The following is a 57,671-nucleotide window of genomic DNA, read 5'->3' as shown; positions in this document are numbered from 1 at the left end:
GGGGCTGCCGATCGAGCGCCTGATGATCGGCACCAACGCCAACGACATCCTGGCCCGCACTCTGGAGCACGGGGCCTACGAGGTGCGCGGCGTGCAGCCCACCACCTCGCCCTCCATGGACATCCAGATCTCCTCGAATTTCGAGCGCCTGCTGTTCGAGGCTCTCGGCCGCGACGCCACCAGCCTCGGCCGCCTCATGGCGGGCCTGAAGCAGTCGGGGGGCTTCCACCTCGACGCCGCCGTGCTCGACACCGTGCGCTCCGAGTTCGACGCCACCGCCGTCTCCGAGCCCGAGGTCGTCGCGGAAATCGCCCGCACGCACGCCGAGACCGGGCACGTCATCGATCCCCACAGCGCCATCGGCGTGCATACGGCCCGCAAGCTGCTCGCCAAGGATCCGCGCACGCCCGTGGTGGCGCTCGCCACCGCCCACGCGGCCAAGTTCCCCGACGCGGTGGCGAAGGCGATCGGCGGGCGGCGCCCGGAACTGCCGCCGCACCTCGCCGACCTGATGGACCGGCCCGAGACCTTCTCGCGGGTCGCCAACGACCAGGCGGCGGTCGAGACCTTCATCCGCGAGCGCGCCCGCATCACCAGGGGAGCGTGAGCGCCCATGAACCAGCATTTCGCCACCCACGGCGCCTCCCCCGACCTGAAGATCACCAAGCTCGACAACGGGGTCACCGTGGTCAGCGAGGCCATGCCGGGCGTGGCGACGGCGACCCTCGGAGTCTGGGTCGGGGCGGGCTCGCGCCATGAGCGCGCGGACGAGGGCGGCCTCAGCCACCTCATCGAGCACATGGCCTTCAAGGGTACGAAGACCCGCTCGGCGCGCCGCATCGCGGAGGATATCGAGAATGTCGGTGGCGACATCAACGCCGCCACCAGCGCGGAGGGCACGAGCTACACGGCGCGGGTCCTGGGCGAGGATGCGGGCGTCGCCCTCGACGTGATCGGCGACATCCTCACGGGCTCGGTCTTCGATGCGGGCGAACTCGCCCGCGAGAAGAGCGTGATCCTGCAGGAGCACGCAGCCATCGAGGATACGCCGGACGACGTCGTCTACGAGGCCTTCACCGAGGCGGCGTTTCCGAACCAGCCCATGGGCCGGCCGATCATCGGTACGCCGCAGACCATCAACAGCTTCGACCGCGACGCCATCCAGGCCTATATCGCGCGGGAATACACCCCCGACCGCATCGTCCTGGCCGCCGCCGGCGCCATCGAGCACGAGCGCATCGTCGCCTCCGCGACCCGGCACTTCGGCGGCCTCGCCCCGCGGCAGGCGCCGGAGACGGTCCCGGGCCTCTATGGCGGCGGCGAGAAGCGCCTGCCCCGGAAGCTCGAACAGGCGAACGTCGTGCTCGGCCTGCCGGGCCTCTCGTTCCGCGACGAGAACTACTACGCCCTTCACATCTTCGCGCAGGTGCTCGGGGGCGGTCTGACCTCCCGGCTCTGGCACGAGGTGCGCGAGACCCGCGGCCTCGCATACGAGATCCAGTCCTTCCACTGGTCGTTCTACGATTGCGGCCTGTTCGGCATCGGCGCCGGCACGTCCGGTGGGGATCTCGCCGAACTCATGGACGTGACCCTCGAGGCGACGATCCGGGCGGCGGCGGACGCCGACACTGTGGAGGTCGCCCGCGCCAAGGCGCAGCTGAAGGTGGCGCTACTCTCCGCCCTGGAGACGCCGGGTGGGCGCATTGAGCGCAACGCCCGCCAGATCCTGGCCTGGGGCCGCGTCATTCCGGCGAGCGAAGTCATCGCCAAGGTCGATGCCGTCACGGTGGATCACGTTCGCGCCGCCGGCAAACACCTGCTCTCCGGCGCGCCGACCCTGGCGGCGATCGGGCCGATCAAGAAGCTGCCGGGCCTCGACCGGATCGCGGCGACGCTCCGCACCGCCTGAAGCGATACCGCCCGGCTTGTTTTGGCCGCAAAGGCGGGCGATCGAAGCGGCTCCGCGCCACGGTTAGGAAACGGTGAATGCCCGCCCACGCGGCGCTCGCCCGCCTTGCTCGCGGCGGAACCCGCCGATACGACTGAGCCGCCGGCCCAGACGGATCTTTCCTGCCCTTCTTCCCGACGACGCCCCGCCCGGCCGGAACACTCGCCCGTTGCGCAGAATCGCCCCCGTCATCGCCGTCATCCTGTCGGCCCTCGTCGCGACGCTCCTCGGCCTGCTGGCCGGGATCGTGCCGGCCCGGGCCGTCGAGGCCGTGCGGGTCACCCTCGATGCGCCGGCGATCGACCTCACCCCGATGATCGAGCGCTACCGCTCGGACGGCGATCTCATCCAGATCTCCACCGCCCCGGGCAAGGACGGCATCGTCCGCCGCATCGTGGTCAAGGCCCGCGACGCCGGGGCCCGGCCCGACTGGATGGTCTTCGCGCTGACCAACGACACCGACGAGCAGGTCGACCGGGTCCTCGTCGCCCCGCATTTCCGCCTCGTCGGCTCGGGCGTGATCTGGCCCGACCTCGGCGGCTCGCGCATCGCCGCCATCACGGCGAGCCAGGGCATCCGTCCCGAGCGCGACGAGAACCCGGATTCCGACCAGTTCGTCATCACCCTCGATCCGGGCGCCACCGTCACCTACGTGGCGGAGCTGCGCGGCCCGAACATCCCGCAGGTCTATCTCTGGGACCAGGAAGCCTACCGGAAGAAATCGACCGGGCTGACGCTCTACAAGGGTATCATCATCGGCATCGCGGGCCTCCTGGCCCTGTTCCTGACGATCATCTTCGTGGTCAAGGGCGCGATCATCTTTCCGGCGGCGGCCTCGCTCGCCTGGGCGGTCCTGGCCTATGCGTGCATCGACTTCGGCTTTCTGCAACGCATCTTCCCCATCACCGAAGTAGCCGAGCGGGTCTACCGTGCCTCCACCGAGGCGGTTTTGGGTGCGACGCTCCTCGTCTTCCTGTTCGCCTATCTCAATCTCAGCCGCTGGCACGTCCGCTACAGCCACGTCGCCATCATCTGGCTGCTGTTCCTCGCCTGCCTCGTGGGCCTCGCGGTGTTCGATCCGCCGGTGGCGGCGGGCGTGGCGCGCATCTCCGTGGCGGCGGTGGCGGGGGTTGGCCTCCTGCTGATCGTCTACCTCGCGGCACATAACGGTTACGACCGCGCCATCCTGCTGGTCCCGACCTGGTGCCTGCTCCTGGTCTGGGTGGTGGCGGCGGGCTTCGCCATCACCGGTCAGATCGGCAGCGACCTCGTCCAGCCGGCGCTGATCGGCGGCCTCGTACTCATCGTCATGCTTATCGGCTTCACGGTGATGCAGCATGCCTTCGCGGGCGGCGGCCTCACCCACGCCCTGGTGTCGGACACAGAGCGGCGGGCGCTCGCCCTGACGGGAGCCGGCGACGTGGTGTTCGACTGGGACGTGCCCGGCGACCGGGTCTTCGCGGGCCAGGAGATCGAGGGCCAACTCGGCCTCAAGCGCGGCACCCTCGAAGGGCCCGCGGCGAACTGGCTGAACCTCGTGCATCCCTTCGACGTCGAGCGCTACTCGGCCGCCCTCGATACCGTGATCGAGGAGCGGCGCGGCCGCATCGTCCACGACTTCCGCCTCCGTTCCACGGTGGGACCCTACTTCTGGTATCGCCTGAAGGCGCGCCCGGTCATCGGGTCGGACGGCGAGGTGATCCGCGTCGTCGGCACGATCAGCGACGTCACGGAGGTGAAGACCGCCGAGGAACGCCTGCTGCACGACGCGGTCCACGACAGCCTGACGGGCCTGCCGAACCGCGAGCTCTTCTACGACCGCCTCGATGCCGCCCTGGCCTTCGCCAGCCAGGACCCGCGCCTGAAGCCGACCACGATCGTCCTCGACATCGACCGCTTCAAGGGGATCAACGAGGTCATCGGTCTCTCGGCGGGCGATTCGATCCTGCTGACCCTGTCGCGCCGCCTCGGCCGGCTCCTTCGGCCGCAGGACACCCTGGCCCGGGTCGCGGGCGACGAGTTCGCCTTGATCCTTCTGTCGGAGCGCGAGCCCGACCGGATCCTCGCCTTCGCGGAGATGATCCGCAAGGCGATCGCCACGCCGATCACTTATGCCGACCGCGAGATCTTCCTCACCGTCTCCATCGGCATCACCCTGCACGAGGGCGGCGCGAATCTGAAGCGGGACGAGGTCTTCAAGAACGCCGAGATGGCCATGATCCAGGCCAAGCGCGGCGGCGGCGACCGCATCGAGGTCTTCCGCGCCACCATGCGCAACGAGCGCGGCGACCGGCTGATGCTGGAGGCCGACCTGCGCCGGTCGATCGAGCGCAACGAGATGAAGGTCCTGTTCCAGCCCATCGTCCGGCTGGAGGACCGCACCGTGGCGGGCTTCGAGACGCTGCTGCGCTGGGACCATCCGAAGCTCGGCCGCATCACGCCGGCGACCTTCCTGCCCATCGCGGAGGAGAGCGGCTTCATCGTCAACCTGGGCATCTTCGCCCTGGAGCGGACCGCCCTGGAACTCGCCGCATGGCAGCGCTCCCTCGACGTCGATCCGCCGATCTTCGCCTCCGTCAACGTGTCTTCGCGTCAGCTCCTGCGACACGACCTGCTGCACGACGTGAAGACGATTCTGGCGCGCTCCGGTGTGATTCCAGGGTCCCTCAAGCTCGAAATGAGCGAGAGCCTCGTGATGGAAAACCCGGAATACGCCGCACAGATGCTTCACCGCATCCGCGACCTCGGGGCCGGTCTCTCCCTCGACAATTTCGGCACCGGTTATTCGGCCCTGTCCTACCTGCAGCGCTTCCCCTTCGACGCGATCAAGATCGACCGGTCCTTCGTGCGCCAGATCGCGACGGGCCAGACCGCGATCCTGCGGTCCATCGTGAAGATGGCCCAGGAACTCGGACTGTCGATCATCGCCGAGGGTGCAGAATCCGAGGGTGATACGCAGGCTCTGTTCGAGCTCGGCTGCGAATATGCGCAAGGATTTGCCTTCGGGGAGCCGATGTCGATGCTGCAGGCCCGGCAACTTCTCGGGGCTGCGCCTGAAGCAGCTTGAGGCGAAACGCCGAACCGATCCAACGAAGTCTCGAGGATCGGCTTAAACCTCCCTTAACCATGATCCGGCATCGTTCACCCTTAGAACGGGTGCGAGCGGTGGGCGTCAGCGCCGGCCGCCAGGAGATGGTGTGATGGCGCAGGCCGCGTTGCGGATCGCAGACGACGAGATCGACACCAGTATCGTCCGGCGCCTGATGGCGCGGCCGCTCCACGTCGTTCCCGCCCCGGTTCCGGTGCGTGAGGAACCGGCGCCCGTGCCGGCCCGGCCCGATCAGACGAATGCCGAGGTGTCCCGCCTCCGGGCGGAAATTCAGGTGATGAAGGCGGTCCTCGGCGCCGAGCGCCGCGAGACGGAGCGCCTGCGCGCCTGCCTGACCCGGATGGAGGTCCCCGAGACGCTGACGCCCGAGGCGCGGATCGTTCGCGACCGCTGGGCGGCCCTCGTCGACATGATCCTCGACGGCCCGCGCTGACGCGCCGAGATCGCGTCGCGGCACATTCATCCTTTCCCGCCTCTCCACCATTCGAAGGACGACCATGAGCGCCCGCTGCTCGCTCGTCGTCAACGGCAAGTCCGTGCGCGTTTCCACCGGCGACACACCGCTGGAGGCCGCCCTCGCCGATGGGATGATCGCCCCCACACCCGGATTGAACGGACAGGGGTCGGCGCCGGCTCCGCGCCGCGCCCAGAGCCGTTCGCATCGCAGCGAGTCGGTGAAGCTCGCCCTGCCGCGCCCGGCCAGCATCGAGGCGCCCCGCCCCCATCCCCTGCCGACCCGGAGCGCCGCCGTCCAGAAGCGGACTGGGACCGTGACGGAGATCAGTCCGCTCGGACTGCACACCGTCCAGGTCGTGGTGACGCTCACCCGCCGATTGCCGCTGGAGCCGGGCCATCAGGTCGTGGTGACCTTCGCGGGTTTCGAGCCCGCGACCCTGAGCCCGACCCTGCGGGTCGATGGCTCGGCCGAACTCAACGAACTCGTCTTTCAACTGCGCCTGAATTCCGACGGGAGCGGCCTCGGGCACGCCCTCGGCGAGGGCATCGATCTCGATCACCCCGTCAAGGTGAAGGGCCCGGTCGGGCGCGGCTTCTACCGGCCGGGCAGCGGACGTCTCGTCCTACTCGCGGCCGAGACCGGCTTCGCGCCGATCTGGTCGATCGCCCGGGCCGCCCGCTACATCGATCCGGCCCGCGAAGTCACCCTGATGGTCGGCGCGCGCGATCCCCTCGACCTCTACATGCGCCCCGCCCTCGACTGGCTGCGCGCCACCGGGGTGACGCGCATCGTCATGGTGTCCGACCGGACCCGCCAGCGCCCCCCCGAGGTCCGCCCGGGTCCCCTGACGGCCCATCTGCCCTCGCTGCGCAGCACGGACGTGGTCCACGTGGCGGGCGACGCCTCGACGGTCGGTGCCGTCGAGGTCCTGGCCGCCGCGTCCGGCGCCCGCTGCTATCCGGTGCTGATCGAGCCCGGGATCTGAACGAAGCACGATCCGAACGAAAAGCGGCGCGTCCCCGGCAGGGGCGCGCCGTTTTTCGTTTCCCGTCCCGGTGAGGCCCGGCCCCTCGGGGCCGGGCGCACCTGACATCAGCCGACGCGGACCCGCCAGATCTCCTCGGCGTATTCGCGCATGGACCGGTCCGACGAGAACCACGCCATCCGTGCCGTGTTGAGGATCGCCGCGCGCCACCACGCCTTCGGGTCGTTCCAGGCGGCATCGACCGCGCGCTGGGCCCGCCAGTAATCGTCGAAATCGACGGTGAGCAGGTAGCGGTCGTTGTGGCGCAGGTCGTCGACGATGGGCCGGAAGCGGCCCGGTTCCTCCGGCGAGAACCGGCCGGATTCGATGAGGTCGAGGGCCGCCTTCAGGCGCGGGGAGGCGGCGATGGCGGCCTCGGCGTAGTTCGGCTCGGCCATGCGGGCCTGCACCCCGGCGGCATCCAGACCGAAGATGAAGATGTTCTCCGGGCCGACATGGTCGCGGATCTCGATGTTCGCGCCGTCCAGGGTACCGATGGTCAGCGCACCGTTGAGGGCGAGCTTCATGTTGCCGGTGCCCGAGGCCTCCATGCCGGCCGTGGAGATCTGCTCCGACAGGTCGGCCGCCGGGATGATCGCCTCGGCGAGACTCACCGAATAGTTCGGCAGGAAGGCCACGGTCAGGCGCCCGGCGACGTCCGGATCGGCATTGACCACCTTGGCGACGTCGCAGGCGAGCTTGATGATGAGCTTGGCCTGCACGTAGCTCGGCGCCGCCTTGCCGCCGAAGATCTTGACGCGGGGCGTCCAGTCCCGCTTCGGGTCCGCCTTGATCGCCTGGTAGAGCGCCACCGTCTCGATGACGTTGAGAAGCTGGCGCTTATACTCGTGGATGCGCTTGATCTGCACGTCGAACAGGGCGGAGGGGTCGATCGCGATGCCTGTGCGCTCGGTCACGACATTGGCCAGCGCCGCCTTACGGGCGCGCCGCATGGCGGCGTAGCGCGACTGGAAGTTCGGGTCCGAGGCCACCTCGGCCAGACCGGTGAGCAGCTCCGGCGTATCGAGCACCTCGGGTCCCACCGCCTCGATGGCGAGCGCGGTGAGTTCCGGGTTCGCGTTGTGGAGCCAGCGCCGGAAGGTGATGCCGTTGGTCTTGTTGACGATCTTGTCGGTGTCGAGGGCGTGCAGGTCCTTGAACACCGTCGAGCGCATGAGATCGGTGTGCAGGGCCGAGACGCCGTTGACGCGCCGCGCGCCGAGGAAAGCGAGATGCCCCATGCGCACCCGCTTGCCGTGGCTCTCGTCGATTAGGGAGACGGAGGCGAGCTGGGCGGCATTGCCCCGCCCGTGCTTGCCCTGCTCCTCCAGATGCATCCAGTTGATCAGGTAGATGATCTGCATGTGGCGCGGGAGCACCCGCTCCATCAGCTCCACCGGCCAGGTCTCCAGCGCCTCGGGCAGGAGCGTGTGGTTGGTGTAGCCGAGGGTGTTGGTGGTGATGTGCCAGGCATCCTCCCAGTTCAGGCCGTGATCCTCCAGCAGGAGGCGCATCAGCTCCGGAACCGCGATGGCCGGATGGGTGTCGTTGAGCTGGATCGCGGCGTGATCGGCCAGGGAGCGCAGGTCGCCGCGCTCGGCCATGTGGCGCCGCACGAGGTCCTGCAGGGAGGCGGAGGTGAAGAAGTATTCCTGCCGCAGGCGCAACTCCTGGCCCTCGGCCGACGAATCGCTCGGGTAGAGCACCCGCGAGATCGCCTCGGCCCGGGCCCGGCCCGCGACGGCGCCGACATGGTCGCCGCCGTTGAAGCGCGCCAGATCGACGGGGGCCTCGGCCTCCGCCTTCCACAGCCGCAGGGTGTTCACGTGGCGCCCGCGCCAGCCGACCACCGGCACGTCGTGCGCGACGGCCCGCACCGTCTCGGCCGGGTGCCAGTGACGGCGGATGACGCCCTCGGACACGGAGGACATGGTGACGTGCCCGCCGAAGCCGATGCTGTAGGTTGCCTCGGGCCGGACGAACTCCCAGGGATTGCCCTCGGCGAGCCAGGTCTCCGGCGCTTCCTTCTGCCAGCCGTCCTCCAGCGATTGCCGGAACAGGCCGTGATCGTAGCGGATGCCGTAGCCGATGGCCGGGATCGACAGGCTCGCCATGCTTTCCATGAAGCAGGCGGCGAGGCGGCCGAGGCCGCCGTTCCCGAGGGCGGCGTCCGGCTCGGCAGCCTCCACGTCGCCCAGATCGACGCCGAGTTCGCGCAGGGCCGCGCGCGTGGTCTCGACGAGACCGAGATTGTTCATGGCATCGGACAGGAGCCGGCCGATGAGGAATTCGAGGGAGAGGTAGTAGACCCGCTTGTTCGGTATCGAGCGCTCGCCGTCCACGCAGGCGTCCACGATCCGGTCGCGGAGAGCCAGTGCGGTCGCGGCGAACCAGTCGCGTTCGCGGGCATTGGCGGGGGTTCGTCCGATCGCGTAGGCGAGCTTGGCGAGGATCGCCTCGCGCAGTTCGGCGACGGCATTGCCCGAAATCGCCCGATCCGGGCTCACCCGGCCCTGGCGGACGTGCGCGGGCGCGGCGCTCGCGTCACGCTGCGCCGTCATGTCCGGACCCGTTGCTGCAGAAGCCTCATAGCGTCCATCCCGTCTGATCAGCTTTTCGTTCAACACGTCTCAAGTCCCCCCGTTCTCAACCGCGGAACCTGGATACGCGAACCGGACCATCGACCCGCCGGGTCCGTCCAGTGCAGCGTTCCTGTTCTTCGTTCGGTCCAGCCATCTTGGTCGCGCTATTCAATCACTCTCAGGAGATCGGATCCGTTAAGACTCTCTTCTCGCAATGCATCGTACGGGCCGTTCAGCACACCCGATGCGTCTCCACCGCGAATCGGCCCGCGGGCCAATTCAGGCGACGAAGGCTGCGCGCGGTTGCTTGCCCGAGCATGACCTCCACCGCAACGCTGCGCCGCACAATCCTGCGTGCCACGTGACCATGACGGTCCGTGTGGACCAAAGCGCACGGGAATGAGACCGCATGACGTTGGAATATTGTCTGAACGCTGACGGTCATCGGCGGGTCGCGGAGCGCACGTTCTCCCGCTAGGGTCCGCCCCGGCCAAGCGGAGCGGGCCATGGAGGGCGTTGCATGGCGGATACGGTCTGGTGGAAGCGCGGCACCGTCTATCAGGTCTATCCCCGCTCGTTCCAGGACAGCGACGGCGACGGCATCGGCGACCTGGCGGGGATCACGCGGCGCCTGGACTATCTCGCCTGGCTCGGGGTCGACGCGGTCTGGATCTCACCGTTCTACCCGTCGCCGATGGCGGATTTCGGCTACGACGTCGCCGATTATTGCGGCGTCGACCCGCTCTTCGGGACGCTGGCGGATTTCGACGCCCTCGTAGCGGAAGCCCATTTCCGCCGGCTCAAGGTCATCCTGGACTTCGTCCCGAATCACACCTCGATCGCGCATCCCTGGTTCGCGGAGAGCCGCGCCTCGCGCACCAGCCCGAAGCGGGACTGGTACATCTGGCGCGATCCCGCCCCCGACGGCGGTCCGCCCAACAACTGGATCAGCAATTTCGGCGGCCCGGCCTGGACCCGCGACGCGGAGAGCGGCCAGTACTACTATCACGCCTTCCTGCGGGAGCAGCCGGACCTGAACTGGCGCAACCCCGAGGTCCGCGCGGCGATGCACGACGCCCTTCGCTTCTGGCTCGACCGGGGCGTGGACGGGTTTCGCGTCGACGTGATCTGGCACCTGATCAAGGATGCGGGCTTTCGCGACAACCCGGAAAATCCGGCCTTCGCGGCGGGACAGCCGGAGATCAACCGCTTCGCGCAGGTCTATTCCGCCGACCGTCCCGAGGTTTTCGACATCATCGCCGAGTTGCGGGCCGTGTTGGCGCCCTACCCCGAGCGCGTGCTGATCGGGGAGATCTACCTGCCGGTGGAGCGGCTGGTCGCCTATTACGGTCCCGACCTCAACGGCGTCGACCTGCCCTTCAACTTCCAGCTCATCCAGACCCCGTGGAACGCCCGCTCGGTGGGCGATCTCGTGAGTGCCTACGAGGAGGCCCTGCCCCCCGGGGGCTGGCCGAACTGGGTGCTGGGCAACCATGATCAGCCGCGCATCGCGGCCCGTGTCGGCCCTGAGCAGGCCGCCGTGGCGGCAATCCTGCTGCTGACCCTGCGCGGCACGCCGACCCTCTATTACGGCGACGAGATCGGGCTCGCCCACGTCCCGATCCCGCCCGATCGGGTCCAGGACCCTTGGGAGCGCAACGAGCCGGGCCACGGCCGCGACCCGGAACGGACACCCATGCAGTGGGACGAGACCGTCCATGCGGGCTTCAGCACCGCCGAGCCCTGGCTGCCGATCAGCGTGGACGCGGCGACCCGCAACGTCGAGGGCCTGCGTGACGACGCGACCTCGATCCTCACGCTCTATCGTCGGCTGTTGCGTCTCCGGCGGGACTACCCGGCCCTGTCGGTGGGCGCCTATCGCGCATGGCCCGATTGCCCGGAGACGGTCCTCGCCTACGAGCGGCATGATGGTGACGCGACGCTCCGCGTCGTGCTGAATTTCAGCGCAGCGCAGCAAGATCTGCCGATGGGCGAGGAGTTCGGCGCGAACTGGTCCGTTCTCCTCTCGACCCATCCGGAGCGCCAGGGCACGCGAATCTGCGAAAAACTCACCCTTTTCGCCCATGAGGGCGTCATTCTGCTCCGACTGGCCTCCTGATCCGCCGCGATCGACGCCTCGCGAGAAATCTTCCTGAACGTGGCTTGAATTGTGCGTCGCAATGGAACCGCGAATGATTTAAGGCGTTCACGATGTCGACGTCGATGCTGGGCCAACGTTCCCCGTCCCCGCCCCTCGCGCGACGTGGGGACGATTTCATGAGCCTGACGGATCAGACCGATCACCTCGTAGCGCCGCACACCTTTCGATCCCGTCATACCCTGCAGCCCCGCGTTCTTTTCGCGACCCCCGAGATGGCGGATTTCGTCAAGACCGGCGGTCTCGGCGAAGTGGCAGCCTCCCTCCCCCGGGCCCTGCGCAGGCACTACGACGTCCGCATCCTGATCCCGGGTTACCGGCAGGTGGTCGAGCAGTTCGACCACATCCCGGTCGTCGCGCAGCTCGCCGGCAAGGCCGGCGTACCCCCGTGCGAACTGGGTCTCGTCGAACTCGGCGACGGCCTCCAGGTCTACGTGATCCTGAACGCGGACCTGTATCAGCGCGACGGCACGCCCTACGGAAACGCCCAGGGCGATTTCGGGGACAACGACGTCCGCTTCGCCCGCCTCAGCCTCGCCGCGGCGGAGATCGCCTGCGGCATCGATCCGGCCTGGAGCGCCGATCTGCTGCATCTCAACGACTGGCAGGCGGCCCTGGCGCCGGCCTACCTCGCCTGGAGCGGCCTGCGGGTGCCCAGCATCCTCACGGTTCACAACCTCGCCTATCAGGGGGTGTTTCCACGCGAATCCCTCGGCCATCTCGGCGTGCCGGAGGACGCTTTCCAGATGGACGGCGTCGAGTTCTACGGCCAGATGTCGTTCCTGAAGGCGGGTCTGTACTATGCCTCGCACGTCACGACGGTGAGCGAGACCTACGCGCGCGAGATCACGACGCCGGAGGCCGGCTGCGGCCTCGACGGCTTGCTGCGCACCCGGGCGGCCCAGGGGCGCCTCGCCGGCATCCTCAACGGCATCGACGAAAGCTGGGACCCGAGCACGGACGCGCACCTCGCCGCGCGCTTCGAGATCGACGACTGGAAGGGGAAGCGCGCCAATGCCGAGACGGTGCGGCGCCAGTTCGGTCTCGCGGTCTCGCGCGGTCCGCTCTTCGCCATCGTCTCCCGCCTCGTCCACCAGAAGGGCATCGATCTGAGCATCAGTGCCGCCGAATCGATCGTGGCCGAGGGTGGGCAGCTCGTGGTGATCGGCCAGGGCGAGGGCCGCTTCGAGGGGGCCCTGCGCGACCTCGCCCGGCGCAACCCCGCCTCCATCGGCGTCCATGTGGGCTTCGAGGAGCAGGAAGCCCGGCGGATGTTCGCGGGCAGCGACTTCCTGCTGATGCCATCGCGCTTCGAGCCCTGCGGCCTCGCGCAGATGTATGCCCAGCGCTTCGGCTCCCTGCCGATCGTCCACCGGACCGGCGGCCTCGCCGATACGGTGGAGGACGGCGTCACCGGCTTCACCTTCGGCGAGGCCTCGCCGCGCGGTTTCTCCCTCGCGATCCGCCGGGCCTTCGATACGTTCGGCCAGAAGAAGCGCCTGAACGCCATGCGGCGTCATGCGATGTCGCGCAACTTCGGCTGGAACGAAGCGGCGCTGAACTACTCTGCCCTCTACGCCCGTGCCTTCGGCAACATGTCCGGACTGCGGATGCGCGCCGCCTGAACCCGGGCGACGATACTTGAACGCAAACGAAAGACGCCGGCGCGGGTCACCCGCGCCGGCGTCTTTCGTTCGAGGGGTCGGCTCGCGCGGCGCGGCCGACGCGCGTCGGTCGGCTCGCGGAGGGTCTCTCCGCGAGCGCGGGTCTGTCAGTCCTGGCGCACGAAGATCATCGTGGCCAGCGGTGGGATCGTCAGCGCGACCGAGTAGGGTTGGCCGTGGCTCTCCACGGCTTCTGCCTGGACACCGCCCATGTTGCCGACGTTAGAGCCCCCATAGCTCTCGGCGTCCGAGTTGATCGCCTCGCGGTAGAATCCGGCGGCGGGCACGCCAACCCGGTAACCCGTACGGGGCACAGGCGTGAAGTTCGAGACCACCACGGCGACCTCGCCGGCCTCGCGGCCCTTGCGGGCCCAGGCGATGACGCTGTTGTCCTGGTCGTCCGCCACCAGCCACTGGAAGCCGCCCGCCTCGGTGTCGCGCTCGTGCAGGGCCGGCGTCGCCGCGTAGAGGTGGTTGAGGTCGCGGATCAGTTCCTTGACGCCCCGGTGCATGCCGTCATCGAGGAGGTGCCAGTCCAGGCTCTGATTGTGGTTCCACTCCTTTTCCTGGCCGAACTCGCAGCCCATGAAGAGCAGCTTCTTGCCGGGATGCCCCCACATGAAGCCGTAATAGGCGCGAAGATTCGCGAACTTCTGCCAGCGGTCGCCCGGCATCTTGCCGAGCAGCGAGCCCTTCCCGTGCACGACCTCGTCGTGGGACAGGGGCAGGATGAAGTTCTCGGAGAAGGCGTAGAGCAGACCGAAGGTCAGGTCGTGGTGGTGGTAGCGGCGGTGGATCGTCTCCTTGGACATGAAGTTCAGGGTGTCGTGCATCCACCCCATGTTCCACTTGAAGCCGAAGCCGAGGCCCCCTGTGTAGGTCGGGTGCGAGACGCCCGGCCAGGACGTCGATTCCTCCGCCACCGTGAGGGTGCCCGGCGCGTGCGCGTAGGTGGCCTCGTTGGTCTTGCGGAGGAACTCGATGGCGTCGAGATTCTCGTTGCCGCCGTAGCGGTTCGGGATCCACTCGCCCTGGCGGCGCGAATAGTCGAGGTAGAGCATCGAGGCCACGGCATCCACGCGAAGGCCGTCGAGGTGATAGTGCTCGAGCCAGAAGCGGGCGTTGGCAGCCAGGAAGCTCGACACCTCCGTGCGGCCGAAGTTGTAGATGTAGGTGCCCCAATCCTGGTGGAAGCCCTGGCGCGGGTCGGCATGCTCGTAGAGATGGGTGCCATCGAACTGGCCGAGGCCGTGCGCGTCGAGGGGGAAGTGCCCCGGCACCCAGTCGAGCATCACGCCGATGCCGGCGGCGTGCGCCGCGTCCACGAAGGCCGCGAAGTCGTCCGGCGTGCCGAAGCGGCTCGTCGGCGCGAAGAGCGAGACGGGCTGGTAGCCCCATGAGCCGTCGAACGGAAACTCCGTGATCGGCAGCATCTCGATATGGGTGAAGCCCATCTCCTTGACGTAGGGAATCAGACGCTCGCCGAGCTCCTGGTAGGTCAGGTAGCGATTGCCCTCCTCGGCGACGCGGGCCCAGGAACCGAGATGGACCTCGTAGATCGAGATCGGTACGTGGCGCGGGTCCTTCGCCCCCCGCGTCTCCATCCACTTGTCGTCGTGCCAGGCGGGCGTGTTCGTCCCCTGGAGGACGGAGGCGGTCTCGGGCGGCTTCTGCGCCGCGAAGGCGACGGGATCGGCCTTCAGGGGCAGGAGCGACCCGTCTGCGCCGCGGATCTCGTACTTGTAGTGGGCCCCGGCCTTGAGACCCGGGATGAACAGCTCCCAGACGCCGCCGTTCTGCCAGAGACGCATGGGGTGGCGCCGGCCGTCCCAGGTGTTGAAGTCGCCGACCACGCTGACGCGGCGGGCATTCGGGGCCCAGACGGCGAAGCGGAAGCCCTCGATCCCGTCGACATTGCGGGCCTGCGCGCCGAGGATGCGGTAGGTGACGTTGCTGCCGACCTCACGCAGGTTGTCGATATCCGCCTGGTCCAGGGAGGAGCCGAAGCCGTAGGGGTCGTGGCGCGAGCGCTCGACGCCGTCCCAGGTCTCGACCACGAGTTCGTAGAGCGGACGGCCCTCGCTCGGCAGGCGAGCGACGAAAAAGCCGTCCGGGTGCTTGCGCTCGAACGGGATCCGCTTGCCGCCGACAAGGAGGGTGGCACCCTTCGCCTCGGGGAGCACGGCACGAACCTCCCACTGACCCTTGGCGACCTGATGAGGGCCGAGGACCGAGAAGGGATCGCCGTGGTTCGCCGCCATGATGGCGGCGATCGTGTCGGGGTGAAGGGTGGCCGTCTCGGGCGCCGGAGCCTCCGGCGCCCGCGTGGCAACGGGCGCAACGTCCGCCGATCCAGAGGCGCCCGAGGGGTGCCCGGTCCTTTTCGCGAACGTCTCGTCGATGCCCATCATTCAAACGCCTTTCTTGATCTCGTCCAGAATGTTGAGAACCCCACGTGCGGGGATTTCGATCCAGTCCGGACGATTGTTGGCCTCGTAATCGACTTCGTAGAGCGCCTTCGTCAGGAGCGAGAGCTTGAGGAGGCGGCTCTCGGTGTCTGGATCGGTCACGGCGGCCCGGCTCACCGAGACGGCTTCGCGGTAGCCGTCGAGGAAGGCTGCATCGATCATGCCGCGCCAGGCGATGGAGGCCCGGCGCGCCCGCTCCTCGGAATCCGAGAAGCGGGCCGCGATGCCGCGGGTCACCGTCTCGGCGCCGTAGGCGAAGGAGCGCATCATCCCGGCGACGTCGCGCAGCGGCGTCGACTTGGCGCGGCGCTCGTCGGCCGGACGCGAGGGCTCGCCCTCGAAATCGACGATGATGAGATCGTCCTCGGCCGCCAGCACCTGACCGAGGTGATAGTCGCCGTGGATGCGGGTCTTCATCGCGCCGACCGGCGCCTTGGCGGTGAGCGCCTCGATGGCGCTCTCGACCTCGCGGCGGCGGCCGGCAAGCTCGGTGCTCGCCGCGTTGGAGCCGCGACCCGCCAGCCCGTCGAGACCTCGGAAGGCCCGCTCGGCCTGACGGCGGGTGTCGTCGCCGAGAGCGTGCAGGTCGGCATGGTCGAACGGCTCGGCCGCGAAGGCCGGGTCGTCGGTCTCCACCGCGAAGGCGTTGTGCATCTCGGCGGTGCGTCGGCCGAGCAGGATCGCCCAGCGCAGGTGCGGCTCGAACGCCTCGGACGGGGACGGTGCCTCGCTCTCGGGCGCCAGGACCACCGTGTCGAAGTCGCGGCGCAGTCCCTCGAGCATCAGCGTCCACGCATCGCCCTGGTTGGGCACGAACTTCTGGAGCACGGCGAGCGCCGTGCGGGTGCCCTCCGCATCCACGTGCTCAAGCACGCCAAGGAGCGCCGGGGTGTTGTGGAACTGCGCGGTCTCGGTGAGGAAGCGCCCGACCTCGATCTCGGGATGGACGCCCGTCTGCAAGCGGCGCAGGAGCTTGAGCATCATCTTCGAGCCGATGGCGATCGAGGTGTTGCTCTGCTCGGCATTGAGCGCCCGGATGTCGCCGGCTTCGAAGCTCACCTCGGGATCGAACACCGAGGTGGTCGAGAAGACGAGGCGGCCGGTCTCGGTCGCCATCTCGCGGCCCTCGCGCATGCCCTCGATCACCGAGACGGCGAAGGCGGGGACGACGGAGGCGCCGAGGAGCAGGCCGGTGCGGGGGCCGCGCCGGACGCGGGCGACGGCGTGCTGGAGCATCGCCTCATCCTCACGGCCCTCGTCGACGGCCACCGGCACGAAGTAGTCCTGGCGCTCGCCGGTGGAGAGGTGGACGGCGACGCGGGGCAGCAGGAACTTCGCCTCGCCGGTACCGTCCTTCAGGGCGGCGCTGTCGATCACCTGCACCGACTTGATGCGCGAGCCCTTGGCGGCGAACCAGCGCCGGGTGGCGATGAAGCGCGGCGCCACGGTGCGCTCGAAGGCGGTGCGCTCGCGCCCGGCCATCAGGCTCTCGATGCCACCGGTCAGCACCAGGGTGAACAGTTCGGGCAGTTCCGGCTGCGGGCCGATGCTGCCGGTATTCGCGGCACTCAGGGAGAACCAGTAGAATCCGTAGGACGGGAGCGTCAGCAGGTAGGGCAGTTCGCCGATGGCGGGGAATTCCGAGCCGCCGGTCAGCTCGATCGGCACGGCGTTGCGCAGTTCCGAGAGGTCGAGCTGCACCGCCTGGGGCGCCCGCGAGAGGTTGGCGACGCAGAGCACGCGCTCGCCCTCGAATTCGCGGATCCAGGCCAGGACCTTGCGGTTCGACGGGTAGAGGAACTGCATCCCGCCGCGGCCCAAGGCCACCGAGTTGTTGCGGATCGCGATCATCCGGCGCGTCCAGTTCAGCAGACTGGTCTGCGACTGGGTCTGCGCCTCGACGTTGATCGCGTCGAAGCCGTAGATCGGGTCCTGCACCGAGGGCAGGAACAGCTTCTGCGGATTGGCCCGCGAGAAGCCGCCGTTGCGGTCCGGCGACCATTGCATCGGCGTGCGCACGCCGTCGCGGTCACCGAGATAGATGTTGTCGCCCATGCCGATCTCGTCGCCGTAGTACAGCACCGGCGTGCCGGGCATGGACAGGACGAGGGACTTCATGAGTTCGATTTTGCGCCGGTCGTTCTCCAGCAGGGGCGCCAGGCGGCGCCGGATGCCGAGGTTGATGCGGGCGCGGCGCTCGGCGGCGTAGAACGACCACAGGTAGTCGCGCTCTTCCGCCGTGACCATCTCGAGCGTCAGCTCGTCGTGGTTGCGCAGGAAGATGGCCCATTGGCAGCCCTCGGGAATCTCCGGGGTCTGGCGCATGATGTCGGTGATCGGGTGCCGGTCCTCGCGGGCGATCGCCATGTACATGCGCGGCATCAGCGGGAAGTGGAATGCCATGTGGCACTCGTCCCCGTCGCCGAAATACTGCGCCGTCTCCTCCGGCCACTGGTTGGCCTCGGCCAGCAGCATCCGGTCGGGATAGCTCGCGTCGAGGGCCGCGCGGATCGCCTTGATGACCGTGTGGGTCTCGGGAAGGTTCTCGCAGTTCGTGCCGTCGCGCTCGATCAGGTAGGGGATCGCGTCGAGGCGCAGACCGTCGACACCCATGTCGAGCCAGTAGCGCATGACCTCGATCACGCCCTCCAGCACGGCCGGGTTGTCGAAGTTGAGATCCGGTTGGTGGCTGTAGAAGCGGTGCCAGAAGTACTGCTTGGCGACCGGGTCCCAGGTCCAGTTCGACACTTCCGTGTCGAGGAAGATGATGCGGGTGTCCGAATACGGCGTGTCGGTATCCGACCAGACGTAGAAGTCGCGCTCCGGCGATCCGGCCGGCGCCTCGCGGGCGCGCTGGAACCAGGGGTGCTGGTCCGAGGTGTGGTTGATGACGAGCTCGGTGATGACGCGCAGGCCGCGCTCGTGCGCCGCGTCCACGAATTTCCGGAACTCCTCCATCGTGCCGTAGGAGGGGTTCACGTCGCGGTAGTCGCCGATGTCGTAGCCGTCGTCGCGCAGGGGCGAGGGGTAGAACGGCATCAGCCAGATCGCCGTCACCCCGAGGTCGCGGACATAGTCGAGCTTCTGCGTCAGGCCCTCGAAATCGCCGATCCCGTCGTTGTTCGAGTCGAAGAACGACTTGACGTGGATCTGGTAGATGATGGCGTCACGGTACCATTGCGGATCGCTGCGATCGATCATCGCGTCGTTGCCTCATGCGTCGAGTTCAAGGGCGTTTTCGGCGTTTCCGCAGCGATCCCTCGCGAGAGGTGACCATGCGTGCCGTCCACTGCGTGGGTAGGCGCCGACACTGAGGCGACACCGCGACGATCCTCACGGATCGCCGGGCTTTTTGCTGACACGGGCACGCGCTTCACGCAACCCGGCTCGGGGCGCGAAGGCGCCAGATCACCGCCGAGCGCTCGGCGGGATCGAGGGCGATGCGGTGCGATTTTCCACGCAGCTCGAACTTGTAGCCCAGCAGCAGGTCCTCGACCTCGACCGCGCCGTCGTCGGGCTGCCCCAGCAGCCAGAGCGGCACTTCGTATGTGCATTCCTGCCGGTTGCGTGGGTCGAGGTTGACCAGCACGAAGACGCAATTGTCCCCCTCCGGCGTCACCTTGGCGTAGCCGATGATCTGGTCGTTATAGGCCCCGGTGAAGACGACGTTCCGGAAGTCCCAAAGGGCCGGGTTGTCGCGCCGGATCTGGTTGAGCTTGATGATGTGCTCGCGGATGTTGCCCGGCTTGTGATAATCCCAGGCCTTCAACTCGTACTTCTCCGAGTTGAGGTATTCCTCCTTGCCCGGATAGGGCTCGGCCTCGCACATCTCGAAGCCGTTGTAGATGCCCCAGACGCTCGACAGCGTGGCGGCCAGGGTCGCGCGCACCACGAAGCCCGCCCGGCCACTGGTCTGCAGGTAGATCGGGTTGATGTCCGGCGTGTTGGCAAAGAAGTTCGGGCGGTAATACTCGCCCATCTCGCCCGCCAGTTCGGTGGAATAGGCGATCAGATCCGGCTTGGTGTCGCGCCAGGTGAAGTAGGTGTAGCTCTGCTGGTAGCCGGCCTTAGCGAGCTTCTTCATCATCTTCGGCCGGGTGAAGGCCTCGGCGAGGAAGATCACGTCGGGATAGCGGGCGTTCACCTCGGCGATCATCCATTCCCAGAACGGAATCGGCTTGGTGTGCGGGTTGTCGACTCGGAAGATGCGCGCGCCGAGCTTGGCCCAGCCCAGCACGATGTCGCGCAACTCGATCCAGAGCGAGGGCAGCGCGCCGCCGTAGAAGTGGACGTTCGAGATGTCCTCGTACTTCTTCGGGGGATTCTCTGCGAATTTCAGCGTCCCGTCCGGGCGCCATTCGAACCATTCCGGATGGTTCTTGATCCAGGGATGGTCGGGCGAGCACTGAATCGCGAAATCGAGGGCGATCTCCATGCCGTAGGCGTGGCTCGCCGCCACCAACCGGCGGAAATCGTCGAGGGTGCCGAGGTCCGGGTGCACGGCCTCGTGGCCGCCCTCCTCCGAGCCGACCGCGTAGACCGACCCGACATCGCCTAGCAACGCCTTGAGAGTGTTGTTCTTGCCCTTGCGGTTGGTCTTGCCCACCGGGTGGATCGGCGTGAAGTAGAGCACGTCGAAGCCGAGTTCGCGGATCTCGGGCAGGCGGGCGATCACGTCGTCGAAGGTGCCGTGACGGTTGACGTCCATCGACTGGGAGCGCGGGAAGATCTCGTACCAGGCCGAGAACCGGGCCGCGAGGCGGTCGGCGATCACCGGCACGTTCACAGGGTAGCGCGAGAGGTTGATGCGCGGCGCGTGCCGGCGGATCAGGTGGGCGTTCTCCGGCGCCAGCATCAGGTCGAGCTGCGCGGCCGAGCCGGTCTCTTCCGCTTCGAGGTCGCCGGCGAGGGCCTTCAGGCGGTCGGCGTCCGGGCCGGTCGCGTTCTCGGACGCGCCGATCACGAAGGCCACGCCCTCGATGGTCTCCAGGCGGACATCGACGCCGGCATTGCGCTTCTTCAGGGTGTCGCGCACCCAGGAGGAATAGCCGTCGCGCCAGGCCTGAATGGTGAACTCGTAGCGGGCATTGCGCAGGAGCGGGAAGTGGCCGCCCCAGCGGTCGTTGTCCACGAACACCATGCGGTCGGCCCGCCATTCGGTCTCGCCGACGACCCGCGAGAGGATCTCGGCGTCGATGATCTCGTGGCCGTCGCTGAAGATGTCGGCGGTGACGTGGACGCTCTCGCCGACCACGCGCTTGACCGGAGACCGGCCGCCGTCGATCTCCGGCATCACCGCCTCGATGACCACGCGCCCCTCGCCCGTGGGCGTGCTGAGGTCGGGCACCTTCGCCGCCGCCGCGCGCTCGGCGGCGAGGATGCGAACCTCGCCCGGCGCCAGCGCCAGGGCGATGCCGGGCCGGAATTCGATCGGCGCGGCCTCCGGCGTGCGATCGACGAAGTCGCCGAGCATGCCGCCGGTCCGGGCGAGAAGCGTGCCGGGCTCGACCGGTACGGACACGTCGGTGGGGTTGTAGAGCACCAGGGTGGCGCTGCGCGCTGAGGCCCCGTGGCCGGTGTCGAAGCGCAGGAGCGCCGCATAGGCCGCGTCCGGCGCGGAGATGCGCGCCTGGGCACCCTCGACATTGGCGGCCGATACCTCGGCCCGCAGGGCGTTGATCGCGGCGATGTAGGACGAGATGTCGATGCCGGTGTCGGTTTCGCGAAGCGCGGGCGTCGTCTCGACCACGTGGAGGGCGCGCCGGTAGCCCCACTCGTAGCCGATCGGCATCAGGACGCCGGCCGAGAAGAAGGCCGACAGGGCGTAGCGCGCCTTCAGGTGGCGGGCGATCGCCCCCGCGTCACCGTCGAGATCCGCCGCGAGGCGGGCCATGTCGTGGTTCTCAGGGAACGCGATGGACGGCGCGATGACGCGCAGGCGCTCGTACTGTTCCAGGGCCCAGGACGCCTTGAGGTCCCACCAGGCGAAGCTGTTGAACAGGTAGTCGAAGCCCGCGCCCGCCGTCGACTGCGCCTCCTCGAAGGTGCAGCCCAGGGTCTCGGCGGCGAACAGGCAATCGGGCTCCAGGGCCTTGGCGGACCCGATGAGATCGCGCCAGACCTCGGCCGGGACCTTGTAGGCCGCGTCGCAGCGGAAACCGGCGACGCCGAGATCCTGAAGGCGGTTGATGTAGCCGGACCAGAGGGCGGTCAGTTCCCGGCGCGCGCCCTCCGAATGGTAATCGAGTTCGGCGAGATCGCCCCAGACCGTGCGGATCGACGGATCGTCCGGATCGACGGCGTAGGGGCTCTCGATCCGGCCCTCGGAATCCTTGAGGAACAGGTCCGGGCGCTGCGCGGCCAGGGGGCCGTCCATGGCGGTGTGGTTGATGACGAGGTCCGTCATCACCTGGAGGCCGTGGGCGGCGGCCGCGGCGCAGAAGCGGCGGATCTGCTCGTCGTCCGAGGTGCCGTCCTGGTCGCGGAAGCGCTCGTCCAGGCGGTCGGGATCGGCCACCGCGTAGAGGCTGCGCGAGCCGCCGGTCTGGTGGAAGGGGTTGAGGTAGACCCAGTCGAAGCCGAGCGCCGCGATGCGCGGCAGTTCGGCGGTCCAGGCCGACACGGTGCCGACCAGCAGCGGGAAGAGATTGTAGATGCGCGGCCCCTCGGCCCGGGGCGCGAGGCCGGCCGGAAGCGGCACCTCACCGGCTTCGGTCCGCTGGGCGGCGGTCGTTGCGGGGCTCGGTGCGTTCATGAATGCTCCATTCGTTCAGTCGTGCGCTCGACCCGCCGCGGGGCAGGCCCGGAGCCGGCCGTGGCCGGGAGCGCAGGCGTGGGGGAGGAGGTCGAGCCCTCCCCGCGTCGTCGGTTCTATCGCGCCCGCCTCAGCCGGTCCGCTTGAGGACCGCATAGGGCAGACGCGCGAAGGCCTGTCCGAGTTCGATCCGGCCGTCATCCGAGACGACCGCGTCACCCGTCACGAGATCGGTCCAGGTCGATCCCGGCGTCACGGACAGGTGGGTTCCGGCGAACGCCTCACCGGACCAGACCGCCTCCCCGAGGAAGCCGGAGACCAGCCGCGGCACCGCCACCACGAGGTCGCCCTCCCCGGTCGTCGCATCCGAACGTGTGAATGCGATGACATGCGCCGCCCTTTCGCCCGAAGCGGGCAGCGCCTGGTAATCCGCGTCCGCGTAGAAGCTCGGTCGTGCCTCGCGGTCGGCGAGCAGCCGCGCGAGGGTCGCCTGCTTGACGCGGCCGTCGGTCCAGTGCGCCAGGGCGTCGGCGGCGGCCGCCCCTTCCTCCAGGGCGCGGGTCAGGGCGGGGTAATCCACCGGCCGGCGGTTGTCGGGATCGACGAAGGAGAAGTCCCAGAACTCCGTGCCCTGGTAGGTGTCGGGCAGGCCCGGCAGGGTCGCCTTGAGCACGGTGCGCCCGAGGCCGGCGATCATGCCGAGATGGGCGAGCCGCCGCGCGAAGGGGCGCAGCCGCGCCAGGAAGGCCGAACCGGGGGCGATCAACGCGGCGAAGAGTGCGTGGACCGCGCCCTCGTAGGCCTCGTCGACATTCACCCAGCTGGAGCGCCGCTTGGATTCGCGCAGGGCCTTCTCGGCGTAGGCGTCGAGACGCTTGCGGAAATCATCGATCGCGGCGGGCTCGTCCCGGTCCAGCAGTTCCAGCGGCCAGGCACCGAGGATCGCCTGGAAGAACATCCACTGATCGTTAGCGTCGGGGGCCGGCTCCTTCTCGACGAGGCTGAGATGGGGCCCGGCGAGCGACGTCCAAATCTCCCACGCCTCGGCCCAATCGCCCGGCATCTCGGAGAGCGCGAGCAGGCGGGAGCGCGCATCCTCGCCCCGCTTGGTGTCGTGGGTCGCGGTGGTGATCATCGCATTCGGCCAGTCGCGGGCACGCGCTGCCTGGAGCGCGTGGAAATGCTCCGCATCGATGCCGTACTCGCCCGGGTCGCCGCCGACCTCGTTGAGGGCGAGGAGTTCGGCGAACCGGTAGAACAGCGTGTCCTCCAGGCTCTTGGCCATGACCGGGCCGGTGAGCTGCTGGAAGCGGCGGCGGAAGCGCAGGATCACCTCCGGGTCGGGCCGGCCCGGACCCGTCACGTCGATGCGCCCCAGCATGGCGTCGGCGGCGAAATCGTGCACGGAGCGGTCGGGCAGCGCGCTCCAGCGCTTGGCCTTCTTCACTGCCGTCTCGATGAGGCGGATGTCCTCGTCCTCGACGTCGCTCTCATCGAGGTCGCCGGGCAGGTAGCTGCGATAGGTCGGGAAACGGGCGATGATCTCGATCAGCGCGCGGCGGATGGCGTTCACCGAGAAGTCGCGGGTGCGCCGGTCGGCGTCCGCCACCGCCTTGAGGTCGGAGGTCATCACCTCCAGTTCGGAGGCGAAGCTGATCTCCAGGATCTCCGCCTTGGCGGCGCGGAGCATGAACTTGTAGGGCTCATCAAATTCGGTCCGGCTCTCGTAGAGCCGGGCGATCTCGGTCCGCTTCGTCCGGTCCACCAGGATGCCGTCGAGCTGGTTCAGCACGTCGTAGCCGGTGGTGCCGGCCACCGGCCAGGGGCGCAGGCGCTCGCCGGGTTCGAGGATCTTCTCCACCACCACGTAGAAGCCCGGGCCGATGGCCGCCTGTAGGGCGCGGGCGTAGCCGAGCGGGTCGGCCAGACCGTCGATGTGGTCGATGCGCAGGCCGTCGATCCGGCCCGCCTCGATGTGGCGGAAGATCGTGGCATGCGAGCGCTGGAAGACGTCGGATTGCTCGACGCGAAGACCGGCGAGCCCGTTCACATCGAAGAAGCGGCGATAGTTGATGTCGCTCGCCGCGATCCGCCAATGGGCAAGGCGGTAGGATTGCTGCTCGAGCAGGCGGTGCAGGGGGCCGAAGCTGTCGGGATGACCCTTGGCCCCGTTGAGGAGGCGCAGGGTCCGGTCGATGGCCTCGGCGATGGCGGGCGAGGCCTCCACCGCTTCGACCAGCCGCTCCTTCAGGGTCTCGGCCTCCTCGGGGAAGCCGCGGCGGCGCTCCTCGTTGGTGTCCTCGCCCATCAGGCGCAGGCGTTCGGAGATGCCGAGCACCTCCAGGGCCGCCGCATCCTCGATGTCGCCGAGGGCGGCGAGGGAGCGGTTCAGGATCGTCGGGTATTGCAGCGGGCAGATCGGGAATTCGTGCTCGTAGTGCCAGACGCTGAAAGCGCCCTTGCGCGCGTCGAACTTGAGTTCAAGCGTGCCTTTCTCCAGGGCCTCGCCGTAGCGGTCGCCGAGGAACGGCACCACTAGGTTGTTCTTGGCGCCGAGCCGCGACCAGTCGATGTCGAAGGCGTTGGCGTGGGGCGAGAGGCCGCCCCATTCGAGCACCGACAGCCACCAGGGATTGTCGGCGCCGCCGACGCCCATGTGGTTGGGCACGATGTCGAGGAGGAACTTCAGTCCGGCCCCGTGGAGCGCGTCCGAGAAGCGGATTAAGGCTTCCTCGCCGCCGAGTTCCGGGTTGATCGTCGAGTGGTCGACGATGTCGTAGCCGTGGGTCGAGCCCGGCCGCGCCTTCTGGATCGGGGAGGCGTAGACGTGGCTGATCCCGAGCTTGACGAGGTAAGGGACGATCTTTTCAGCGTCCGCGAAGGTGAAGTCCTTGTGGAACTGCAGGCGGTAGGTGGCGCGCGGCGGGACCGTGGCGAGGCGGGCGGCACCGGAGCGCGGACCGCGATCCTCCGCCGACAGCGAGGCGGCGAGCTTGGCCAAGGGACCGCCGGGCGCCGCGATGCTCTCCAGGGTCCGGTCGAGCTTCCGGCGCCAGTTCGGATAACCTTCGGTCGAGCCCGGCACGTTGGCCTGGGACAGTTCGGAGACCACGTCCTCGTACTGCACGGCCGTCAGCATCGAGGGCGCACGGCCGAGGTAGCGCGCGGCCGCCTCGAAGGGCGCGGCGTCCGGCACGTCGTAGGTCGGCAGCAATTGCTCGCCGGCCAGCGCCTCGGTGAGGCGCGCGCACTCGTCCACGCGCTCGCGGCGCTCGGAATCCGCCCGCTCGGAATCGTAGAGGCCCAGCGCCTGCCGGGTGTCGGTGTCCACGCCGCGCCACCAGCCCACGAAGGTGGGCAGGTCGTGGGTCGTGATGGCGGTGAGGGCATCGCGCGGGTAGGCCGCCGGCGGCTTGAAGCGGGCGCCCTGCTCGCGCTCGAAGGCGAGGATGCGGTAGCTGAGGATGCCGGCCTGCATCAGGGCGTCGGAGAACCCTTCCGGCGCCGTGCCGAGATCCTCGGCGATGACGAGGCACTTGGCCCGGTGGCTCTCCAGGCGCAGGACCGCGAGCATCGGCTCGAACGGCATCGCCACGTAGGCGCCCTCCTTGGCCGAGCGCCCGACAGGTATCAGGAACAGACGGGCGAGCTGGAAAGCGTGGTCGATGCGGATCGCGCCGGCATGGCGCATATTGGCGACCACGAGGGCGCGGAAGGCCGCGAGACCGTCCCGCTCCATCTCGAGGGGGTGGAAGGCCGGCAAGCCCCAATCCTGGCCCTTCGGGGCCAGCAGGTCCGGCGGCGCGCCGATGGAGACGCCGTTGGCGAAGCGCTCGGGATGCGACCAGATTTCGGAGCCGCCGCGATCCGCGCCGACGGCGAGGTCGCGGTAGAGCCCCAGCCGCATGCCGGTGCCGAGCGCGGTGTTCGAAGCCTCCTCAAGCTGCCGGTCGGCGAGGTACTGGAGCCAGACATGGTAGGTGACGGCCTCGGCGTGTTCCTGCGCGAAGGCGCGCACGGCGTCGGTGCCGTTGCGGCGCATGTCCTCCGGCCAGTCGCCGAGCCACTGGGCGCCCTTGGCCTGGAAGTGCTCGGCCAGTGCCTCGAAGGTAGCGTGCGCCTCGAGGTCCTCGCCCCCGGCGGCCCGGAAGCTCGCGAAGCCCGCATCGCTGCCCTGGTGCGCCGCGGATTCCTGCCACAGGGCCCGCAGCACCGGCGAGAGCACGCCCCAGATGCCCGCGTGATCGACCAGCTTGGCCTCGCGAAGCGCCTCGACGCGATCGGACATGGAGGCGAGCAGCGCTTCCGCCTGCGATCCGATGAAGCCCGGCAAAACGCCCGGCTCGATGAACAGCGTTTCCAGGAAGAGGCGCGAGGAGGGCGAGTAGGGCGAGATCTTGGTGCGGTCGGTGGCAAAGAGCGCATGGACCGGGCTCAACCCCAAGAACGACGCGCCGCGCAGGCCGGCGTCGCGGGCCGCCCGGCCGGCATCCGCATAGGAGCCGATGCCGAGATTGTCGGGGGAGCGCAGCCCGTAGAGCTGTGCCGCGAGGCCCCAGTCGCGAGCGCCCTCGTCGGCGTAGGCGCGCGGGCGCCAGCAGCGCTGCGGCGCGGCGATGACCCAGGCCTCCGCGCGGCGCTCGCCCAGGTGCACGCCGAGCCGGTGATAGCCGGGGGTGAGCGGCGGCAGTTCGAAGCTGTCGCCCGAGATTGCCACCCGCCCCTCGCGGTGGTGGCCGCGCTCGTCCGTCAGGCGCCAGGACAGGGTGCCGGTGGCCCCCGCATGCTGGATCGGCACCGTGATGGCGCGCCGAGCCTCGGCCGGCAGGAGCGGCGGGATCAGCCCGCCACGCACCGCCTCCACCTCGGCGAGGCGCGCGGCGATGTCCGCCTCGGATTCGACGGGAAAGCCGAGCGCCGCGATCATGCCCCGCCTGACGTCCAGGGACGTCTCGACGGGCTGCCCGAAGGCGTCGGTGTAGCCGGCGGCGACGCCGAGGAGGTCGGCGAGGCGTTCGAGGTCGCGGCTCATCACTTCACACCCGTCAGGAAGACACCCGTCCAGGACGGGAGTTCGATCGATCCGTTGCCCGAGCCGCTCGACCAGACGATCTGGCCGTCGCCGCGCTCGGCGGTGAAGTCATCCGTGCCGACATTGGCGACGAAGCGCAGCCAGCCGCCCTCGTAGGTCCAGGTGCAATCCACCACGTCGGGACGCGGCAGGGTCGCCTTGGCGCCGAGGTAGCGGGTCCGCGTCAGCGGCACGACCGCCTGATGCCGGATCTGGAGGAGGTTGCGCGTGTCGGCCAGCACGGAGCGATGCGGTGGCTCGGCCCGCTCGGCCCAGTCGATCCGCGAATCCGTGAAGGTCTTCGCCTCGGTGGGATCGGGGATCACGGAAGTGTCGTCCGCGAAGGCCGCGAAGCTCTTGAACTCGCGCCGCCGCCCCTCGCGCACCGCCTTGTTCAGTTCCTCGTCGGGGGCAAAATCCACGAAGAACAGGAACGGCGCTGAAGCCGACCACTCCTCGCCCATCCACAGCATGGGGATCTGCGGGCTGAGGAGCAGGCCCGCCCGCGCGAGGGCGAGCTTGGCGGGGTCGCAGAGCGCGCTTAGGCGTTCGCCCAGGGCCCGGTTGCCGACCTGATCGTGGTTCTGCAGGAAGGTGACGAAGGCCGAGGGCGGCAGGTGGCCGGAGGGCTCGCCGCGCGGGTGATTGTCGAGGGTCGGGAATGGCTCGCCCTGATAGGCGAAGCCCTCCGACAGGCAGCGGGCCAGGTGCTCGACGGGCCGGTCCGCGAAGCTCGCGTAGTAGCCGGCATCCTCACCGGTGAGCAGCACGTGCCAGCAATGGTGGAGATCGTCCGCCCACTGGGCGTTGTGCTGGATCGCCTGTCCCTTCGCGTCGCGCTCCAGCCAACGAGCCTGGTTGGCCTCGTTCTCCAGCACGAGGTGGATGTGGCGCCCCGGCAGACGCGCCCGAATCGTCTCCGCGAGTTCCCCGAGGAAGTGCCGCTCCGAATCGTCCAGGATGGCATGCACCGCGTCGAAGCGGATGCCGTCGAAATGATACTCTTCCAGCCAGTAGAGCGCATTCTCGATGAAGAAGTCGCGCACCACCCGGCCGCTGGTCTCGCCGTCGAAGTTGATGCCGGCGCCCCAGGGGGTCTGGTGTCGTTCGGTGAAGAACGTCTTGGCGTAGGCGTTGAGGTAATTCCCGGCCGGGCCGAAGTGGTTGTAGACGGCGTCGAGGAAGACCATCAGCCCGAGGCCGTGGGCCGTGTCGATGAGGTGCTTGAGGTCCTCCGGTCGTCCGTAGGCGGCGTCCGGCGCGTAGGGCAGCACGCCGTCGTAACCCCAGTTGCGCGTGCCCTTGAAGTCGGCGAGCGGCAGAAGCTCGATGGCGGTGACGCCGAGGTCGCGCAGATCCTCAAGTTTGCCTTCCAGGGCCGCGTAGGTGCCCTCCGGGGTCGCGGTGCCCACGTGGAGTTCGTACAGAACCGTCTCCTCCCAGGGACGACCCGTCCAGGCGGCATCCGCCCAGTCGTAGGCGCGTGGGTCGATGACCTCGCTGAGGCCCGAGACATCGTCCGGCTGGAAGCGGGAGACGGGATCGGGCACCACGAGGTCGCCGTCTATGCGGTAGCCGTAGCGGGCGCCGTCGCGAATCCCCGGCACCGTGACCCGCCGCCAGCCGTCCCCAGCCTCCGGAATCGCGTGATCCGCCCCGTCGACGACCAGGGTGACGTCCTTGGCGGTGGGCGCCCAGAAGGCGAACCGGACCCCGTCCTTCACCACTTCGCTGCCGAAGGCCATGCTGTGGGCGCGCCGCATCAGGCAACCGTCTTTCGTGTCTGGAGTCCACCGGGATAGCGTGAGCTTGCGCCGCACCTTCCAGAAGCCGGCGCGCCGCCCGTTGTTCCCTGGTCCGTCACGGTCGAGGTAAGGCGTGGCGCGGATGCGACAACCGGCGGACGGCAAGGTTTTGTGCGGCGCACCCGGAATTCCACGGTGGTCCGGCGCTTGCGTCGCCGCGCGGACTTTCGCGACGCATCCCGGAGTGATCCGCATGAGCGAGCCGATCGAGTCCCTGGTCCTGGCCCGGGCCAAGCTGAACTTCGCGCGCAAGGGCCACGGAGAGCGCTGCTGGGACGCGGAGTTCACGGATTCCGAAGCCCTGTGCGGCGCAACCTTGCTGCCGCTGAGCGAGGCGGAACGCCAGGAATTCCTCGACCAGGCACGCCACGAACTGCGGCGCGAACCGCAGGTCGAAGGCTGAGGCGCACTCAGCGCGCGTAGGCCGAGGCCGGGCGGGCCCGCAGGACGTAGATGGCCCGCGCGTCGAGACGCACTCCGGCGCCGGGTGGGAACAGCGCCTGGCCCCCCGGCACCGAACCCGTCGGTTTCGTGGTGTCGAAGATCAGCGTCCAGGGGCCGCCGATGACCGGAGCCAGGGTGAAGTCGCACGGGGTCTCCGCCGCGTTCACCAGGATCAGGAGCCGGTCCGCATCCGGCAGGTCGTTGCCGATCTGCATGCCGAAGGCCTGGCGCTCGCCGTCGCCCCAATCCCCGTCGGCCATCTCGCTGCCGCCCGGCGCCAGCCAGTGAACGTCGCGGAACGGCCCCTCCCCCACGAGGGCGCCCGTGAGATAGTCCCGCCGCCGCAGGGCGGGCTGCTCGCGCCGCAGACGCGTCAGGTTGCCGACGAAGGCGGTGAGGCTCGGATCGGGGTCGGTCTCCCAGTCCATCCAGCTCGTGGCGTTGTCCTGGGCATAGGCGTTGTTGTTGCCGCCCTGGCTGCGCGAGCGCTCGTCGCCCATCAGCAGCATGGGCACGCCCTGGGCGAGGAAGACGCTGGCGAGGAGGTTGCGCTTCTGACGCGCGCGCAGGGCCAGGATGCCCGCGTCGTCGGTCTCGCCCTCGACGCCGTAATTGCGGGAGAGGTTGTGGCCGTGCCCGTCGCGATTGTCCTCGCCGTTGGCCAGATTGTGCTTCTCCTCGTAGGCGACCACGTCCGCCAGGGTGAAGCCGTCATGGGAGGCGGCGAAGTTGATGCTGGAGAGCGGCCAGCGCCCTGAGGCGGCGAAGATCTCGCGCGAGCCGGACAAGCCCTGGGTGACCTTGGCGAGGGTGCCGCGATCGCCGCGCCAGAAGCCCCGGATGCTGTCGCGGAACTGGTCGTTCCACTCGCTCCAGCCGCGCGGATAGCCGCCGAGCTGGTAACCGCCCGGGCTGATGTCCCAGGGCTCGGCGATCATCTTCACCCGCGCGAGGACGGGGTCCTGCGCCACCGCCTGGAAGAACGCGGCCTTGGCGCTGAAATCGTGCGGGGCACGGCCGAGGCTGCTCGCGAGATCGAACCGGAAGCCCGCCACCCCGTAGGCGGTCACCCAATGGCGCAGGGAATCGAGCACCATCTGCATCACGCGCGGATGGTCGAGGTTGAGGGTGTTGCCGCAGCCGGTGCAATCGACCTCGTCGCGGGGATTGTCGGGGTTGAGCTTGTAGTAGCTCGCGTTGTCCACGCCCCGGAACGACAGGGTCGGCCCCGAATGGTCGGCCTCCGCCGTGTGGTTGTAGACCACGTCGAGGATGACCTCGATCTCGGCGGCGGCGAGTTCGCGGATCGCGGCGCGCAGTCCGCCGATGCCGGCGGGTCCGCGATAGCGCGGATCGGCCGCGAAGTAGTTCAGGGGCGAGTAGCCCCAGAAGTTCACCAGCCCTTTCTCTACAAGGAAGCGGTCGTCCGCGAAGGACTGGATCGGCAGGAGTTCGATCGCGGTCACCCCGAGCTTGAGCAGATGCTCGATGATGGCCGGATGGGCGAGCGCCGCGTAGGTGCCGCGCGCCGCCTCCGGAACGTCCGGATGGGTCTGGGTCAGCGCCTTGACGTGCGCCTCGTAGATCACAGTCTGCGAGAGCGGGCGGCGCACCGGGCTCACCGCGAGATCCGGCACCTCCGGCGGCGTGACGATGCCGCGCGGCATGAAGGCGGCGCTGTCGCGACGGTCGATCTGGTCGGCGCGCTGGATGCCGCGGCGGTGCCCATAGAGGGAATCATGCCAGCGGATGCGGCCCTGGATGTCGCGGGCATAGGGGTCGAGCAGGAGCTTGGCCGGATTGAAGCGATGGCCGTGCGCCGGGTCCCACGGCCCGTAGACCCGGTAGCCGTAGAGCTGGCCCGGGAACACGCCGCGCAGGTAGCCGTGCCAGACGTCGTCGGTACGGCAGGGCAGGCGGATGCGCCGCGTCTCGTGCCGCTCGCCCGGATCGAAGAGGCAGAGGTCCACCGCGGTGGCATGCTGGGAGAACAGGGCGAAGTTCACGCCCCGCCCGTCGAACTGCGCGCCGAAGGGTGCCGGCACGCCGTCTTCGACGCCGATCATATTGTCCGATGCGATCAAGAGGTGGTGTCGTCCCAGGTTTGGGCGCCGGGGGGCGACGCCGAAGGCTTACTCCGCAGCGGCTGCGGCGCGGGGCGGCTCGCGCTCGATCGTGCGGAAGTTCTCGAGTTCCGACATAAAGTTGCGCGCCCACCAGTCGACATCCTCGCGCGTCATGCGCTCGACCATCGGCTTCCAGCGTTCCAGACGCTCGCCGCGCGGCATGTAGAGCGCCGTGCGGATCGCCTCGGCGACCTCGAAGCGGTCGTAAGGATTGACCAGCAAGGCTTCAGGCAATTGTCGCGCCGCGCCCGCGAACTTGGAGAGCACGAGCACGCCCGGGTCTTCGTCGGACTGCGCGACGACGTATTCCTTGGCGACGAGGTTCATGCCGTCCCGCATCGGCGTGACGAGACCGACGCGGGCCGCTCGGTAGAGACCGGCGAGGACCGGGCGCGGATAGGCCTTGGTGACGTACTGGATCGGGGTCCAGTTCGGTTCGCCAAGGGTCCCGTTGATGTGGCCGACGGTCTCGTTCACCTCACGGCTGAGATCCTCGTATTCGGGAACCTCGGTGCGCGATTTCGGGGTGATCTGAATGTAGACGACGTTGCTGCGCTGGTCGGGGTTCGAGACGAAGAAGCGCTCCACCGCCTCCATGCGTTCGGGAACGCCCTTCGAGTAGTCGAGCCGGTCGACACCGATGAGCAGCTTGCGCGTGCGCAGGCCCGCCATCGTCTCGCGCACGGTCCGGTTGGAGCCGGCATTCTCCGCCGCCTCCTTGAAGCCCGCCACATCGATGCCGATGGGGAAGCTGCGGATGCGGGTGCGGCGCCCGTCCACCATCAGGGAGCCGCCGCCGAGGGGAATGGCGCGCAGTTCGTCGATGAGGTTGCGGGTGAGGTTGTGCACGTCCGGATCGGTCTGGAGACCGATGAGGTCGTAATCGGCGATGCCGCGCAGGAGGTCGCCGCTGGCGGGAAGCGTGTTGAACACGTCGGCGGCCGGCCACGGAATATGGTGGAAGTAGCCGATCGGGTTTGCGATGCCGAGGCCGCGCAGCTCCGAGGCGAGGGGCAGCAGGTGATAGTCGTGCACCCAGATGATGTCGTCGGGCTCGACCAGGTTGGCGAGCGCCCGGGCGAAGATGCGGTTGACGCGCTGGTAACCGGCATAGTCGGAGCGCGAGAAAGCCCCGAGCCCGAGCCGGTAATGCATGATCGGCCAGAGCGCCCGGTTGGCGAAGCCGCTGTAGTATTCCCGGTGGTCCTGCGGTGACAGATCGACCACCGCGTAACTGACGCGACCGCGATCGATCAGCTTCGGCTCGGTCGAGGGGTCCTCGACCACGTTCCCGCTCCAGCCGAACCAGAGCCCCTCATAGGCGGTGAACGCCTCCTTCACGGCCACGGCGAGCCCACCTGCCGCCACGGCCTTGCCCCCTTCCTCGGGGATTGCAACGCGGTTCGATACGATGACGAGACGTGCCACGAAACCGGCTCCGATCCGCATGGGCCGAGCGCGGGAGGTGCGCGCGGCCTGACTGATACATTGGGTGAACGCGCGGAAGCCGAGCGCGATCCGTGCCCGCAGCCAAGCGCGTTCGGCCCACCCGGGTCAAGGCCTGAAAGTTGGCGGTTCACGGCAAAGAGTCCCATTCTGGGCCATGCCGGGCCTCGACGTTGCGCGATCCTGGGTCGGGCGGCGGCCGCCTCGATGATCCGCCGGCGGCCGAAGGTGTCCGATCCGGGCCGGACACGGGATGCACCTGGCCACGACGTCGCGAGCGCGTCCGTTTCGGCCGTGCGGGAGGCCCGCGCATGAGCCGAGGCTTAGCGGAACCGCGCCTCTCCCGTGGATGTTGAAACATCGCAACACCCTGCGTTTCCCCATCCGTTTCGAGGAGTACCACCGTGACCGCATCTCAATCCCCAGGCCCCACGGGCGCGGAGCCGGTCAATCCGACGGCCGACTGGAAGGCCCTGCGCGGCGACGTCGAGGGGATCGCGGACGTGGCGGCCGAGCGCGGCCGGAGCTTCGTCGACGCGGCGCGCGCGCATGCCACCGACTACGTCGATCAGCGCAAGGGCGACGCCGCCCGTTCAGTCACCGATCTGGCCAAGTCCGTGCGCGAATCGAGCAAGACCTTCGAGGCGCAGCCGAACATCCGTGCCTTCTTCGACAGCGCCGCCGACGGACTGGAGCATCTCGGCACCTCGATCGAGCAGCGCAGCTTCTCGGAATTCTACGAGGATGCCGAGGCCTTCGCCCGCAAGGCGCCGGTGGCGGTGGCGGTGGCGACCTTCCTCACCGGCTTCGTGGTGGCGCGCTTCATCAAGTCGACCAGCGTCGCACCGATCACCGAACCCTATTCCGACCACCGTCTCTGAGGCGCGGCCAAGCATGACCACCGGTCCGCAATCCAGCATCCAGGGCCTGATCGGCGACGCCCTGCGGGAAACCAACGAACTCGCGCGGAAGGAGATCGCCCTCTTCCGCAACGAGATGACGAGCAACGTGCGGGCCCTGTTCATCGGGCTCGCCCTCTTGGTCGGCGCCGCCGTGTTCGGCGTCGTCGCTCTCTTCGTCCTCGTGGACGCCCTGGTGAAGTGGCTCGCCACGGTGGTTCACTCCGAGGCCCTCTCGGCCCTGATCGTGGGCGGCGTCCTCCTCGTGGTGGCGGTGGCCCTGGCGCTGATCGGCCGGAACGCCATGTCGCTGTCGACCCTCGCCCCGGTGCGGACCACCCGTCAGGTTCGCCAGGATGCACGCACGCTGTCGGAGAGGGTGTCGGGATGACCGAGTCGTTGAACGAGCTTGAGAAGGACATCGAGGCGAGCCGTGCCCGCCTCGACCAGACGATCGATCAGATCCAGGAGCGGCTCTCGGTCTCCAGCATCGTCGACGAGATGCTCGGCAATGCCCGTCGCACGCCCCTCAGCGGGGTCTATGACGGCGCCCTCGAGGCGGTGCGGCGCAACCCGGTCCCGGTGCTGCTCATCGCGGCCGGCGTCGGCTGGCTGATCCACCGCATGTCGTCGGACGCCAAGGGCCCCGCCGCGGTCCGCCGGGCGCGGCTCGCCGTGGACGGTCTGCCCGTGACCAAGACCGGCGCCGACCGCGTCTACGACCCCGACCGCCCGACCCAGCATCCCGCCAAGACGCTGTCGCCGGAGACGCAGATCTGAACCCCGTCCGACTCCCACGCGATCCGGTCTCCGAGAGACCCCAGCCGACCATCAGGAGTGTTCCATGAGTTCCACGCAGAAGCCGAGCGACGAACATCGTTCGCTCCCCGACGACATCGCCCTCGCCGCCGGCATGCCGCGCGGCCATCAGGTCGAGGGCTCGCTGCACGACGTGCCCTCCCCCGGCACCTACACGGCCTCGACCCACACCGCCGGCACGCAGACCCACAGCATCCACGCCGAGGGTTCGACCGCCGACACCCTGAAGGCCCAGGCCGGGGAGGCTCAGTCCCGGGCCGCCGACGCGGCGAGCGACCTGAAGGATCGTGCGAGCGCGACCGCCCACGATGTCCGCGACCGCGTCACCGACACGGTTCAGGACCTGCGCGAGCGCGCCTCGGACGCCTACGACGATGCCCGCAGCTGGGTCTCCGACACGCACGAGACCAGCCGCCGTCGCATCGGCGATCTGGGCGAGCGCGGCAGCGCCCGCATCCAGGAAAGCCGTTCGGCGGTCGAGGATTTCGTCGCCGAGAACCCGCTTCTCGTCGGCGTGGTCGGCCTCGCCGCCGGCCTCCTCATCGGCGCCCTGCTGCCGCGCACCCGCACTGAGGACCAGAATGTCGGCCCCTGGGCCGACGAGGTCCGCGACCAGGGCATCCGCTACGCCCGGGACGTCACGCATCGCGGACGCGAGTTCGTGGCGAGCGCCCTCGATCCCGACAACCTGAACGCGGCCGTGCAGCGGGCCACGAGCCCGGACGGATCGCCGTCCACCGCACGGACGGATGCGCCGGCACCCCGGACGCACTGACACGTCCTACTCCGTCGCGACGCAATCCGGAGGACGGCACCCGAGAGGTGTCGTCCTCTTTGCGTTCACGGGGGACGTCGTTCGGCCGCCCCTCGACGCTGCGGGGGCGAGCCGTTATCGGAAGCCGCATGAAGATTGCCGATTGCGAGATCCTCATCCTGCCGGGCTATGCCGGGTCGGAGGATGAACACTGGCAGGCCCGCTGGGCCGAGCGCCTGTCCACTGGGCGGATCGTCCAGCAGGACGATTGGCACGCCCCCGACGCGGCCTCTTGGCAGGATCGCATCGTGGCGGCGGTGAACGCGGCGACGCGCCCGGTCGTGCTCATCGCCCACAGCCTTGGCGTGGTCGCGGCCGTTCAGGCGGCCCCGCGTTTCCGGCCCGGCATCGTGCGGGGCGCCCTGCTGGTGGCCTTCCCCGATGTCGAGACGACGCCGAACCTGCCCGCCAGCGTCACGGCCTTCGCGCCGGTTCCGCGCGATCCCCTGCCCTTCCCGGCACTGGTCGTGGCCAGCCGCAACGATCCCTATTGCAGCTACGAGCGGGCGGAGGATTTCGCCTATGCCTGGGGCGCCGTGGTGGTGGATGCCGGCGAATCCGGGCACATCAACGTGGCGAGCGGCCACGGCCCCTGGCCGGAGGGCCTGATGCGCCTCGCCGGCTTTCTGAAGACGCTCTGATCCAGGATCCGCTCGGGTTCAGGTCTTCGAGTCCGCCTCCAGCGGTTTGAGCAGTTCGCCGGCGACATCCGTGAGGCGCGGCGGCGCCTCGCGCACGAAGGGCAGCGGGCGGCACACCGCCATCGCGGCGAGGCCGAAACGTGCCGTCATCAAGCCGTTCAGCACACCCTCCCCGAGCTTGGCGGAGACCCGTGCGGCGATGCCGAGGCCGAGCACCTGCTGGATCATGCTCTCGCCCACCGCCATGCCGCCGGTCACCGTGAGGTGCGCGAAGGCCGAGCGGGCGAGGCGCAGGAAGCCGAGAAAGCCCGGCCGCCCCCCGTAGATCGTGGCGATCCGGCGCAGGAGCCGCACGGCCGCGAACACCACGAAGGCCACGTCCACGATCGCACGCGGGCTCAGAGCCGTCACGGCCGAGACCTGCTTGGCCGCCGACGCGATGGCGTTGCGGGCCTGCCGGTCGAGGGGCGCGAGCAATTCGTGTTCGGCGAGCCCGATGCGGTCGTCGACGTCGAGGATGGCGTCGCCGAGCGTGTCGAGGCGGGCCCGGCCGCCGCTCAGCGCCGCGCGGTCGGCGTAGAGGGCGGTCAGGTCGCGCACCACCCCTTGCGCCGAGGAATGGTCGCGGGTGGCGATGGCCTCCACGGCCTTGGTCCGCACCCGCTCGATCTGGCGTTCCCGCCAGATCCCGGAGAGTTCGCGGGCGAGGATCGCCAGGAACGCCACCGCCGCGATCGCCAGCAGCACCAGGGCAACGGCGCCCAGCCAGGGCGCGGCGCTGAACAGATCCGAAATCAAGCGCTCGACGGAGAGCCCGACCCCGAGGGAGACGAGGCCGCCGAGAGCGACCAGGAGCAGGCTGAGCCAGGGCGCGCGGCTCTTCGGCGCCACCGGCACCGCGACTCCGTCGGCGGCCTCGACGATCTCGAAGGGCTCCTCGACGATCCGGACCTGCGAAGGGGGCGCGGGCGGCGGCATCCCGCCCTCGCCGGCCTCGGGCGGTGTCGCGGGCGGGATGCGGAAGGCGCGTGGGCGGTTGGTCGAACTCATGGCGAGACCTTCCTCTCGGACATCAGGCGAGCTTGTCGCCGATGAGGAACTGCATGGCGCGGTCGAGGCGGATCTGCGGCAGGTCGCCGGGGCGGCCCAGCGCGTCGGGCTTCACCACGGGCGGCCGGAAGCGCGGGAAGCGCAAGGACCCCGGCGGCACGGCGCCCTCCAGCACCGCCTCCGGCTTCGGCGGCAACTCGCCGGGGAAGATCGCGGCCTCGCTCAGGCCGTCGAAGACCTCGTCGCCGACGCTCTCGCCCGCCTCCGGCGTGCCCGAGACCGCGCGCAGGATCGCGTCGCCGTCATGAATCGTGGTCTCGCGCGTCGCCCGCACGGAGGCGAGCGCCACGGTGCCGACGCGGGCGCCGGCGGCCTCCGTGCGCCGCATGGCCCGCGAGACCAGCAGGCGCAGGAGTGCATCGAGGCGGTCGTGGCTGGTCTGGTGCAGATGGTCGGCCTTGGTGGCGGCGAACAGGATGCGCTCGGCACGCGGCGCGAACAAGCGCGACAGCAGGGTGTTGCGCCCGATCCGGAAGCTGAGGAGCACGGAATCCAACGCCTCCTCGAGTTCCGCCAGGGCGGCGGGTCCGGCATCCACGGCGGCCAGCACGTCCACGAGGACGATCTGGCGGTCGACCCGCTGGAAGTGGTTGCGGAAGAACGGCTCCACCACCTTCGCCTTGTAGGCTTCGAAGCGCCGCTCCATCAGCCCGGCGAGGCTGTTCGGGGCCAGGGTTTCGGGCAGGTTGTCGAGGGGCGCGAAGGTGAGCGCCGGGGAGCCCGCGAGGTCCCCCGGCATCAGGAAGCGGCCCGGCGGCGTCGTGGCGACCGATTCCGGGCCCGCCCGCAGAGCCGACAGGTAGGTCTTGAACGCGGTGCTGGCGTGCTCGGCCACCACCTCGTCCAGCGGTCCCTGCGGGTCGAGGGTCTTCAGGGTTTCGAGCCAGGGCGCCGCCATGGCGCCGCGCCCGCTGCGCCGCGTGCCCGCGATCGTGGCCCGCGACCAGGCCGTGTAGGTCTGGTCGATCAGGGCGAGGTCCAGGAGCCATTCGCCGGGGTAATCGACCACGTCGAGCATCAGCGTGGCGGGACCCGAGCGCCAGGACCCCGCGCGCTCGTACTCGATGGCGAGGCGGAACTGGCTGATCCGATCGGTGGAGCGGGGCCAGCGCCGCTGCTCCGTCAGGGCCGCGTAATGCTCCTCGTAGGGGAAGCGCGGGATGTCGTCGTCGGGCTGCGGTACCAGCCGGGCGCGGCGCAGCCGGCCTTCATGCGCTGGGGCGAAGGCCGGAAGCGCGTGCGCCTCGACGAGGTGGTGGATCAGCGCGGTGGTGAACACCGTCTTGCCCGAGCGGGCGAGGCCGGTGACGCCCAGGCGCAGGGTCGGCTGGATCAGGAGGTCGCTCGACGCCTCGGCGAAGGCCTTGACCGCGGAACCGGCGCGCGCGGCGAAGCTGTTCATGGCAACCTGTCGATCGGGCGGAGGAAGGGTCACGCGGCACACGGGCCGCGCGGGTGGCGCTGAAGTGGCGCGGGTCGAGCGCAACCGCAAGACTACGCCGACGAGGCCCAAGGTGCAGGCGAAGGGTCAGGGTGTCGGCTCCGGCGCACCGCCCGCCGCCAGGGTCGTGGCGTCGAGGCGCGCGATCGCGGCCTCGACCAGGGCGGGCGCGGCGCGCAGGCTCCCCAGTTCGACGCTCGACATGGCGCGCATGACGGGCGCCAGATTGGCAAGCGGACGACCGGCGGGGTCGAACAATCGGAGGTCGTCCTCCATCTTCGCCCCGACGCTGCCGGCGATGCGGCCGGCGTAGTTGCGGATGCGCGTCTCGTCGTTGGCGCAGAGGGGCGCGGGCACGCTGAGGTCGAGGAGCTTCAGGCCCGGCAGACCGGCGGCGATCGCGGGCAGCGCGGCCGATTCCGCCGCGAAACGGTCCGCGAGGCTCGGCGCCTGTCGGGTCCGCGCGGCGGATGGCTTCGGCGCCGGGTTGCCGAGCACCGCCCCCGGATCGACGAGGAGCACCGACGGCTTGGCGATCACCGTCGAGGGCTTCACCAGCAGTTCCGAGGGCCGCACCAGCAGGGCGCCCTTCGGCGGGGCGGAGGCCGGGACGGCGGCGGGTTTCGACGCGGCATCGGGTTTCGGCGCGGCGCTGGCGACGCGGGCCGGTGGCCGGCGCGCACCCATCCGGGCCAGGGGCGACCAGGGCTGGACGCGCAAGGGGCCGCCCAGGGCCGCGAGGGCGGCGCGGGGAACGCCACCGCGCGGATTGCGGGCGAGGAACCGGGCCCGCAGGGTCCGGCCGATCCCCCGCGGCGCGAGGTCCGCCGACACCTTCGGTGAAGGGCCGCGCACGGCGAGGGGCGCAGCGCCGACCCTGCATTCCGCCGGGGCCCAGCGCCGGACGATGGCGAGCGCGGTGCGCCGGCCCAAGGCACCGTAGTAGCGCCGCAGGAGCTGGGCCGCTGCATCGGCGCCGTCGGCGGCGGTGGCAAAACCCGTATGGCCCTCGGCATCGCCGCCGAGCTCGCCGTTCCAGCGCGCCCGCTTGATGCACCAATAATTGTTCAGCTTCACGCAGCGGGCGACGAAGCCCGGTTCGGTCTGCGCGTAGCGCGCCACCAGGGCGAGGGAGGCGGGGCGCAGGTTCTCGCCCGTCTCGATGCGCCAGTTCGAGACCGCGCGGGCCTCCGGCTGGAAGACCGGGAACGGGGCGGGCGCCGCCGTCACGCCGGGCAGGGCCGCGCGAAGCTGCGCGATGTCCGGCCCGATCCGCCGAACCCCGTCTTCGAGGCGGGGCAGCAGCGACGTGAGAACGAGGAGCGTGGTCAGGAGCACGGGATCTGCGAAGCTTGCCGGGAGCCCAGGCAACGGCCGGGCTCCGCGAAGGGTTCAATCCGCGGCCGACGGGCGCGACCGTCACGCGGGTTCGGCCGGATCTATTCCGCCTCCAGATCCTTGGGCGCCACGAACCGCTCCAGGCGTCCGCTCCCCGCCTTCAGCGCGTCCCAGCTGTCCGCCTCGAAGTCGATGACCGCGATCGCCGCCGTGGGAAACTCGTAGCCGAGGCGCTTGCGCCCGGGCTTGTCCCCGGCACCTACGAGATACAGCGCGAGGTCCTGCAGGCCCGGATTGTGGCCGATCATCAGCAGGCTCGCCGCCGCCTTCGGCGCCCCCCGTGCCACCGCCAGCAGAGCCGTCTCGGGGGCCTCGTAGATCGACGACACGATCTCGGGCTGGGGACCGTTCAGGGCGGGCTGCACCCCTTCCCAGGTCTGGCGGGTGCGCAGGGCCGGCGAGACCACGACCGCATCCGCGCGCAGGTCCTCGGCCGCCAGGTAGGCGCCCACGCGCGGCGCATCCCGCTGGCCGCGCGCGTTCAGGGGGCGGTCGAGGTCGCTCACGCCCGGCGGGCGGTCGGACTTGGCGTGACGCAGGAGGATCAGGCGGCGCATACGGAACGGAACCTTGCGGATGTGACGAGCACGCGGCCCGGTTTCAGGCGAAACCGACGACCGGGTGCGGGGTATAGGGGGCTTCGAGGGTCCGCATCTCGTCGATGGTCAGGGCGAGGTTCAGGGCCGCGACGGCGTCGGTGAGGTGCTGGGGCTTCGAGGCACCGATGATCGGCGCCGTGACGGACGCCTTCTGCAGCACCCAGGCCAGGGCGACCTGGGCGCGCGGCACGCCCCGCGCGGCGGCGATGGCCGAGACCTGGCCGACGATGGCCCGGTCGGCGGCCTCGGCGGAGGCGTAGAGGTGCCGGCCGACCTCGTCGCTGTCCTGGCGGGCGCTGCGCACGTCCCAGTCGCGGGTCAGGCGCCCGCGCGCCAGGGGACTCCAGGGCAGCACGGCGATGTCCTGGTCGATGCAGAGGGGCAGCATCTCGCGCTCCTCCTCGCGGTGGAGCAGGTTGTAATGGTCCTGCATCGTCGCGAACCGGGTCCAGCCGTGGCGGTCGGCGGTGAAGAGCGCCTTGGCGAACTGCCAGGCGAACATCGAGGAGGCGCCGATGTAGCGTGCCTTGCCGGCCTTCACCACGTCGTGCAGCGCTTCCAGGGTCACCTCGATCGGCGTGCCGTAATCCCAGCGGTGGATCTGGAACAGGTCGACGTAATCGGTGCCGAGGCGCTTCAGGCTGGCGTCGATCGAGGCGAAGATGGCCTTGCGCGAGAGGCCGCCGGCATTGGGCTGGCTCTTCAAGGGGAAGTAGCACTTCGTCGCCAGCACGATCGCGTCGCGGTCGGCGAAGTCGCGGAGCGCCCGGCCGACGATCTCCTCGCTGGTCCCGTCCGAGTAGGCGTTGGCCGTGTCGAAGAAGTTGATGCCGAGGTCGAGGGCCTGGCGGATCAGCGCGCGGCTCTCCTCCTCGCGCAGGGTCCAGGGATGGGGCCCGCGCTCGGGCACGCCGTAGGTCATGCAGCCGAGGCAGAGGGGCGAGATGTCGAGGCCGGTGCGGCCCAGTTTCTTCGTGATCATCGGACGATCCGCTCGGAGTGACGATGCGCGGGCGACCCGTCCTATCTGGTCCCCCGCGGATGCGGGGCCAGGGGCGAACCGCCTCAGCCTCCACGCTGCTCGCGGCGCATCATGAAGGCGAGCTTCTCGAACAGGCTCACATCCTGCTCGTTCTTCAGGAGGGCGCCGTGCAGCGGCGGGATGAGCTTGCGGCCGTCGCGCTCGCGCAGGGTCTCGGGCGCCACATCCTCCGAGACCAGAAGCTTGAGCCAGTCGAGGAGTTCGGAGGTCGAGGGCTTCTTCTTCAGGCCGGGCACCTCGCGGGTCTCCAGGAAGACCCGCAGGGCCTCCTCGACGAGACGGTGCTTGATGCCGGGGTAATGCACCTCGACGATGGCCTTCAGGGTCTCGGCGTCCGGGAACTTGATGTAGTGGAAGAAGCAGCGGCGTAGGAACGCGTCCGGCAATTCCTTCTCGTTGTTCGAGGTGATGATGACGATGGGGCGCCGCGCGGCCTTCACCGTCTCGCCGGTCTCGTAGACGTGGAACTCCATCCGGTCGAGTTCGGTCAGGAGGTCGTTCGGGAACTCGATGTCGGCCTTGTCGATCTCGTCGATGAGCAGCACGGGCCGCTCGGGCGCCGTGAAGGCCTCCCAGAGCTTGCCGCGTCGGATGTAGTGCCCGATCTCCGACACGCGCGGGTCGCCGAGCTGGCTGTCGCGCAGGCGCGAGACCGCGTCGTACTCGTACAAGCCCTGCTGTGCCTTGGTGGTCGACTTGACGTTCCAGGTCAGGAGCGGCGCGCCGAGGCCCTTGGCGATCTCCTCGGCGAGCACGGTCTTGCCGGTCCCGGGCTCGCCCTTCACCAGGAGGGGCCGCTCCAGCACGATGGCGGCGTTCACGGCCGTGGTCAGGTCGGAGGTCGCGACGTAATCGGCGGTGCCGGTGAAGCGCATGCAGGGGCTCGCGGGGTTCGTCAAACAGGGCTGTGGGGTTAAGCCGCCCCCTGCCCGCCCGCAAGGCAGCGGCCGGGACGGCTCCTGCGCGGACCGGCCCGGTCGGCCTCGGTCAGAGCGTCTTCCCGTCGTGCCAGACGCAGTTCGAGGCGAGAATCCCGAGGTTCACGTCGGATTTCTGCGGCTGTGGCAGCGTCTTGCCGTCCATGGCGAGGTCGATCTTGATCTCGACCTGCCCCTTCTGTTCGTTCTGACGGCGCGAGAAGTAGCAGTATTGCTGGAAGGGCTGGTCCTCGTTCGCCCGGAAGTTCCAGCCGGTGACGATCTGGCCGTCCATGTAGGGCACCTGCTTGAACACCGTGAAGGTGGTGTTCACCGGGGCCTTCGAGGCCGGTGCAGCGTCGTTGCCGAGCTGCGCCTTGGTCGGGGTCGGCGCGGAGGCGGCCTTCGGCACCGTGCCCTCCAGCTTGAGCACGTTGTCCGTCAGGGTGACCTCGCCCTTGGTCTTCAGGGTGACGTCGGAGAGGGCACGCTGCATGGCGGCGGCGATCTTCTCGGCCGCCGAGTCGAACTGGTTCATGTAGGCGTAGCCGTAGGAGGCGGCCCCGATGCCGATCCCCGCGAGCAGCGTGAAGGCGCCCGCTCCGAGGGCGCGGAACAGGAAGGCCCGCGCGGAGACGATGCGCGCCTCCGCCCGCAGGCGCCCATTGACGTTCTGCGCAAGGACGACGTTCTCGGGCGTACCCGGCGCGTGGATGCTCATGCGCCGCCTCCGGCGCTGGCGGTCTGGGCCGGGGGACGACCGATCGGGATGACCGCGCCGCTCGGCGCCGGGGCCGGCGCGGGCGCCACCACCGGAGCCTGTGCCGGATTCGGGGCCTGCGCCGGGCTCGGCGCCGTCTCATCCGGCGCGGGCCGGACCTGCCCGAGGGCCATCTCCTGGCGCAGGGCGCCGGTGATCGAATCCAGCATATAGGGCGTGGCGGCGAGGTCGACGGTGGCGCCGAGGTCGTCCTCGTCCATGAAGGTCTTGCGCACCGAGACGGCGCAGAGGGCAAGGATCGTCGAGGCGAAGGCGGCACAGAGGGCCGGCACGAACACGAAGATGCGCAGGAAGGCGTGGACCTGGGCCTCGTTCACGTCGATCGGGTCGACGCCGTAGACCATGGCTGTGAAGGAGTGCAGCTGCGAGCGGTTGACGGAATTGCGATAGGTCTGCTCGGCATCCGCGACCTTGCGCTCGGCGGCCCCCCGGTCGAGTTCGCCGCGCGCCTTGCGGGCCTCCTCCAGGAGCTTCGTCACGGCGCCCCGGTCCGTCCCCGCCTTGGCGACGCTGGCGTTCAGGGTCGCGGTGCGCGGGTCGGTCACGCACTTCATGTTGGAGTAGCGCTGGCCCCGGCTGTTGGTGCCATAGACGCGCTCGCAGCGCTGCGGCGGCAGGCCGGCGAGCTGGCTTGCGTTCTCGGCCGCGCGCTTCTCGATCTGGTCGAGTTCGGTCGTGTACTGGGCGACCCGGGCGTCGGCGGCGGCGATGCGGTTGTCGATGGTGGCGCGGTCGGCCTGCGCGTCCTTCAGGGCGGTCTTGGCCTTGGCGGCATCCATCAGACGGGGATGGAACATCATCTCGCCGAGCTGCGAGACGGACTTCGTGGTCACGCCGGCCGCGAAGATGATGCCGACGATCGCCAGCATGCGGATGAAGTAGGAGCGCTGCGTCCGGGCCAGGATGCCGAGCGGCACGCGGCACAGCTCCACCGCCGCGTAGACCAGCGGCGCGAGCAGCATGAAGTAGAAGGCCTTGGAATCGCCGTCGCTGTAAACCCCGGCGAACAGCCAGGCGCCCCAGAGCGAGGCGCCGATGACCATGAATTCGACCAGGTAGGCGATGCCCACGTAGCCCCACTTGATGCGGTAGCCCTTCTCGACGTGCCGTTCATGGGTCCAGCGCTCGGATTCCCGGCGCCATTCGCGGGCTTCTCGCTGCACGTCCCGGCTGGGGGGCGTCTTTCGCATGGGGCACTCGTGTCTCGATACGCGACGAAGCGCGCTTAACCGTCCGTTAAGGGGTCGCTTATGCGCGTATTGTGCCGTTTTTGCGCCGCATCGGGCGTGCTGACCAGCACGGCGTCCCCACCGAAAGGTCGCAGCCGGCGATTTTCCCCGTCCGATGTGTCTGCGTGGTTGCGCCGGGGCGCCGCCAGCGCCCATGGTCGGGAGCGCGGAACGCGGCGAGGCAGGCCCCCGCGATCCGCTCCAGGAGACCCCACGCACCGATGAACGACCTTCACGCCGGCTCCTACAAGGAAGCGATCCTGTTCCTGGTCACCGCTGGCGTGGTGGTGCCGCTGTTCCATCGCCTGCGCATCTCGCCGGTGCTCGGCTTCATCGGCGCGGGTGCCCTGCTGGGGCCGTTCGGGCTCGGCCGGTTCGCCGAGACGCACCAATGGGTCTCCACCTTCACCATCGCGAACCGGGCCGAGATCGCGCATCTGGCCGAGTTCGGCGTGATCTTCCTGATGTTCATGATCGGGGTCGAGCTGTCCTGGGAGCGCCTGCGCACCCTGCGCCGCCTCGTCTTCGGCCTCGGCTCGATCCAGGTGCTGGCCTCCTCGGCGATCATCGGCGGCATCCTGATGGCCCTCTCGGTGCCGATGGCCGCCGCCATCATCGTCGGCCTCGGCCTCGCGCTGTCCTCGACCGCCATCGTGCTGCCGGTGCTGGCCGATCAGAAGCGCCTCAACACGCCGGCCGGCCGCGCCAGCTTCGCGGTCCTGCTGTTCCAGGACCTCGCGGTGGCACCCGTGCTCTTCGCCATCGCGGTGCTGGGGCGCAACGACGGCGGCAACATGGGCGCCGCCCTCGCGCTCGCCCTGGGCCAGGCGGTGGTGGCGGTCGTCGTCATCGTGGTGGTGGGCCGCCTCGCCCTGCGGCCGCTGTTCCAGCTCGTCGCCCGCACGCGCTCGCCCGAGCTCTTCATGGCGGCCTGCCTCCTCGTCATCATCGGCACCTCGGTCACGGCCGCCGCCGCCGGCCTCTCGATGACCCTCGGCGCCTTCGTCGCCGGGCTCCTGCTCGCCGAGACCGAGTATCGCCGCGCCATCGAGGCCACGATCGACCCGTTCAAGGGTCTGCTGCTCGGGGTGTTCTTCGTCTCGGTCGGCATGAACCTCGATCCGGCGCACCTGATGTCGGCCCCCGGCGCCGTGCTCGGCCTCGCCCTGGCCCTCATGCTCATCAAGGGCGCGGTGATCTTCGTCGCCGCGCGCGTCATGCGGCTCTCGAAGGCGGTGGCGGTCGAGGCGGGCCTGTTGCTGGGCCCCGGCGGCGAGTTCGCCTTCGTGCTGATCGGCGGGGCGCTGGCGGGCGGCCTCGTGCCGGAAGAGGTGGGCCAGGCCGCCCTCATCGTCACCACCGTCACCATGATCGCGATTCCCGCCCTCGCGGTGCTCGCCCGGCGGCTGGGCCGGCGCCTGTCCGCGAAGCAGCTCGGACGCGCCCGGGCCGAGCCGATCCCCGACCGGCAACAGAACCGCGTCATCATCGCGGGCTACGGCCGGGTCGGGCGGCTCGTCGGCGAGATGCTGGCGCGCCACAAGATCCCCTATCTCGCCCTCGACGCCGACGCGGCCCGCGTCTCCGAGCATCGGCGCCTCGGCAACCCGGTCTATTTCGGCGATTCGGCCAATCCCGAACTCCTGCGGCGCTGCGACATCGCCAATGCGCGCGCCCTCGTGGTCACCCTCGACACGCCGCGCGCCGTCGAGGCCGTGGTGGAGGCCGCCCGGGCCGAGCGGCGCGACATCACCATCGTGGCCCGCGCCCGCGATGCCCGGCATGCCTCGGCGCTCTACGAGATGGGAGTGGACGACGCCGTGCCGGAAACCATCGAGGCGTCGCTCCAACTCTCGGAGGCCGTCCTGGTGGATGTCGGCGTTCCGATGGGCCTCGTGATCGCGTCGATCCACGAGCGCCGGGACGAGTACCGGGCGATGCTGCGCCGGAAGGAGACCGAGGTCCGACCCGCCTTCCGGGCCCGCCGCACGGTGGGCAAGGGGACGGAGGCCAAGGCCACGGAAGGGCGCGAGGCCGTCCCCAAGGACGACGCCAAGCCGGCGATCAAGAGCGCCTGAACGGCCGGTGGCACCGGCCCCGGAGTGGGCGGATCAGAGCAGGCGCCCCTGTCCCCGCGCGGGCATGACGGGTTTCGGCACTGCGCCGGACGCGGATGCCTTGGGCGCGCCCGCGGGTTTGGAGGGCGGTGCCTTCGGGTGGGGCCGGATCGCGTCGGGAGGCTTGGCCGCGCGGGGCCGGGCGCGCCGGGCCGGCGGGTGGAGCGCCGGGTCCGTGCCCGGCGCATAGCTGCAGCGGTAGACGATCTCGTCCGGCGGGCCGAGGCCGGTATCGAGGGGGATCGCCACGGTGTCGTCCTGGAAGCGCCACTTGCGCGTGCCCTTGTCCCAATAGAGCCAGACCGTCGTCGGATGCCCCTGGATCGCGAAGATCGCGGCCTTCTTCGACACGGCCCGGATCGTGCGGGGCTCGTACATGCCCTTGGCGCGGTAGGCGTCGGCGAAAGCGGCGGGCTGGCGATCGATGAAGGTGTTGCGCACCACCTGAATCGTCGCGCCCGGCTCTGAGAGGAACCGTTTGAAATCGCTCAGCGAGCGCAGCACGGGCGCCATGACGCTCACTCCAACTCTACCCGAAGACCATGCGCCCTGACATCTTGTCCTGACCTGCACGCGACTGTGCGAGGACAATGTTCGATTCCGATGACAAGTCCCGCTGTCGGGAATGTCACGGGCAAGGGGATATCAACAGGAATCCCGGGTTATACCCAGTTTAACGTATGTGAGTCGGCCATATTCCGTGCCGTTGACAGCGCGGCGGGCGGACTTGACCCGGGCTTCGGCTTCCCGCGTTGTCGCCCCATGCTGCTCCAGTTCTTCACCGCCCTGCGCGAGGCCAAGGTCCCCGTCACCCTTCGGGAATTCCTGACGCTGCTGGGCGCCCTCGAGCGCGATCTGGCCGACAAGCGCGTCGAGGAATTCTATCTGCTGGCCCGCACTGCCCTGGTGAAGGACGAGCGCAATCTCGACCGGTTCGACCGGGTCTTCGGCACCGTGTTCAAAGGCATCGAGTCCTTGAGCGAGGCGATGGCGCCGGCGGCGATCCCCGAGGAATGGCTTCGCAAGCTCGCGGAGAAGTACCTCACCGACGCCGAGAAGGCGGAGATGCAGGCGCTCGGCTGGGACAAGCTGTTCGAGACCCTCAAGCAGCGTCTCGCCGAGCAGCGCGAGCGCCACCAGGGCGGCAGCAAGTGGATCGGCACCGGCGGAACCTCCCCGTTCGGCGCCTACGGCTACAATCCGGAGGGCATTCGGATCGGTCAGGACGGCAACCGCAACTTCCGCGCGGTGAAGGTCTGGGACAGGCGCGACTTCAAGGACCTCGACGACACCGTCGAACTCGGCACCCGCAACATGCGGGTCGCCCTGCGCCGCCTGCGCCGCTTCGCCCGCACGGGTGCCGCCGACGAACTCGACCTCGACGGCACCATCCGCGAGACGGCGGCCAAGGGCTATCTCGACGTGAAGCTGCGGCCGGAGCGGCGCAATGCCGTGAAGGTGCTGCTGTTCCTCGATGTGGGCGGCTCGATGGACTGGCACGTGGCGCTCGCCGAGGAGCTGTTCTCCGCCGCCCGCTCGGAGTTCAAGCACTTCGAGCACTTCTACTTCCACAACTGCCCCTACGAGCGGGTCTGGCGGGAGAACCGCCGCCGGCACGACGAGACCCTGCCGCTCCTCGACGTGCTGCGCACCTACCCGCCGGACTACCGCGTGGTGTTCGTGGGCGACGCTTCCATGAGCCCCTACGAGATCGCCATGGCGGGCGGCTCCGTGGAGCACTGGAACGAGGAACCGGGCGAGGTCTGGCTGAACCGCATCCTCGAGCGCTTTCCGAAGGCGGTCTGGCTCAACCCGGTGCCGGCGGAGCATTGGGCCTACACACAGTCGATCGGCATGGTCCGCCGCCTGATGGGCGAGCGGATGTTTCCGCTCAATCTCGAGGGCATCGACGGGGCCATGCGGGCCCTCGTCCGCTGAGGTGCACCCGAGGGCACGGCAGACACGGAGCGTTCATGCCGGATCGATTGCCGCAGGGCGGGTTCGCTCCCCTCGTTCCCGAACTCGACGTGTGCGATCTCGCCCGCAGCCTCGCCTTTTGGTGCGACGGGCTCGGCTTCGCACGCGCCTATGAGCGACCCGAGAACGGCTTCGCCTATCTCGAGCGCGAGGGCGCGCAGGTGGTGCTGAACGCGATCAACGGGAACTGGGTCACCGCGCCCCCGACACCGCCGTTCGGACGCGGCATCAATCTCCAGATCGCGGTGCGCTCGACCGCGCCGATCCTGGCGCGGCTCGTCACGCTGGAATGGCCATTGTTCCGGCCCTTGCACGAGGCCTGCTACCGGGTTGGCGAGGCCGAAGTCGGGTGCCGGCAGTTTCTCGTGCAGGATCCGGACGGGTACCTGCTTCGCTCCAGAGAGAGCCTCGGCCTGCGCCCGCTCAACCCTGCCGTGCGGGGGTCGTGACGCTGAGGCCGTCGAGTTCGGGGGTGATGCGGATCTGGCAGCACAGGCGCGAGGTCGCCCTCACGTCGGAGGCGAAGTCGAGCATGTCCTTCTCCATGTCCTCGGCGGGCCCGACGATCGCGGCCCATTCGCCATCCACGTAGACGTGACAGGTCGCGCAGGCGCAGGCGCCCCCGCACTCGGCATCGATGCCCGGCACGTTGTTGCGGATCGCCGCTTCCATCACGGTCGATCCCACGTCGCCCTCCACGGTCCTGGCCGTTCCGGTATGGTCGACGTAGGTAATCTTGGGCATCGTGGGCTCCGGGCTCGGACAACGCGTAGATGGCCGGTTGTGCAGCGCGAGACTGCCTTGAAGGGGCAGGCCTGCGAAAGCAAGCGCGCTTGCCGACCGGGTGACGATTCATGCCCTTACGCCGGAGCGGCGACGCTGTTCCATCGCCCCGCCGCGACGCGACGTCCGGCCCCCGGACTCAGACCGGTGCGGCCAGCACCGCGAGGGTGTCGGTCACGGCGCGGACCAGGGCCTCCTCCGCACCTCCCTCGGCTCCGGCGCGCAGGGTTTCGGCGCGCAAGGCATCCTCGATCCCGGCCGCGATCTGAGCGATCCGCGTCGCCCCGACGCCTAGGGCCGAGCCCTTGAGGGTGTGGGCGAGATCGGCGCGTTCGGAAGCCGGGCGGTCGTGCCCCACGATCCCGGGCAGGAGGGTGCGGCATTGCCCGGCGAACAGGCCCAGCAACTCCCGCGCGAGTTCGGCATCACCGAAGGTCTGGCGGTCCAGGTGCGCGCGGTCCAGGAGCACGGCACCGTCACCCTTCCCCAGCATCGAGTCCCGCAAGATCGTCTCCCCGCTCGCGGCGGCCGTCCCGTCTATCCACAGCGGAGGCGCCGCGCCATTCGCTTCCGCTTAAGCGTTGAGGCATCATGCAGAAAGAGGACGGCGCGGTCCGAGCCCTCGGCTTGGTAACCATTCCGTTAAGGTTTTTTGGGCGCAGCGGCGGGCTCGGGTATCCGGGCTCCGTGCCGATGTCTAAACTTACCTGGTAAATTGGTAAAAGTAACCTTGATCGCCGGGCGCGGCCGGCGATCGGGATACGCGTGACGAGGCGTTGAATGGCCACCGAAAAGAAGCTCAAGGACCCGGCCGAGGCGGCTCTGTCGGCGATCGAGCAGGCTCTCAACCTCGACGCGTTCGCGCCTGGACCGGACGCGTCCCGCGTGGAGCCGCGCCTGCCGGATGTCGGGGACGCCGACCCCTTGCACGACCCGAGCGGCCGCCTCGCCCCGCCCCGCCTCGATCTCGACCAGCCCCTCGCCTCGGACCTGCCGCCGCCGGACCGCAGCCGCCCCCGGCGCGAGGGCGGCCTGCTCCCGCCCGACCGCTCGATGGTCGCCAACGACGACCGCCAGAACATCGGCATCCTGCAGCAGACCCTGCGCGTCCGCCCCACGCGCGCGCCCTACCTGGTCGCCGCCGTCGCCGGTGCACTCTGGATCGCCGGACTCCTCGCCCTGGCCTGGAGCCAGTCCGGGGGAGACCTGCGCGGGTTCTTCCACGGGCTCACGGCGATCCAGGGCGCCGTCGCGGCGACCACGCTGGTCGGCCCCGTCGTCCTGTTCGCCATCATGGCGATGCTCGCGGTGCGCGCCCAGGAGATGCGCCTCGTCGCCCGCGCCGTCGGCGAGGTCGCGATCCGACTGGCGGAGCCCGAGAACTTCTCCACCGATGCCGTGCTGACCATGTCGCAGACGGTGCGCCGCGAGGTCGCCGCCGTCGGCGACGGTGTCGAGCGGGCCCTGGCCCGGGCCGGCGAACTCGAAACCCTGGTGCGCGGCGAGATCGCCACCCTGGAGCGGGCCTATTCCGACAACGAGATCCGCATCCGCTCCCTCGTGGACGAACTCGTCGCGCAGCGCGAATCCATCGTCGCCAATGCCGAGCGGGTGCGTGGCGCGATCGCGGGCACGCATCAGAGCCTGACGGCGGAACTCGACGGCGCGGCCGAGCGCATCGTCTCGGCGGTCAACGGCGCGGGCGACCGGGTCACCGGCGCCCTCGACGCGCGCGGCGAGGCCATCACCTCGGCGTTGGGCAACCGCGGCGATGCGATCACCGCCGCCCTCGGCGAGGCCGGCGACCGGGTGGTCGAGCTGGTCTCGGGCCGGGGCGACGACCTCGTCCAGCGCCTCGCTTCCACCAGCGAGGGCGTCCGCGACAGCCTCGCGGATGTCGGCACCGCCCTCACCCAGTCCCTGGAGACTCGCGCCGGTGAAGTCACCCGCGCCTTCGAGCGCACCGGCGGCATCCTCACCACCACCCTGGCCGAGAACGCCGGGCAGGTCGCCCGCACCCTGGCGCAGACCGGGGCCGAGGTCATCGAGGCCCTCAACCGCCAGGGCGGCGACGTGCGCCAGACCTTCGAGGATTCCGCGCGCAGCCTGGAGACCGCGTTCCTGGCCCGCGGCTCGGAGCTGACCCAGCAATTCACCTCCACCGGCGGCGAGATCACCGCGCGTTTCGCCGAGACGGGGGATGCCCTGCGCCTGCACTTCGCCGAGACGGGTGCCGCCCTGACCCGCGACATCGCGGTGCGCGGCGAGGCGCTCCGCAGCGAGCTCGAGACCGCCGGAACCGGCGTGTCCGACCTCATCGAGGCCCGGGGCCGCGAGGCCCAGGCCGGCCTGGCGCTGGCCGCCAGCGGCATCATCGAGAGCTTCGGCACCCAGGCCGAGGGCGTCCGGGACGAACTCGTCCGCTCCGTCGAGGGCATCGCCACCGGCATCGACGCCCGCGGCGGCGCCCTGGCCGAGCGCATCGAGAGCGTGGCGGCGCGCCTGCACGACACCATCGCGGTGCGCGGCGCGGAAGTCTCCGACCGCCTGGAGATCCACGGCCGCGAGACCGAGGCCGGCCTCGAACGGGTCGCCGGCACCATCGTGCAGACCTTCGGCGCCCGCACCGAGGCGCTGCGCGACGCCCTCGTGGGCTCCGTGGAGGACGTCACCCTGCGCCTCGACAAGAGCGGCGGCGCGCTGGCCGACCGCATCGACCTCGTGGCCAACCGCCTGCGCGAGACCATCACGGTTCAGGGCGGCACCGTCTCCGAGCATATCGGCGCCAGCGGCCGCGAGGCCCAGGCCGCCCTCGCCCTCGCGGCCGGGGCCGCGGTCGAGAGCTTCGGCGGCCGGGCCGTCGCCGTGCGCGACGACCTGATCGGTACCATGAGCCGCATCACCGCGGATCTCGACACGCAGGGCGGCGCCCTGGCCGCCCGCATCGAGACGGTCGCGACGCGCCTGCACGACACCATCGCGGTGCAGGGCACCGGCCTCGAGAGCAGCCTCGACGCCACCGGCACCCGCATCGGCGACCTCGTCGCCCTGCGCACCCGCGAGGCGAGCGAGACCGTCGACGGCGCCCTGGCGGCGCTGGGACGCGGCTTCGAGACCCGGGCCGTGGGCGCCGTCGAGGGCCTGACCGCCGCCGCCGCCGCCCTGAGCGCGGCGATCGCCGGCCGGACCGCCGAGGCGGCCGACACCTTCCGGCGCAGCGCCGAGGAGACCACCGTGGCGCTCGGCGCCAGCACCACCGAGGCGGCGCAATCCCTGCGCAGGGCCTCCGCCAGCGCCACCGGCGAACTGGAGGCCCGCACCGTCGAGGCCGTGCAAATCTTCGAGCGCCGCCTCGCGGCGACCGCCTCGGACCTCGCCGCCCGCACGGCCGAGGCCGCCGAACTCCTGCGCCAGGCCTCCGACGGCGTGGGCGAGAGCGTCGGCACCCGCGCCGAGGCCTCCATCGAGGCCCTGCGCCGGACCCTCGAGGCGGTCAATCTGGAACTGTCCCGCCGCGCCGACGAGGCCGCCGGCACCATCACCCGCGCGGCCGACGGCCTCGGCGGCGACCTCATCGCCCGGGTCCGGGACGTGGAGACCGCCTTCGGCGATCATGGCCGCACCCTCGGCGACCTCATCGCCGCCCAGGCGAACGAGGCCCAGACGCAGCTCGCCAGCACCGGCCGCGACATCGTTCTCGCGGTGACCGCGCAGGGCGCGCGCGTCAACGACGCCCTCAACCGCACCGGCGCCAGCTTCGCTGACACCACCGACAGCCGCGCCCAGGCCCTCGACCGGGTGCTGAACGACCGCCTCGCCGCCCTGCAGGAGACCCTGGCGCGCGGCGACATCCTGGCCGACCGGATCTCGCGCGACACCGCGGCGCTCACGGATTCGGTCTCGGTCCGCCTGGAGGAGATGGACCGGGTCATCACGGTGCAGGGGAAGGCGGTGGCCGAGACCCTCGCCGAGCGGACCCGCGAGGCCGGCGCCATGGTGGAGAGCCAGCTCGGCGCTCTCGAGGAGCGCTCCGTGCGGCGCTCGGCCGAGATCGGCGAGACCTTCGCCAACCTCGTCGCCCAGATCGACGGCCACCTGGGCAGCCGGGCCACCGCCCTCAACGAGGCCCTGATCGTGCGCACCGCCGAGATGGGCCGCGTCATGGTCGAGGGCGGCCGCGACCTCGTGCAGACCCTCGACGCCCGCGCCGACACCATGGCGCTCGACATCGCGGCGCGCAGCGCCAGCCTCGGCGATACCCTCGGCGAGCGCGTCGCCGAGATCGGCCGCCGCCTCGACGACCAGACCCTCGAACTCGCGCGCCGCCTCGACGAGGGCGCCGGGCGCTTCGATGCGGGGGTGCTGGGCCGCCTGGAGGCGATCGGAACCGCCCTGGAGGAGCGCAGCCGCCTCATCGAGGAATCCTTCGGCTCCCAGGCCTTCGAGGCGATCCGCCTCATCGAGAGCCGCACCCGCGCGGTGGACGAGGATCTCGCCAACCGCACCCGCGAACTCGTGGACATGATCGTCGACCGCACCGGCGGCGCGAACGAGGCCCTGGACGGGCAGGTGCGCGCGATCCGCGACGCCTTCGCGGCCCGCGCCGACGAACTCGTGCGCCTCATCGACGAGCGCACCGCCGCCATGGGCAGCGAACTCGACGAGAAGGGCCGGGCCGTGTTCGGTGCCCTCGGCGGCCGCATCACCGAGCTCGCCCGCCTGTTCGACCTCGGCAGCAACTCGCTCGGCAAGGTCCTGGAACAGCGCGGCGAATCCATCCTCGGCCGCCTGCGCGAGATGGTGACGGAAGCCGACCGCCAGCTCGGCGAGGGCGAGGGCCGCCTCGGCAAAACCCTCGATCGCCGCACCGCGGACATCAGCTCTCTCCTCGACGAGGGCGTGCGCACCGTCCACCAGCTCCTCGACGACCGCACCGGCGAGATCCGCGCCCTTCTGGACACCCACGCGGGCGTCGTCAGCGCCGACCTCAAGGACCGGATCGCGCCCCTACACGAGCATCTCGACCAGCGCGGCCGCGCCCTGGTCGACACCATCGCGGCGAGCCTCGGCAGCGCCACGGAGGCGGTGGAGGCCCGCACGCGGGCCCTGGCGAGCCTGTTCGACGAGCGCATCGACCACCTCGACGAGGTCGTTGAGCGGCGCGGCAGCGGCCTGTCCGACGCGATGGAGGCGCGTACCCGCGCGCTGACCGACACCCTCGACCAGCGCCTGGACGCCCTCGGCGAGATCGTGGACCAGCGCGGCGCCCGCCTCGTCGAGAGCGTGGAGGACCGCACCCGCGTCCTGACCAGCACCTTCGACCAGCGCGTCGGAGCGCTCGACGAGATCGTTGAGCGTCGCAGCGGCGAGATGGCCGAGGCGGTGGATGCCCGCACCCGGGCGCTCGCCCGCCTGTTCGATCACCGCATCGGCGTCCTCGGGCAACTCGTGGAAGGACGCGGCGCCCAGCTCACCGACGCCCTCGACAGCCGCACCGAGGCCCTGGCCATCCTGTTCGACCAGCGCATCGGCGCCCTCGACGAGATCGTCGACGGTCGCGGCGCGCAGCTCGGTCAGACCCTGGAGGCGCGGTCCCACGGCCTGCGCGCCCTGTTCGACGAGATCCTCTCGGCCCTCGACGGCCTGATCGACAGCCGCGCCGACGCCCTGACCGACCGGGTCGATGCCCGGACGCAGCGCCTTCTCGCCCTGTTCGACGAGCGCCTCGGCGCCCTCGATCAACTCGTCGATCACCGCACCGGCACGCTTTCGGACGAGGTCGATTCCCGGGCCCAGGCCCTGGTCTCCCTCATCGACACCCGGGTGGGTGCCCTCGACCGCGTGGTCGACGAGCGCGCCGGCGCCCTGCGCAGCCAGGCCGATACGGTCTCGCGGGCCATGGTCTCGGTGTTCGAGGAGCGGTTACGCGGCCTCGACGGCTTCCTCGACGACCGCGCGGGCAACCTCGCCGCCGAGACCGAGGCGCGCACCCGCGCCCTGGTGGCGATCTTCGACGAGCGCCTGGCCGCCCTCGAAGCCCTCGTGGACGGGCGCGTCGGCACTCTCGCGGACGGCGTCGCTGAACGGACCCGCGACCTCGTGTCGGTCTTCGACGCCCGCATCCAGGGGCTCGACGCTGCGATCGACGGACGCGCGGACCACATGGCCGAGCAGACCGAGGCCCGCACCCGCGTCCTGGTGGGAATCTTCGACGAGCGGCTTTCTGCCCTCGAAGCCCTGGTCGACGGCCGCGCCGGCACCCTCGCCGACCGCGTCGCCGAGCGGACGCAGTCCCTCGTCGCGGCCTTCGACGAGCGCCTGCGCGCCCTCGACGATGCCGTCGACCACCGCTCCGGCGCATTGGCGGCCCAGACCGAGACCCAGGTCGCGGCCCTGGCGGGCTTCTTCGACGAGCGCCTCGGCAACCTGGAGCGCCTCGTGGAGGGCCGCTCCGGCACGCTCGCCGAGCGCGTCGAGGCCCGCACGCAGGACCTGGCGACGGTCTTCGACGAGCGCCTCGCGGCCCTCGACAGCCTGGTCGAGGCGCGCGCCTCGGCCTTCGCCCGCACCATCGACACGCAGGGCACCGCCCTCGCGGAGGCGGTGGACGGGCGCGCGGCGGCCTTCACCAGCCGCATCGACAACCGCATGAAGGTGTTCGCCACCCTCGTCGCCTCGCGCGGCGATGCCCTCGCCACCGCCTTCGACGATCGCCAGGACGCCTACGCCGCCCTGGTCGACGAGCGCACCGCCACGATGCTGTCGGCCTTCGACGAGCGCGTCGGCCGCCACGCGGCGCTCGCCGAGGCCCATGCCCAGGCCCTCGCCGCCGCCCTCGACCAGCGCAACGAGGCCGTGGCCGCGCTCGTCGACAGCCGCAACGGCGCGATGACCGAGGCTTTCGACCGCCGCTCGACCGCGCTCGCCAGCCTCGTCGAGGCGCGGGGTCAATCCCTCGCCCGCCGCCTCGCGGAGAGCGCGGAGACGATCACACGCTCCATCGAGGAGCGCGGTGGCGCCCTCGTTGAGACCCTGGACGGGCGCGGCAACGCCGTGGTGACCGCGCTGACCGACCAGTCCGAGCGCCTGCGGGCGATCGTGGAGGGACCGGCCGCGCAACTCGTGGATGCCCTGGCCCTGCGCGGCGACGCCATCGAGCAGGCCCTGCGCGAGAGCGGCGCGCCCCTGGTCGAGGCGATTCAGGCGCGCACCGAGGCCCTGGCGGCCCAGTCCCGCGCCTCGGCCGAGGCGCTGCTGTCTGTCATCGACGGTGGCGCGTCCCGGGCCATCGCCTCGCTCTCCAGCGCCAACGACCAGATGAGCCGTGAGCTCGTATCGGTCGTGGAGCGCATGGACGGCGCCAACGACGCCCTGCGCGGCCTGCTCTCGGGGACGAGCGAGAATCTCGGCCGCATCGAGGCGAGCCTGCCCGGGCGGATCGCCGAGATCCGCGACGCCCTCTCGGTCGTCACGAGCGAGACGGCGCGGGCCAGCGCCGGGGTCGCCGAGCAGGTCGATCTGCTCAAGGGCGTGGCCGAGGGCGCCCTGCGGGATGCCGCCGACCTTGCGGCTTCCCTGGACGAGCGCGGCCGCGCCCTGGGCGAGCTGGGCCGCAGCCATGCCAGCACGCTGACGCAGGCCGCTGGCCAGCTCGAAGGCGCGGAGGGACGCCTGTCCGAGCGCCTGGCGTCCCGCGAGGCGGCCATCGCCGAGGTGCTGTCGCGCATCGAGGAGCGCTCCGGCACCCTGGAGGCGCAGACCGCCCGCTTCGACGCGACGATCGGCGAGACCCTGCGGGCGGCCGAGGAGCGGGCCCGTGCCCTCGGCACCAGCCTGTCCGAGACCGCCGCCGGTGCCGGCGCCAGCGTCACCCAAGCCTTCGAGGGCCTGCGCGCCGGCGCCGACAGCGAGAGCACCCGGACCGCCGAGGCGGTGCGCGCCGCGATTGAGGCCGCCTCGCAGCAGATGTCGGCGGTGCTCGAATCCGCCTCGGGTCGCTTCGGCGACTCGGTCTCGACCCTGCGCGAGATGGCGGCGGAGATCCGGCG

At 70.0% G+C, this 57,671-nt stretch carries 36 protein-coding genes (2 of these 36 running past the window's edge); 17 read left to right on the top strand and 19 right to left on the bottom strand.

Annotated features, from left to right (window positions below; all coding sequences use genetic code 11):
* The 5 genes from thrC to MKK58_RS07270 all read left to right on the top strand — a co-directional run.
* Positions 1–607: the 3' portion of a threonine synthase gene (thrC, locus tag MKK58_RS07290; protein WP_243911429.1), read on the top strand. The gene continues 806 nt to the left of window position 1, outside the view; the window shows 607 of its 1,413 coding nt (coding positions 807–1,413); the start codon falls outside the window, past its left edge; its stop codon occupies positions 605–607.
* 6 nt (positions 608–613) lie between these two features.
* The gene (locus MKK58_RS07285; protein ID WP_243911428.1) at positions 614–1,909 is read left to right on the top strand and encodes a M16 family metallopeptidase; all 1,296 of its coding nucleotides are present in this window, start codon (positions 614–616) and stop codon (positions 1,907–1,909) included.
* 229 nt (positions 1,910–2,138) lie between these two features.
* A complete protein-coding gene (locus MKK58_RS07280) occupies positions 2,139–5,015 on the top strand; it encodes an EAL domain-containing protein (protein ID WP_409565211.1) in 2,877 nt (958 codons plus the stop codon).
* 133 nt (positions 5,016–5,148) lie between these two features.
* Entirely contained in the window at positions 5,149–5,490 is a 342-nt protein-coding gene (locus tag MKK58_RS07275) for a hypothetical protein (RefSeq protein WP_243911427.1), read from the top strand.
* Positions 5,491–5,554: 64 nt separating this feature from the next.
* Positions 5,555–6,499, top strand: coding sequence for a ferredoxin--NAD(+) reductase (locus tag MKK58_RS07270; RefSeq protein WP_243911426.1), 945 nt, complete (start codon positions 5,555–5,557; stop codon positions 6,497–6,499).
* A 107-nt stretch (positions 6,500–6,606) separates the two neighbouring features.
* On the opposite strand, the gene MKK58_RS07265 is transcribed toward MKK58_RS07270, so the two are convergent.
* On the bottom strand, positions 6,607–9,165 hold the full coding sequence (locus MKK58_RS07265; RefSeq protein ID WP_243911425.1) for a glycogen/starch/alpha-glucan phosphorylase: 2,559 nt from the start codon (positions 9,163–9,165) through the stop codon (positions 6,607–6,609).
* A 475-nt stretch (positions 9,166–9,640) separates the two neighbouring features.
* On the opposite strand from MKK58_RS07265, the gene MKK58_RS07260 reads away from it, so the two are divergent.
* Together MKK58_RS07260 and glgA are read left to right on the top strand one after the other, a co-directional pair.
* On the top strand, positions 9,641–11,239 hold the full coding sequence (locus MKK58_RS07260) for an alpha-amylase family glycosyl hydrolase (protein WP_243911424.1): 1,599 nt from the start codon (positions 9,641–9,643) through the stop codon (positions 11,237–11,239).
* Positions 11,240–11,397: 158 nt separating this feature from the next.
* Positions 11,398–12,903, top strand: coding sequence for a glycogen synthase GlgA (gene glgA / locus MKK58_RS07255; RefSeq protein WP_243911423.1), 1,506 nt, complete (start codon positions 11,398–11,400; stop codon positions 12,901–12,903).
* 146 nt (positions 12,904–13,049) lie between these two features.
* Here the strand turns inward: glgA and glgB are convergent, their stop codons facing one another.
* The 5 genes from glgB to treZ all read right to left on the bottom strand — a co-directional run bounded on the left by glgB (position 13,050) and on the right by treZ (position 28,998).
* Entirely contained in the window at positions 13,050–15,353 is a 2,304-nt protein-coding gene (gene glgB, locus MKK58_RS07250; protein ID WP_243911422.1) for a 1,4-alpha-glucan branching protein GlgB, read from the bottom strand.
* The gene (gene treS, locus MKK58_RS07245; protein ID WP_243911421.1) at positions 15,354–18,611 is read right to left on the bottom strand and encodes a maltose alpha-D-glucosyltransferase; all 3,258 of its coding nucleotides are present in this window, start codon (positions 18,609–18,611) and stop codon (positions 15,354–15,356) included.
* Between the two features lie 172 nt (positions 18,612–18,783).
* Positions 18,784–22,164, bottom strand: coding sequence for a maltotransferase domain-containing protein (locus MKK58_RS07240; RefSeq protein ID WP_243911420.1), 3,381 nt, complete (start codon positions 22,162–22,164; stop codon positions 18,784–18,786).
* Between the two features lie 130 nt (positions 22,165–22,294).
* Positions 22,295–27,196 (bottom strand): malto-oligosyltrehalose synthase, encoded by a 4,902-nt coding sequence (locus MKK58_RS07235; protein WP_243911419.1) that lies wholly within the window; start codon positions 27,194–27,196, stop codon positions 22,295–22,297.
* The gene (gene treZ / locus MKK58_RS07230; protein ID WP_243911418.1) at positions 27,196–28,998 is read right to left on the bottom strand and encodes a malto-oligosyltrehalose trehalohydrolase; all 1,803 of its coding nucleotides are present in this window, start codon (positions 28,996–28,998) and stop codon (positions 27,196–27,198) included. Before treZ ends, MKK58_RS07235 begins: the two co-directional genes overlap by 1 nt.
* Positions 28,999–29,233: 235 nt before the next feature.
* Here treZ and MKK58_RS07225 point away from each other — a divergent pair, with 235 nt between their 5' ends.
* The gene (locus MKK58_RS07225) at positions 29,234–29,443 is read left to right on the top strand and encodes a hypothetical protein (protein WP_243911417.1); all 210 of its coding nucleotides are present in this window, start codon (positions 29,234–29,236) and stop codon (positions 29,441–29,443) included.
* Between the two features lie 7 nt (positions 29,444–29,450).
* Here the strand turns inward: MKK58_RS07225 and glgX are convergent, their stop codons facing one another.
* Both glgX and MKK58_RS07215 read right to left on the bottom strand, forming a co-directional pair.
* Positions 29,451–31,550, bottom strand: a complete 2,100-nt coding sequence (gene glgX / locus MKK58_RS07220) for a glycogen debranching protein GlgX (RefSeq protein WP_243911416.1) — start codon at positions 31,548–31,550, stop codon at positions 29,451–29,453.
* A gap of 66 nt (positions 31,551–31,616) precedes the next feature.
* Positions 31,617–33,038, bottom strand: a complete 1,422-nt coding sequence (locus MKK58_RS07215) for a trehalose-6-phosphate synthase (RefSeq protein ID WP_243911415.1) — start codon at positions 33,036–33,038, stop codon at positions 31,617–31,619.
* 422 nt (positions 33,039–33,460) lie between these two features.
* Between MKK58_RS07215 and MKK58_RS07210 the strand changes: the two genes are divergently transcribed.
* From MKK58_RS07210 to MKK58_RS07190, 5 genes are all read left to right on the top strand, one after another.
* Complete coding sequence (locus MKK58_RS07210; RefSeq protein ID WP_243911414.1) at positions 33,461–33,937, top strand: apolipoprotein A1/A4/E family protein; 477 nt, start codon at positions 33,461–33,463, stop codon at positions 33,935–33,937.
* A 13-nt stretch (positions 33,938–33,950) separates the two neighbouring features.
* On the top strand, positions 33,951–34,346 hold the full coding sequence (locus tag MKK58_RS07205; protein ID WP_238278390.1) for a phage holin family protein: 396 nt from the start codon (positions 33,951–33,953) through the stop codon (positions 34,344–34,346).
* Complete coding sequence (locus MKK58_RS07200; RefSeq protein ID WP_243911413.1) at positions 34,343–34,735, top strand: DUF3618 domain-containing protein; 393 nt, start codon at positions 34,343–34,345, stop codon at positions 34,733–34,735. Before MKK58_RS07205 ends, MKK58_RS07200 begins: the two co-directional genes overlap by 4 nt.
* Positions 34,736–34,799: 64 nt before the next feature.
* Positions 34,800–35,549, top strand: a complete 750-nt coding sequence (locus MKK58_RS07195) for a YqjD family protein (protein WP_243911412.1) — start codon at positions 34,800–34,802, stop codon at positions 35,547–35,549.
* A 128-nt stretch (positions 35,550–35,677) separates the two neighbouring features.
* Positions 35,678–36,229, top strand: a complete 552-nt coding sequence (locus MKK58_RS07190; RefSeq protein ID WP_243911411.1) for an RBBP9/YdeN family alpha/beta hydrolase — start codon at positions 35,678–35,680, stop codon at positions 36,227–36,229.
* An 18-nt stretch (positions 36,230–36,247) separates the two neighbouring features.
* Here MKK58_RS07190 and MKK58_RS07185 read toward each other — a convergent pair whose 3' ends face one another.
* From MKK58_RS07185 to MKK58_RS07150, 8 genes are all read right to left on the bottom strand, one after another.
* Positions 36,248–37,279, bottom strand: coding sequence for a YcjF family protein (locus tag MKK58_RS07185; protein WP_243911410.1), 1,032 nt, complete (start codon positions 37,277–37,279; stop codon positions 36,248–36,250).
* 22 nt (positions 37,280–37,301) lie between these two features.
* The gene (locus MKK58_RS07180; RefSeq protein ID WP_243911409.1) at positions 37,302–38,741 is read right to left on the bottom strand and encodes a YcjX family protein; all 1,440 of its coding nucleotides are present in this window, start codon (positions 38,739–38,741) and stop codon (positions 37,302–37,304) included.
* A gap of 126 nt (positions 38,742–38,867) precedes the next feature.
* Positions 38,868–40,118, bottom strand: coding sequence for a hypothetical protein (locus tag MKK58_RS07175; RefSeq protein ID WP_243911493.1), 1,251 nt, complete (start codon positions 40,116–40,118; stop codon positions 38,868–38,870).
* Between the two features lie 101 nt (positions 40,119–40,219).
* Positions 40,220–40,735, bottom strand: a complete 516-nt coding sequence (locus MKK58_RS07170; RefSeq protein ID WP_243911408.1) for a SixA phosphatase family protein — start codon at positions 40,733–40,735, stop codon at positions 40,220–40,222.
* Positions 40,736–40,778: 43 nt separating this feature from the next.
* Positions 40,779–41,759 carry an aldo/keto reductase gene (locus tag MKK58_RS07165; RefSeq protein ID WP_243911407.1) on the bottom strand — a complete coding sequence of 327 codons (981 nt, stop codon included), beginning with the start codon at positions 41,757–41,759 and terminating at the stop codon, positions 40,779–40,781.
* Positions 41,760–41,842: 83 nt separating this feature from the next.
* Positions 41,843–42,694 carry an AAA family ATPase gene (locus MKK58_RS07160; RefSeq protein ID WP_243911406.1) on the bottom strand — a complete coding sequence of 284 codons (852 nt, stop codon included), beginning with the start codon at positions 42,692–42,694 and terminating at the stop codon, positions 41,843–41,845.
* Positions 42,695–42,806: 112 nt separating this feature from the next.
* Positions 42,807–43,457, bottom strand: coding sequence for a hypothetical protein (locus MKK58_RS07155; protein WP_243911405.1), 651 nt, complete (start codon positions 43,455–43,457; stop codon positions 42,807–42,809).
* Positions 43,454–44,707, bottom strand: coding sequence for an ATPase (locus MKK58_RS07150; protein ID WP_243911404.1), 1,254 nt, complete (start codon positions 44,705–44,707; stop codon positions 43,454–43,456). Before MKK58_RS07150 ends, MKK58_RS07155 begins: the two co-directional genes overlap by 4 nt.
* Before the next feature lie 260 nt (positions 44,708–44,967).
* On the opposite strand from MKK58_RS07150, the gene MKK58_RS07145 reads away from it, so the two are divergent.
* Positions 44,968–46,824 (top strand): cation:proton antiporter, encoded by a 1,857-nt coding sequence (locus MKK58_RS07145; RefSeq protein ID WP_243911403.1) that lies wholly within the window; start codon positions 44,968–44,970, stop codon positions 46,822–46,824.
* 33 nt (positions 46,825–46,857) lie between these two features.
* Here MKK58_RS07145 and MKK58_RS07140 read toward each other — a convergent pair whose 3' ends face one another.
* On the bottom strand, positions 46,858–47,376 hold the full coding sequence (locus MKK58_RS07140; protein WP_243911402.1) for a hypothetical protein: 519 nt from the start codon (positions 47,374–47,376) through the stop codon (positions 46,858–46,860).
* Between the two features lie 249 nt (positions 47,377–47,625).
* On the opposite strand from MKK58_RS07140, the gene MKK58_RS07135 reads away from it, so the two are divergent.
* Together MKK58_RS07135 and MKK58_RS07130 are read left to right on the top strand one after the other, a co-directional pair.
* Positions 47,626–48,801: a vWA domain-containing protein gene (locus tag MKK58_RS07135; protein ID WP_243911401.1), complete on the top strand. Its 1,176-nt coding sequence runs from the start codon at positions 47,626–47,628 to the stop codon at positions 48,799–48,801.
* A 35-nt stretch (positions 48,802–48,836) separates the two neighbouring features.
* Positions 48,837–49,289: a bleomycin resistance protein gene (locus tag MKK58_RS07130; RefSeq protein WP_243911400.1), complete on the top strand. Its 453-nt coding sequence runs from the start codon at positions 48,837–48,839 to the stop codon at positions 49,287–49,289.
* Here the strand turns inward: MKK58_RS07130 and MKK58_RS07125 are convergent.
* Positions 49,264–49,584 (bottom strand): 2Fe-2S iron-sulfur cluster-binding protein, encoded by a 321-nt coding sequence (locus MKK58_RS07125; RefSeq protein ID WP_243911399.1) that lies wholly within the window; start codon positions 49,582–49,584, stop codon positions 49,264–49,266. The genes MKK58_RS07130 and MKK58_RS07125 overlap by 26 nt on opposite strands.
* 178 nt (positions 49,585–49,762) lie before the next feature.
* Entirely contained in the window at positions 49,763–50,116 is a 354-nt protein-coding gene (locus tag MKK58_RS07120) for an Hpt domain-containing protein (RefSeq protein ID WP_243911492.1), read from the bottom strand.
* A gap of 287 nt (positions 50,117–50,403) precedes the next feature.
* Here MKK58_RS07120 and MKK58_RS07115 point away from each other — a divergent pair, with 287 nt between their 5' ends.
* Positions 50,404–57,671 carry the 5' portion of a hypothetical protein gene (locus tag MKK58_RS07115; protein WP_243911398.1) on the top strand. Its footprint extends 907 nt past the window's final position, so only the first 7,268 of its 8,175 coding nucleotides appear in the window; it begins with the start codon at positions 50,404–50,406; its stop codon lies off the right edge, out of view.

Source organism: Methylobacterium sp. J-078, from assembly GCF_022829285.1.
Taxonomy (GTDB): Bacteria; Pseudomonadota; Alphaproteobacteria; order Rhizobiales; family Beijerinckiaceae; genus Methylobacterium.
The sequence above is the reverse complement of the archived record's forward strand: the minus strand, read 5'-3'. Positions and strand labels throughout refer to the sequence as shown.

Bases quoted from the DNA above. Each gene is read 5' to 3' on its own strand.
- MKK58_RS07285 (WP_243911428.1), top strand. From the start codon at position 614: ATGAACCAGCATTTCGCCACCCACGGCGCCTCCCCCGACCTGAAGATC.
- MKK58_RS07275 (WP_243911427.1), top strand. From the start codon at position 5,149: ATGGCGCAGGCCGCGTTGCGGATCGCAGACGACGAGATCGACACCAGT.
- MKK58_RS07270 (WP_243911426.1), top strand. From the start codon at position 5,555: ATGAGCGCCCGCTGCTCGCTCGTCGTCAACGGCAAGTCCGTGCGCGTT.
- MKK58_RS07260 (WP_243911424.1), top strand. From the start codon at position 9,641: ATGGCGGATACGGTCTGGTGGAAGCGCGGCACCGTCTATCAGGTCTAT.
- glgA (WP_243911423.1), top strand. From the start codon at position 11,398: ATGAGCCTGACGGATCAGACCGATCACCTCGTAGCGCCGCACACCTTT.
- glgB (WP_243911422.1), bottom strand. From the start codon at position 15,353: ATGATGGGCATCGACGAGACGTTCGCGAAAAGGACCGGGCACCCCTCG.
- treS (WP_243911421.1), bottom strand. From the start codon at position 18,611: ATGATCGATCGCAGCGATCCGCAATGGTACCGTGACGCCATCATCTAC.
- MKK58_RS07240 (WP_243911420.1), bottom strand. From the start codon at position 22,164: ATGAACGCACCGAGCCCCGCAACGACCGCCGCCCAGCGGACCGAAGCC.
- MKK58_RS07235 (WP_243911419.1), bottom strand. From the start codon at position 27,196: ATGAGCCGCGACCTCGAACGCCTCGCCGACCTCCTCGGCGTCGCCGCC.
- treZ (WP_243911418.1), bottom strand. From the start codon at position 28,998: ATGCGGCGCGCCCACAGCATGGCCTTCGGCAGCGAAGTGGTGAAGGAC.
- MKK58_RS07225 (WP_243911417.1), top strand. From the start codon at position 29,234: ATGAGCGAGCCGATCGAGTCCCTGGTCCTGGCCCGGGCCAAGCTGAAC.
- glgX (WP_243911416.1), bottom strand. From the start codon at position 31,550: ATGATCGGCGTCGAAGACGGCGTGCCGGCACCCTTCGGCGCGCAGTTC.
- MKK58_RS07205 (WP_238278390.1), top strand. From the start codon at position 33,951: ATGACCACCGGTCCGCAATCCAGCATCCAGGGCCTGATCGGCGACGCC.
- MKK58_RS07200 (WP_243911413.1), top strand. From the start codon at position 34,343: ATGACCGAGTCGTTGAACGAGCTTGAGAAGGACATCGAGGCGAGCCGT.
- MKK58_RS07195 (WP_243911412.1), top strand. From the start codon at position 34,800: ATGAGTTCCACGCAGAAGCCGAGCGACGAACATCGTTCGCTCCCCGAC.
- MKK58_RS07190 (WP_243911411.1), top strand. From the start codon at position 35,678: ATGAAGATTGCCGATTGCGAGATCCTCATCCTGCCGGGCTATGCCGGG.
- MKK58_RS07185 (WP_243911410.1), bottom strand. From the start codon at position 37,279: ATGAGTTCGACCAACCGCCCACGCGCCTTCCGCATCCCGCCCGCGACA.
- MKK58_RS07180 (WP_243911409.1), bottom strand. From the start codon at position 38,741: ATGAACAGCTTCGCCGCGCGCGCCGGTTCCGCGGTCAAGGCCTTCGCC.
- MKK58_RS07170 (WP_243911408.1), bottom strand. From the start codon at position 40,735: ATGCGCCGCCTGATCCTCCTGCGTCACGCCAAGTCCGACCGCCCGCCG.
- MKK58_RS07165 (WP_243911407.1), bottom strand. From the start codon at position 41,759: ATGATCACGAAGAAACTGGGCCGCACCGGCCTCGACATCTCGCCCCTC.
- MKK58_RS07160 (WP_243911406.1), bottom strand. From the start codon at position 42,694: ATGCGCTTCACCGGCACCGCCGATTACGTCGCGACCTCCGACCTGACC.
- MKK58_RS07155 (WP_243911405.1), bottom strand. From the start codon at position 43,457: ATGAGCATCCACGCGCCGGGTACGCCCGAGAACGTCGTCCTTGCGCAG.
- MKK58_RS07150 (WP_243911404.1), bottom strand. From the start codon at position 44,707: ATGCGAAAGACGCCCCCCAGCCGGGACGTGCAGCGAGAAGCCCGCGAA.
- MKK58_RS07145 (WP_243911403.1), top strand. From the start codon at position 44,968: ATGAACGACCTTCACGCCGGCTCCTACAAGGAAGCGATCCTGTTCCTG.
- MKK58_RS07140 (WP_243911402.1), bottom strand. From the start codon at position 47,376: ATGGCGCCCGTGCTGCGCTCGCTGAGCGATTTCAAACGGTTCCTCTCA.
- MKK58_RS07135 (WP_243911401.1), top strand. From the start codon at position 47,626: ATGCTGCTCCAGTTCTTCACCGCCCTGCGCGAGGCCAAGGTCCCCGTC.
- MKK58_RS07130 (WP_243911400.1), top strand. From the start codon at position 48,837: ATGCCGGATCGATTGCCGCAGGGCGGGTTCGCTCCCCTCGTTCCCGAA.
- MKK58_RS07125 (WP_243911399.1), bottom strand. From the start codon at position 49,584: ATGCCCAAGATTACCTACGTCGACCATACCGGAACGGCCAGGACCGTG.
- MKK58_RS07120 (WP_243911492.1), bottom strand. From the start codon at position 50,116: ATGCTGGGGAAGGGTGACGGTGCCGTGCTCCTGGACCGCGCGCACCTG.